We start from the raw sequence: 41,374 nt of genomic DNA, 5'->3' as shown, positions 1-41,374 counted from the left end.
GGTGACCGCCCTCGCCGAGCACGGCGTGCTCACCGGCGCGGCCGCCTCGCGCGCGGCGGCGATCGCGCTGGCCGAGGTGCTCGCCACCCGGCACCTGGTCGGCGGGCGGCTGCGCCGGGTGTCGCGGGACGGCGTGGTGGGGGAGCCGGTCGGCGTGCTGGAGGACTACGGCTGCGTGGCCGAGGGGTTCCTGGCCGTGCACCAGATCACCGCGGACGGTCGCTGGCTGACCCTCGCGAAGGAGCTGCTGGACGTGGCGCTCGCGCACTTCGGCACCGGCGACGGCGGCTTCTACGACACCGCCGACGATGCGGAACGCCTGGTCACCCGCCCGGCCGATCCGACCGACAACGCCACCCCGTCGGGGCTGTCGGCGATCAGTGCGGCGCTGGTCGGTTATGCGGCGCTGGCCGGCGAGCATTCCTACCGGGCGGCCTCCGACGCGGCGCTGGAGAAGGTGGCGCCGCTGTTCGCCCAGCATCCGCGCTTCGCCGGTTACTCGGCGACCGTCGCGGAGGCGGCGCTGACCGGGCCGTACGAGATCGCCATCGCCATCGCCACCGACGACCCGGACGATCCGCTGGTGGCCGCCGCCCACCGGCACGCCCCACCGGGCACGGTGATCGTCGCCGGCCGCCCGGACCAGCCGGGCGTGCCGCTGCTCGCCGACCGCCCGCTCCGCGACGGACAGCCCACCGCGTACGTCTGTCGCGGGTTTGTCTGCGATCGGCCCCTCACCGACCCGGACGAGCTCATCACCCGTCTGGGTGCGCCCGGCTAGCCCGGGAGCGGCACGTGGTCGGTGGGAGCCGTCTGCAGGAGCCAGGCCAGCGGTGTCTGGCCGACCTCCTGATAGGCGCCGTCCGGCCCGAGACGGAACCGAGTGACGGTCTCAGCGTTGTCCCGCGCCACCGTCCAGTAGTGCGGGATGCCGGCCGACGCGTACTCCGTTGGTTTGACTGCCTTGTCGATGGCCTCGGAACCGCGCGAGATGATCTCGATGGCCAGCAGGAGGTCGGTTGTGTGAGCATAAACGGTCCCCGACGGGAGTGGCTTGGCCCAGACCGTCAGGTCGGGAATCCGGCCGCCGTCGACCTCGACTCCCGGAATTCTGATGCCGAGAACCTGCAGAAGCTGGTTGTGCGGCACGCCGGCCGCGAAGAACCAGCCCATCAGGCGACTGGCGATGATGGCGTGGTCGCTGTCGGGCGGGGGCACGACTGAGAGAACTCCTTCCGGGCTCGTCTCATATCGGCGACCAGACGTATCAGACGAAATCATGGCGGCAAGATCATCGAGCGTGATGATGGCGGGCATGTACCTTCCGACTGCTTCAGCGCTCATGAGGCGATGTTAGGGCGGCGGCGAGCTTGATCGCTTAGGCCTGTGGATAACCCTCGGCGCGGGCTGAGCTGGGGCGTCGCTAGGCTTGGCAGGCGATGGATACCCGAACCGGTCTGCCCGTAGTCGGCATGGTGGGCGGCGGCCAGCTGGCCCGGATGACCCACCAGGCTGCGATCTCCCTCGGCCAGTCACTGCGCGTGCTCAGCGTGACAGCCGACGACAGTGCCGCCCTGGTGGCCGCCGATGTGCGGATCGGCACGCACACCGATCTCGCCGCGTTGCGCGAGTTCGCCAAGGGCTGCGAAGCGGTCACCTTCGACCACGAGCATGTGCCGACCGAGCACATCGAGGCGCTCGAGGCCGACGGCGTCAAGATCTTCCCCGGCTCCAAGGCGCTGGTCTTCGCGCAGGACAAGGGGCTGATGCGGGAACGGCTCGCCGCGCTGGGCGCGCCGGTGCCGCGCTGGCGGCGCGTCACCACGGCCGCCGACATCGAAAGCTTCGCGGGCGGGTCCTGGCCGGTCGTGGCCAAGGCCACCCGAGGGGGGTACGACGGTAAGGGCGTCTGGATGCTCTCCTCGCCGGAGCAGGCCGCCGAACTGGTCGCTACCGGCACGCCGCTGATCGTCGAGGAGCGGGTGCCGTTGCGCCGGGAGCTCGCCGCCCTGGTGGCGCGGTCGCCGTTCGGGCAGGTCGCGGCCTACCCGGTGGTCGAGACCGTGCAGCAGGACGGCATCTGCGTCGAGGTGTTGGCGCCGGCGCCGGGGTTGTCCGAGGCGCGGGCGCTCGAGGCTCAGCAGCTCGCGATCGACCTGGCGAACTCGCTCGGTGTGGTCGGCCTGCTCGCCGTCGAGTTGTTCGAGATCGACGGCGGCATCGTGGTCAACGAGCTCGCGATGCGGCCGCACAACTCCGGCCACTGGACGATCGAGGGCGCCCGCACCTCCCAGTTCGAGCAGCATCTGCGGGCCGTCCTCGACTACCCGATGGGTTCGACGACGCTGACCGCCCCGGCCGTGGTGATGGCGAACGTCCTGGGTGGACAGCCCGGCGGCATCTCGATCGACGAGCGGCTGCACCACCTGTTCGCCGCCGACCCGGGCGCCCGCGTCCACCTGTACGGCAAGCAGGTCCGGCCGGGCCGCAAGATCGGGCACGTGACCGTGCTCGGCGACGACATGACCTCGGTGCGGGCTCGGGCCGTCCGCGCCGCCAAGTGGCTGCAGGAAGGCGAGTAGATGACCCCGCAGGTCGGCATCATCATGGGCAGCGATTCGGACTGGCCGACCATGGAGGCGGCGGCGGTCGCGCTGGCCGAGTTCGAGGTGCCGTTCGAGGTCGGGGTCGTCTCGGCGCACCGTACGGTGCGCAAGATGGTCGACTACGCCGAGTCGGCGGCCGGCCGGGGCATCCGGGTCATCATCGCGGGCGCGGGCGGTGCGGCCCACCTGCCGGGCATGGTGGCGGCCCTGACGCCGCTGCCGGTCGTCGGGGTGCCGGTCCCGCTCAAGCACCTCGACGGGATGGACTCGCTGCTGTCGATCGTGCAGATGCCCGCCGGGGTGCCGGTCGCGACGGTTTCCATCGGCGGCGCCCGCAACGCCGGCCTGCTGGCCGTGCGCATCCTCGGCGCCGCCGATCCGGTGCTGCGCGAGAAGATGGCCGGCTTCCAGGCGAGCCTGGAGAAGCTGGTCGCCCAGAAGGACGCGGCGCTGCGGGAGAGTCTGCTCGGCTAGGGTCGGCGTATGCGCCGCTGGGGTCTGTCGATCGGTCTGCTCGTCGTCGCCGGCCTAGCGGTCGCGTTCTCCTCGGTGATCACCGGCGCGGTGTTCGTCGTGCTGGCCGCGCTGACCTCGCCGCGAGCGTTCCCGCGATCGGTCAGCGACGCCTCGGCCCGTGAGTTGAGCGCCCAGGACGGCAGGCTGATCGTCTACTGGCGACCGGGCTGCCCCTACTGCCTGCGGCTGCGGGCCCGGGTCGGACCCTTCGCCCGCCGGGCGCACTGGGTCGACATCTGGGCCGACCCGGACGGCGCGGCCAGCGTGCGCGCCGTCACCGGCGGCGACGAGACGGTGCCCACGGTCGTCCACCACGGCGAGGGTTTCGTCAATCCGGCCCCGGCGCGGGTCCTGGAGATGCTGACGGAACGCCCGCGGTGATCCGGCCGTCCCACGTGTATGGGTCTTTCCTGGCGCTGGATGCCGCTGCTGCTCGTGGCGGCGCTGGCGGGCGGTTGTTCGGACGGTGACGACTCACCGGTTTTTCTGACCGCGCCCGCCGACTTCTGCCCGCAGGCGGGTGTCTCGGCCGGTCCTGAGCGGGAGCCGCTCGCCGCCGACTTCGTGCCGGTCTCGGCGGTCGCCTGCAACTACGACATCCTGATCGGGTCGAGAGCCTCGCCCGGCACCGGCGGCCGGTGGGTTGCCGCGCGGCGCGCGACCGGTTCGCTGGACGGGTTGGTCGCGGCGCTCCGGACGCCGCCGCCCACCGGCGGCTCGGACGACGATGTCTGCATGGCCATGTATCAGGTGCCGGTGTTCGTGGCGCTGACCGACGCGAACGGCCGGACCGTGCTGCCGGCCGTCCCGGGCACACCCTGCGGTTTTCGACTCGGTGCCGTGGACACCGCCATCGAGGCGCTGACCTGGACCGAAATCCGGTGAGGCGTCAGCGGAGGCGGACCAGGGCGTCTCGCAGGCCCTCTCGGGTGCGGCGGCGGTTTTCGTTGGTGGCGCCGAAGATCAGCAGGATCAGGCCGACCGGGAGCAGGACCAGCCAGGGGCCGACCAGGGTCACGGCGAAGTGGACGGCGGCGAAGACCGTTGCCACCGCGCCCACCACCACCGGGGCCTGCTGGCGGTAGGTCGAGCCGACGATCAGCGTGGCCACCGCGCCCAGCAGAAGACACACCTCGCGCAGGTCGCCGCCGTCGCCGGCCAGAACGATGCCGATGGTGGGGACGAACGCCGCCAGCAGCGCCGGGCCGTAGGCGGCCCAGCTGCTCAACTCCGCGCGGGTGCGGGACTCGACCACGCCGACCGCCAGCGCCAGCGCGGCGAACGGCAGCGTGTAGGCCTCCGGGAGGCCCACGTCGGCCAGGGCGATGAACATCCACCAGCCGACGATCTCGAAGCCGATGGCCAGCCAGAACAGCAGGCGCCGCTGGTTGGTCGACCGGCCGGTGCGGGACGCCGCCAGGCCCAGGACGGCACCCCACGCGGCCAGCAGCGCGGCCAGGTGGGCGGGCGCGTCGTAGGCGAGGGCGCCGGCCAGGACCGCCGAGGTGTAGCCGGCCCATTCGACGGTGGTCGCCTCGGGGCGGTAGTGCGGCAGGCCCATCCGGGGGACCGCGGCCTCGATGATGAGCAGGGCCGCGCCCACCCCGAGGACGCCGAACGCTGCCCAGGAGCGCTCCATGCCGGCGGCGATCGCGACGGTCAGGACGAAGAGCTGAGCCATGACCGCGGCGAACAACCAGCCCAGGACCCGGGCGATCTGCGAGCGGCCGGCCAGGGCGGCCACCAGGCCGACGCCGACCGCGCTGCCCAGGGTGAACAGGGTCATCTTCTGCTGGGCGAGGCTTCCGGCCAGGCCCGCGTTGCCGGCCAGCAGGCCGATCACGAAGACGATGTTGCGAACCGTACGGAGCATCGAGGCCCGCGCCGCCGCCGGTGGCGGGGTGAGGGCCAGGCCCAGCATCGAGATGGTGAAGACGAGCAGGGCCGCGGTGGTCGCCGCCGGGAACGGGAAGCGCAGCGCGATCGGGGTGATCAGCAGGGTGATGGCGATGCCGGGCAGGATCACCGGCACCGACTCGGACGCCTTGCCGCCGAAGCCGATCGCGGCCAGCGCCGCGGCGCCGGTCAGCAGGACGATGGCCAGCACGCTGGTGCCGTCCACGTAGCCGGAGGACGGCTGGGAGAGGGCGAGGATCGGGCCGTCCCAGATGTGCTGGATCTGCTGGAGCGGGTCGACCAGGGCGGCCCGCAGCGCCGGCGCGATCGAGAAGAGCGCCAGCACCGTCGGGACCAGCGCCAGGACCACGGCGCTGGTGGCCGGGTCGACCAGCCAGCGGCCGCGCAGGCCGCTCGGACGCATGCTCGTCCAGCGCTGGGACTCGTAGCGGGAACCGGACCAGTAGCGGTTGCGGGCGACGGTGAGGCCGGGGGCGGGGGTGGCGCCGCGCAGCAGCTCGGCCATCACGCCGAGCAGGGCGGCGGCCGCCGCGTATAGAGCGGTGGAGTAGGGGGTGGGGATCGACGCGAACGCGGTGCAGGTCGCGCCGAGCACCAGGCCGACCGTGGCCCACGGCAGGTATTGCGGGATCTTGCGGGCGATCACGCCCAGCACGGCCAGGCTGAGCGCCGACGCGGCCAGTGCCGCGGTGAGCACCACCTGGGCGTCGTTGCCCTGGTCGGCGGCGAGACCGGCGAACACGCCGGGCAGGGCCAGCAGCACCGCACCGGTGGCGGCGCCGCCGATCTGGGCGCGGTGCCGGGGCATGCCGGTGTCGTCGCGGGCCAGGTCGGCCTCGGTGACCGCGGACGACCAGAAGCGGCCGGGCGGTGCGGCGTCGTCCTCGGTCGCCGACACCGACACCGGGGTGCGGGCCATCACCGCGGTCAGGGCGCCCACCATCACGATGAGCAGCATTGCCAGGGCGGTGGACCATGGGCGGGCCAGGCCCGCGCCGGCCGCGTGCAGAAGCACGGCGGCGGCCGCGGCCGCGCGGCAGATGGCGGCGCGCGGGTCGGTGGCGGCCACGGCGGCCATCGCGTACGCCACCGCTACCGCACCGCCGACCAGCAGCGGGGACCACCAGGGCAGGCCGAGCGCGAACGGGGCACCGATCGCGGCCAGGGCGCCCGCGCCCGCGGACATCGCGTACGACCAGGGGCGCGGGGCGGCGAAACCGGCCGCGATGGCCAGTACGACCAGCGCGAACGGTGCCTGCCAGGCGCCCGGCTCCGAGGTGGTCGGGTATTGGCTCAGGTCGGCCGCCCACACCGGGCCGTGCAGGGTCAGCACCCGCAGGCCACCGGCCAGGGCCTGGTAGCCCGCGATCAGGCCGACCACGGCACCGGCGGCGGCCAGGCCGCGGGCGGGACCGCGGCGCCAGTCGTCGGGCAGCACCGCCACGCCGAGCGCGACGATCAGCACGACCACGCCGGCCACCGCGAGCGGGGCGTTCGGGAAGGCCAGGGCGAACACCCGGGCCAGGGCACCGCAGATCGCCACGGTGGCGGCGGCCGCCGCGACGTCGGGGCCGTCCAGGACGCGGTCGCTGCGCCGGCCGTTGTCGATCGACTTGGCGAAGAACAGCAGGCCGGCCGCGACCAGCAGCAGTGCGCCCACCCAGATGTCGGGCGGGGTGGCGCCCGGGGCCAGCAGGGCGGCGACGGCCAGCGCGACCGCGCCGAGGCCGGTGCCCGCGGTCAGCGGGACACTCACCTCGCGGCGGGCCACCTGGAACACGGCCGCGTAGCTGAGGGTGGCGGCCACCGCCAGGAAGCCGACGGCCAGCGCCGGCACGGTCACCGACTCGGTGGGGGGCGGCCCGTTGCCGGAGTCGGAGACGGCCAGCGCGGCCGTCACCGCGGCGCCGGGCAGGGCGAGGGCGGCGGCGCCGGAGGCCCAGTCGCCGATCATCCACGCGTACAGCCGGAACGGGATCTGGCGGGCCGCGACGGCGATCATCACGCCCGCGCCGGCCAGGGCGGTCAGCGCCGCCGCGGTCAGCCAGGACGCGCTGAGAGCGGCGCCCGCGCCGAACAGGCCGACCGTGCCGGCCGCGGCGACGTGCGTGATGGCGACGCGGCGGGTGTCGGCGGCCAGGCCGGCCGCGCCGATCGCGATCGCGGCCAGCACCAGCGGCCACGGCGCCTCGGACCAGCGCAGACCCAGCGAGGCGGGCACCGACAGTGCGGTCAGGGCCACGCCGATCACCGCGCCCTCGTGGCGCACGCTGCGCGGCAGGGCCAGCGCGGCGGCGAACGTGACCAGCAGCGCACTGAACGCCAGCAGCCAGCCGGCATCGCCGGCCGCCTCGGCGATCCGATGCGCGTAGTTCGCGGTGTCGGCGTGCCAGACCGGGCGGGCCGCCTGAAGCGGGGCCAGGGCGGCCCGCAGGCCGGCCAGGGTGAGGAAGACGCTGATGATCGCCAGCGCTACCGCCGACGCGATCTCCGGTCCGACCCGGATCGCCGGCGGGAGCAGCCCGACCAGGGCGCCGATGACGGCGATCGTGGCCGCGGCCACCACCAGGGTCCAGCGCGGCGAGACCACGTCGGCGATCCGGGCGGTCGAGCCGATCAGGGCCAGGGTCAGCACACCGCCGGCGATGTTGAGGGCCAGCAGGTTTTTCAGCAGGCGCGCGGCGGCCAGGGCGGCCAGCGCGGCGAGCACCAGGACCAGGCCGGAGCGCAGTGCGTCGGGCACCACCTCGGCCTGCAGCAGCGCCACCGCGGAGTAGAGCAGGGCGCCCGCGCTGGCCACGCAGAGCAGCGCGAACGTGATCTCGCGCAGCCAGTCGGCGGACGGCGGGGCGGCGGGCGGGGCCACCGGCACCGAGCCGGCGGCCGGTGCGCCGGCCGGGCGCGGGCCGGGGAAGATGCGGGTGGGCAGCCACCGCCAGCGACGCCGGCCGGTCATCCCCTGCAGGATCAGGTCCGGTTCCTCGGGCAGCGACTCGGGGCGCGGCGGGGCGTCGGCGGCGAAATCGGCCGCACCGGCCGCGTAGGCGTCCTGGTCGCCGGGCGCCATGCCCTCCCGGTCGGCGGCGACCGGGCGGTTGACCGGCCACTGCGGCACCAGCCGGCCGCTGCTGATCACCGTGGTGAGCAGCATGAGGTCGAGCACGGCGACCACGGTCAGGGCCATGCCCCAGCCGGCCGGGCTCTGGATCGCCGGGTACGCCAGGAGTAGCGGCACCGGCTGCAACGCGATCACCGTGGCGTACCGGGGCGCGCTCAGCTTGGTCACGGTCGCGTAGAGGAAGCTCGCCACCGAGGTGACCGCGAAACTGATGCCCAGATAGAGCGGGGCCGGGACGCCGGTGCCGCCGGCGAGGGCACTGCCGTGCAGCGCCCACAGCGTCATCGGCAGCAGCACGAGGCCGACACCGGCCACCGTCTCGGCTGTCGAGCTCAGGTCGCGTCGGGCGATGCCGGGGGCCACCACCAGCGCGATCGCGGTGAAGACGGCGAGGATCACGGCGCGGGCGAACGGGTTGCTGACCGCCACCCCGGCGAACACCACGGCGGCCACACCGATCAGCAGCGCGCCCAGCGCGAGCGTGATGTTCTGCACGGACTGGGTGGACGCCTCCGGCGGATGCGCGTGCGGGTGCTGCTCGCCGCCGGTGAACCCGGCCCGGCGCGGCGGTGGGCCGATCCGCTCGGTCGGCGGCGGATCGTCGAGCAGCGTGGTCACGCCGTCGGTGGCGACGCCGGGCGGGCCGGAGTGGGCGGAACCGGAGGGCGCCCAGTCGGGGCGCGGGCCGGTGGCGCGGGGCCGGCCGGGGGCCGGCGGTGGTGCACCGGCCGGCCGGGCGCCGGGCGCGGGCGGCGGAGCGTCCTCCACCCGGGTGCTGCCGGGCGGGGGCGGCGGAGTCTCGGCGGTGGCCTGGCCGGGCGGCGGCGGCGGAGTTTCGGCGGTGAAGCGGCCGGGAGGCGGCGGCGGAGCCTCGGCGGTGAAGCGGCCGGGCGGCGGCGGGGTCTCGGCGGTGACACGGCCGGACGGCGGCGGGGCCGAGAACTCCTCGGCGGGCCGGCGGCGGCGCTTGGTGCGGGCCGCCTTCTTCGCCTTGGCCTGCTGGTTGGCGTGGGACAGGATGTCCCGCTGGAACTGCGCCGCCTGGATCTTGGCGGCGATGTTCGTACGCTCCTTGGCCGCGGCCATATCGCGGATCTTCAGTTCCGCGATGGAGGCCTCGATCCGGGCCAGCTCCTCGTCGTAGCTGTCGGACTGTCCAGCCTGCGCCACGGCACCTCCTCGACCCCCGCGGGCATTTCCAGTCATCCGGGGATGACTAGAGCATGCCGGTACGACACCTCATTAGAACAGGCTCATGCGGGCGGAGATCTATGGAAACGGGCGCGAAACGCCGCCGACCTTGTTACGCGGGTGGGCGACCCATCCCCCGATAGGTCCACCCGGCCCGGGACCACTGGGCCGGATCCAGGCAATTCCGGCCGTCGATGATCCGGCGGGCCGCGACCAGGCCGCCGAGCAGGACGGGGTCGGCGTTGCGGAACTCGGCCCACTCGGTGGCGACCACCACCAGCGCGACGTCCGCGACGGCGGCGTCGAGAGTCGGCGCGTAGGTGAGGTGCGGTTGCGCGCGGCGGGCGTTCTCCATGGCCTGCGGGTCGTACACCCGAACCTGCGCACCGGCCGCCGCCAGCGCCGCCGCGGCCGCGAGACTGGGCGCGTCCCGTACGTCATCGGAATTGGGCTTGAACGCCGCGCCCAGCACCGCCACCGTCGTGCCGGAAAGGTTCGGCCCGGCCGGGCCGGACGGCCGTTCCAGCAGCTCGGCCGCCATCTGCAGCACCCGGCCCCGGCGCCGGGTGTTGATCAGATCGACCTCGTGCAGGAAGCGCACCGCCTCGCCGGCGCCCAGTTCCTGCGCCCGGGCCTGGAAGGCCCGGATGTCCTTGGGGAGGCAGCCGCCGCCGAAACCGAGCCCGGCCTGCAGGAACCGGTTGCCGATCCGCGGGTCGTAGCCGATCGCCCGGGCCAGCTGGGTGACGTCGGCGCCGGCGACCTCGCAGACCTCGGCCATCGCGTTGATGAAGCTGATCTTCGTGGCCAGGAACGCGTTCGCGGCCACCTTGACCAGCTCGGCCGTCGCGAAATCGGTCACTACCAGCGGAACGTCGCGGTCCTCGGTGGCGGCCAGGTCGAAGACGCCCTTGTGAGCGGCCCGGAACAGCTCGTTGGCCCACTCCGACCGGATGCCGGCCACGATCCGATTGGGCCGGAGCACGTCCTCGACGGCGTACCCCTCCTGGAGGAACTCCGGCGACCAGGCCACCTCGACGCCCAGCGCGGGGTCGATCAGCTTGGCGACCAGCTGTTCCACCCAGGTAGCCGTGCCGACCGGCACGGTCGATTTGCCGACGATCAAGGCCCGGCGGCGTAACAGCGGGGCGAGATTGGTGACGGCGCTTTCGACGTACGTCAGGTCGGCGCTCATGCCGTCCGCTCGCTGTGGCGTGCCCACGCAGATGAAGTGCACGTCGGCGAACTCGGCGGCCTCCTCGTAGGAGGTGCTGAAGCGCAACCGCCCGGCGGCCAGGTTGCGGCGCAGCAGGTCGTCGAGGCCGGGCTCGTGGAACGGCACCCGGCCGGACGCCAGCGTGGCTATCTTGACGTCGTCGACGTCGACGCCGAGAACCTCGTATCCGAGCTCGGCGAAGCAGATGGCGTACGTCGCGCCCAGATAGCCGGTACCCAGGAACGACAGGCGGGGAAGTGTCACATCCCGGTTAACGATCCGGCCTCTGGTGGGCGAGCGCTACGCGCCAGTAACATAGCGGCGGGGAATCGCCGATGGAAAGGGCCACCGTCATGTCTGAGTTCGACGTCTACCGGCTGCCGGAGGACCACGAGACCATCCGCGCCGCGGTGCGCGAGGTCTGCGACGCGCGAGTGGCGCCCAACGCCGCCGAGGCCGACGAGACCGGCGAGTTCCCCAAGGCGTCCTACGACGCCCTCCGCGCCTCCGACTTCCACGCCCCGCACATCCCCGTCGAGTACGGCGGTGCCGGCGCGGACGCCCTGGCCACCGCGATCGTGATCGAGGAGGTGGCACGGGCCTGTGCCTCGTCGTCGCTGATCCCCGCGGTCAACAAGCTCGGCTCGCTGCCGCTGATTCTCTCCGGCTCGGACGAGATCAAGCAGGCCTACCTGCCGAAGGTCGCCTCCGGCGAGGCGATGTTCTCCTACTGCCTGTCCGAGCCCGAGGCCGGCTCGGACGCCGCCTCGATGACCACGCGGGCCGTGCGCGACGGTGACTTCTGGGTGCTCAACGGCGTCAAGCGGTGGATCACCAACGCCGGCGTCTCCGAGTTCTACACGGTGTTCGCGGTGACCGACCCTTCCTTGCGGTCTCGGGGGATCTCCGCTTTCGTCGTGGAGAAGTCGGATGAGGGCGTCTCGTTCGGGGCGCCGGAGAAGAAGCTCGGCATCAAGGGCTCGCCGACCCGAGAGGTCTACTTCGACAACGTACGCATCCCGGCCAGCCGGATCATCGGCGCCGAGGGCACCGGCTTCGCGACCGCCATGCAGACGCTCGACCACACCCGGGTCACCATCGCGGCCCAGGCCATCGGCATCGCCCAGGGCGCGCTCGACTTCGCCAAGGGCTACGTCAAGGAGCGCAAGCAGTTCGGCAAGTCGATCGCCGACTTCCAGGGCATCCAGTTCATGCTGGCCGACATGGGCATGAAGCTCGAGGCGGCGCGGCAGCTGACCTACGCGGCGGCCGGCAAGAGCGAGCGCAACGACCCCGACCTGACCTACTTCGGCGCGGCGGCGAAATGCTTCGCCTCCGACGCCGCCATGGAGATCACCACCGACGCGGTCCAGCTCCTCGGCGGGTACGGCTACACCCGCGACTACCCGGTCGAGCGCATGATGCGCGACGCCAAGATCACCCAGATCTACGAGGGTACGAACCAGGTCCAGCGCATCGTGATGGCGCGGCAACTCCTGAAGGACTGATTCTCGACAGACTCGTCGCTGCTCACCGACCAGGATCGTGCTGAGCGGGCTCAGCACCGACTGAGCAGGCTGGATACGCTGAGTCGGTGAAGATCGACGAGGTTGCGCTCGAGGCCGGGGGATACGGGTTCCGGGTTCGGGCCTATCGGCCGACGGCTCCGGGCGGGACTGCGCTGGTCTGGATGCACGGCGGGGCGTTCATGTTCGGCGACCTCGACATGCCGGAGGCTGATCAGGTCGGGCGGGAGCTGGCCGAGCGTGGGGTCGCGGTGGTGTCGGTGGATTACACGCTGGCGCCGCTCGACGCGGTTCCGCTGCTGATGCCGCCCGGTGGGCCGGGGCCTGATGCGCCGCTGCCTCCGCCGCCCGTCTCGGACGCTCCGCGGGCTCGCTTTCCGGTGGCGTCGTTGCAGGTCGTGGCCGCGTTCGACTGGGCCGTCGCGACCGCGGGGCCGCTCGGTGCGGACCCGGGACGGGTGTCGATCGGGGGTGCCAGCGCGGGTGGCAACCTGGCCGCCGGCGCGGCGATGCGGCTGCGGGACCGGGACGGCGTACGGCCGGCTTCGGTTTTCCTGGTTTATCCGGTGTTGCATGCCGACGTGCCGGAAGCCGATGAGGAGCTGGGGGCGATGCTGGCGGGGCCGCCGGCGTTCCTGACGTTCCCGCCGGCGGCGATGAAGGCGATCAACGAGAACTATGCCGGCGGGTCACTGGACGATCCGTATGTCTACCCGGCGGGTCATGGTCTGCGTGGGCTTTCCCCGACGTACATCATCAATGCGGAAGCGGACCGCCTGCGCATGTCCGGCGAGGGTTTTGCCGCCGAGCTGGCCTTGGCCGGCGTCGACGTGACGGTGGTCCGGGAGCGGGGGACCGCGCACGGCTATCTCAACGAGACCGGTGACCCGGCCGCGATCCGCACGATCGAGCGCCTCACGGCCTGGCTGCGCTGACCCCGCGGGCGAGATGCCGGGTGGCCTGTTCCACCCGGTTCCGGCCGTTCGCCTTGGCCACGTAAAGCGCCTGGTCGGCGTCGTCGATCAGGCTCACCGGGCAGCGGTAACCGTCGCCGGCGGCCACTCCGGCACTGAAGGTCACCGCGACGTCGGCGTCGTTGACCCGCATCGGCGTCGACGCGACCGCGTGCCGCAGGCCGTCCACCCAGGCCGTCGCCTCCCCAGCGGACAGGCCGTGCAGCAGCAGCGCGAACTCCTCGCCGCCGTAGCGGGCGGCCACGTCACCCGGTCGTAGCGTGCTGATCAACCGGCTTGCCACGTTGACCAGCACGTCGTCGCCGGTGTTGTGGCCGTACTCATCGTTGATCTTCTTGAAGAAGTCGATGTCCAGCAGCACGAAGGTGAACCCGGTTCCGCCCTCCAGCGCCGAGGCCAGCTCGGTCATCAGATGCCGGCGGTTGTAGAGGCCGGTCAGGTAGTCCCGGGCGGCCTGCTCGGCCAGGCTGGCCTGCAGTGCCTCGATCGTGGCGAGCTGCATGCGCAGCTGCTCGGTCTGCCGGGTCTGCTCGGTGATGTCGTGGGCGACCAGGATGGAACCGGCCGGCTCACCGTTGCGGCTGAGCAGCGGGCTCACCCGGACGTTGAGGTCCATGCCGACACCGCGCACGTTGCGCAGGACGTAATCGCCCTCGGCGTTCTCGGGCAGCTGGCTCAGCAGCACCTCGATGTTGCGGGCCACGTCGTCGTCGGAGATCCCGAGCCGGGCGAGCAGGCCGGCCGCCGCCGGGTTGGCCTCGACGAGCCGGTGCGCGGGGTCGATGACCAGGACCGGGTCGGTCATGTTCTGGAAGACCTCGCGGTGCACCACCGGGGCGAGCGCCGGCGTGGAGTGCCGGGCCACCCAGTACATGGTCGGGGCGCTCAGCGCGAAGCCGCACGCGGTCAGGTCGACGAGGCGCCCACCGGCCAGGATGCCGGTCAGGTTGATCACCGACGCGGGGAGGAGCGCGATGATCGCGAGCAGGTAGCCGCGGTACCGGCCGGTCTGCCGGATGTACATCCGGAACACCGTGACCGCCGAGATCACGACCAGGACGTAGCAGTAGACGGTGTGCACCCAGAACAGCGGGCCGAACGTCGCGGCGTAGGCGCCGTCGATCGCGGTGGGCTGGACGTGCTCGATGAACAGGTGATGCCAGGGGTTGGTGATGATCGCGATCGTGGCCAGCGCCGGTTCGATGCTCAGCAGGAGCGCACTGCGCCGATCGAGCCGCCAGAACCGGTTCGTCAGCGCGCGAGAGGTCGCCCACCAGCCGCCCACCACCAGGTAGACGCCGGGGTACAGCAGCGAGATGGCCACCATCACCACGGTGGGGTCGCGACTGAACAGCGGAATCGTGGTGGCCAGCGACCACCAGGTCGCGCCGGCGGCGATCGCGGCGATGGCGGCGAAACCGGCGCCCTCGCGCCGGCGCCGCCACGCGATCACCGTGAGGGACGCCGCGATGAGGATGGCGACGGCGAACAGCGCCGCCATTGCCAGTGTTGCCATGCCCCGGCCTATCGGCCAACCGTCTCGCACCTTTAGTGAAACCGAGCCCGCTCATCCCATCTCGCGAACTGGGCGCGCGCCTGGCGTTCGCCGCGGGCCAGCAGGAGCTTCCGGCCGCCCGGCAGGCGACCGAGGCCCTGGCTGACCAGCAGGTTCGCCGCCACCCGGGTCAGGCCGTACCACGGGAGGCGATAGGGGAGGCCCAGGTCGCGCATGGCGTGCCGGCCCAGCAGCCAGGTGCTCACCGAGAGGGCGCGCTCGCGCTCCCACCGATCGTCCGTCATCTCGATCAGGGCCCTGGCCAGGGCGACCGAGTTGGCGTCGGGCGGCGGGTCGTTCGAGAGGAAGTGGTACAGCAGGCGACGGCCCGCCCGCTCGGTGCGCGGAAGCCAGGCGTCTTCGACGCCCATCAACCAGCCGACGTACGACCACAGGTGCATCACCGCCGCGGCGTCCGGGCCGGAGACGCGTACGCCGAGCAGGCGCAGATGCATCAGGAAGCTGGTGCTGAACACGCCCAGGGTGCTGGCCTGGTCGTACTGGTTGATGGGCATGCCGCGCCCGGACCAGTCCCAGGTCGGGTCGGCCTCCAGCTGGGCGTTGACCAGGGCGTGCATGACCCGCACGTGGATGGAGAGCCGGAACCCCTCGCCGTCGGGGGCGAGGCCGCCGGGCGCGGTCACCGCGCGCCACCAGATCGACGTCTCCTTGATCCGGCGCAGGGTCTCGCCGCCGGTCAGCCGGCCGGTGCGGACCAGCGGCTCAAGGGCGGCCGCCGTGCGGTAGCCGCCGAGCAGCGAACCGTAGGCCAGGACCAGGCCGGCGTCCATCCCGAAGGCGCGGCAGGCCTCGGCCCCGCGGGCCAGCAGCCGGTCGTCGACCCACGCCGGCCGCTGCGTGACCAGGTCGAAGAACGACCGGAACGGCTCGGGGGCGTCGGCGGTGGGTCCGGCGGCGAGGGCCCGGTGCAGGTCGCGGATGGCCAGGCCGGGCGTTTCGCGTACGGCGTTGACCAGCGCCGCGGCCGGCTCGTCCCGTCGGGTCAGGCCGGTCCGCAGGGCGGCCAGCTCGTCCTCGGTCGGCCGGGCTCCCGGTCCCGCGAAGATCCGCAGCGGGCGGGCGGCCTTCTCACTCCACCGCTTGTCGGCGGCGAAGCGGGTGGGCGTGGTCATACCTCGACGATAAGCTCCGCCCGGTGCCGGACCCACTCGGCCGGTTGTCCTGATGCAATTTGCATACTTGAATGGGCGGATGGCTTACGGGTGGGTGCCGGAAGGTGTCGATATAACCGTCCCGGATGCGTCGCGGGTCTACGACTACGCGCTCGGCGGGGTGCACAACTTCGCGGTCGACCGGGACTTCTGGCATCGGGCCGAGGCCGCGTTTCCCGAGGCCGGGCTGGTGGCGCGGACCAATCGGGCGTTCCTCGGGCGGGCCGTGCGGTGGCTCGCCGAGGCCGGAGTGCGGCAGTTCCTGGACATCGGGTCGGGCATTCCGACGCTCGGAAACGTGCACGAGGTGGCACAGGAGGCCAACCCGGCAGCCCGGGTGATGTATGTGGATATTGATCCGATCGCCGTGCAGCAGAGCCGCAGCCTTCTCGCCGACAACCCCTACGCCCGGGTGATCGAGGGCGATCTGCGCGACCCGGAGACGATTCTCTACCACCCGGATGTGCTGCAACTGCTGGATTTCGCCGAGCCGGTCGCGGTGCTGACCGTCGCCGTCCTGCATTTCGTCCCCGACTCGGCCGACCCGGCCGGCATCATGAAGCGGCTCGGCGACGCGATGGTGTCGGGCAGCTACCTGGTGGTCTCGCACCTCGGGCCGGAGGTCACCCCGGCGGGACGGGAGCTGCAGGAACGCGCGCGAAAGCTGTACGAACGCACACCCACTCCGGTGGTGATCCGCGATGCCGCGGAGGTCACCGAGTTGATCGGGTCCGACTTCGAGATCGTTCCGCCCGGGGTGGTGGGTGCGGCCGACTGGCATCCCGATCCCGACGAGGCGGACGATCCGCCGCAGCCGACGGCGCTGGTGGCCGTGGCTCGCAAGCGCTGAGGGGAAGGCTGCAGCCCATGGGGCAAACGCCGGATCTGGCGGCCCTCGCCGGCGATTGGCTGCGCGGGGTGACCCGCTCCGGCTTCGTGCCGGGGGTGCGCGCCCGCGCCCGAGCCGCCCTGCACGACCTGCTCGAGGAGCTGGTCGCGGCGGTGCGCGCCGAGCCGTTCGACCCGGCCGTCGGCCACCGCATCGGCGCCGAGCTGGTCGACCTGCGCATGTCGTCGCCGCCGGTGATCGGCATGACCGTGCGCCTGCTGGCCGAGCGGCTGCCGTCGTTTGTGGACGGTAACCCGACCCGCGTTCCGGCCCTGCTGGAGACGCTGGTGACCGGATTCGTCACCGCCCAGCGCGACGCGGCGGTCGGTGCCGCCGAGCAGATGAACCGCTCGGAGAAGATCCACTGGCGGCGGGTGCAGACCGACCTGCAACAGCGGCTGCAGGACGCGCTGCTGCACGACCCGGCCACCGGTCTGCCCAACGCGCAGCACCTCCGCCGGCACCTGGCCGGAATCACCACCGGCCGGGTCGGGCTGTGCCTGCTGAGCATCGACCGGTACGCGGAGCTGTCCGACACCCTCGGCCAGGACAACATCGCCAAGCTGCTCACCGCGGTCGCGCACCGGCTGGCCGGCGACCACGTGCTCGCCCATGTCGGCGATGACCAGTTCGCCCTGGTCGTCGACACGGCCGGCCCCGACGACGTGATCAAGCTGGCCGACCGTTGCCGCCGCGCCCTGCAGTCGCCGTTCCCGCTCGACGGCCACGCGTTGTACATCGACGTGACGGCCGGCCTCGTCGAGGCCCGCACCGCCGGCGCCGACCCCGACCACTGGCTGCGCGACGCCCGGCTCGCGCTCGGCTGGGCCCGCCGCGACCGCCGCGATCACGCCGTCTTCGAGAGCGGCCGGGCCGAGGCCGAACGCCGGCGCCACCGCCTCGCCGCCGCGCTTCCGTCCGCTTTGGCGAGCGGCGAGTTCGTCGCCCACTATCAGCCGCTCTACCGCCTCACCGACCGCGTGATCATCGGTGTCGAGACGCTGGCCCGCTGGCAGCGACCCGACGGTCTGCTCCTGCCGGCCGACTTCATCAACCTCGCCGAACACACCGGCATGATCCGCCCGCTCGGCCGCCACCTGCTCGAACAGGCCTGCCGTCAGGGCACGCGGTGGCGGCGGGCCGGCCACGACCTGCTGATCAGCGTCAACCTCTCGCCGCTGCAGCTCGGTGAGCCGGCACTCGCCGCCGACGTGGCCGACATCCTGCATCGATCCGGCCTGCCGGCCGGCAACCTCCAACTGGAGATCACCGAGAGCGCGGCGCTCACCGACGGCTACGCGGTCCTTCAGCAATTGAAAGACCTGGGCGTACGCCTGGCCCTCGACGATTTCGGCACCGGCTGGTCGAGCCTGGCCACCCTGTCCTGGCTGCCGGTCACGACGGCGAAACTGGCCGCCGAGTTCATCACCGACGCCGGCGCCCCGGCCGTCACCGAGGTGCTGCGGCACACCGTCGGCCTGTGCCATGCGCTCGGCATGACCGTGACCGCCGAGGGCATCGAAACCCCCGGCCAGGAACGCCTGCTGCGCGACCTGGGCTGCGACCACGGGCAGGGATTCCACTTCGGCCGGCCGATGCCGGCCTCCGTCCTCACCCAGCGTCTCCGGATTGCTCGCGATTGGTAACGTCGAGCCATCCACGATCGTCGATCATGAAGTGGGGCGTGGATGGTGGGCGGGCTTCTCGATCCGGACGGCGCGGCAGGCTACCTGCGCGATTGGAAGAGCCGTATCGACCGGATGGCGGCCGACACGCAGGCCATGAGCGACCGGCTCGGCGCGTTGCGGGTGACCGCCGCCGACGACAACGACCTCGTCGAGGTCACCATCGACTCGACCGGCGTCCTCCTCGACATCCGGTTCGGCGACCGCATCCAGCGCGTGGCGCCCGACGCCGTCGCCCGCGCCGTGCTGAACGCGCTGCGCGCGGCCCGGCAGTCGGCCGCCGCGTCGACCCAGAAAATCATCGCGGAGACCGTCGGCGACGACTCGGTCGCCGGCCGGGCCATCGCCGAGCGGATGACCCAGCAGCTGACCGGAGACGACCGTGACTGACGGATTCGCCGCCGACGCGGAGCAGATCCGGGCCCACGCCGCCAAGATCGACGCACTCCGCACCCGCTTCACCGCGGTGCGCGGCGCGAGCGCCGCCATCAGCCAGGACGACGCGGCCTACGGCCGACTGTGCGGCTGGATCTCCGCGATCCTCGAACGCCGGCACGGCCGACAGGACGAATTGCTGGCGTACGTCGAGGAAAACCTGCGCCTGGCCGCCGAAGCACTGGTCCGCACCGGCGACGACTACGACCACGCCGACCAAACCGCCGCCGACCGGATCCGCCACGCCGGAGGCCCACGGTGACCGACGTTTCGCTGGTCGCCGACGTGCGCTCCACCCGCACGGCGTGGAGCGGGGCGTCGCTGGCCGACAGCTTCCAAGGCGTCCACCAGTCGGTGCAGAGCGGCAGCTGGGTCGAGGGCGCACTGGCCGGCGGTGCGTTCGCGGTGGAGGCGGCGGCCACCGTGCTCGACCCGGTGAGTGCCCTGCTGTCCAACGGCCTCGGCTGGGCGATGGAGTATTTCGAGCCCCTGCGCGAGATGCTCGACAACCTGGCCGGCATCCCCGACCGGGTGATGGCCCACGCCGAGACATGGACCAGGATGGCCGCCGAAATCCAGTCGATGGCCGCCGACCTGAAATCGTCCCTGCTCTCGGACCTGCCGGACTGGCAGGGCCCGGCCGCCGATTCCTACCAGGGCCTGATGACCAACAATGTGGAGGCCCTGGACGGCCTGAGCGTCCTGGCCGCCACGATGTCCAGTGCCACCGAGGCCGCGGGCAACCTGGTGCACTTCACCCGAGACCTGGTCCGAGACCTGATCGCCGACCTGGTGGCCCGAGTGATCGTCTGGGCCGCGGAGTCCCTCCTGGTAGTCACGATCCCGGTGGTGGCCGCCCAGATAATGGCCGCGGTCGTGAAGTGGGCCGGCCGCATCCTGGGCTACACGACGTCCTTGGTAACCAGCCTGCGAAACCTCACCCAGCTGCTCGAGGGATAACCGTGCCGCCGAAGAGCCGCGGACACGACGAGAGCCTTCCGGAAAGGCCGAGGAGTGCCCGGCCGGCGGCGCGGAGTGTGCAGGCAGCACACGACGAGATCGGCGAGGCGGCCCGGGCGGGCCGACCTAGCCAGCAAACAAATCACCTGATCACCCGGCAGACGAGGGAAACCGGCGGCAGGCCGACCGGTCCTCCGACGCGTCCCCAGCGCGGTGACGATGCGGAGGTCCGGCGATCCATCGAGCTCGAGAACGAGGCGGCCGTGACGCTCGCCGATCACGGTTACCAGGTGCAGCAAAACCCGACGCGAAGCGAGGTCGCCGCGGCCCGGCAAGCCACCGGCGACATCGGCAATCCACGGTCGAAGCCGGACTATCTCATCGAGGGCCGAGTCTTCGATTGCTACTCACCCACCAAGCCGGACAAGAACGTCCGTGGCATTCATTCGCAGGTCATCGAGAAGGTGGTGATCCTGCGGCAGACTCAGCGCGCTGTGGTGAACCTGGCAGACTGGGCCGGCGATCTGGCCGCTCTCCGGAAGCAGTTCAGCGATTGGCCGATCGCGGGTCTCAAAGAGCTGAAAGTGATCACCCGCAACGGCGACGTCATCCAGATCGACCTGCCCAGCGGAACAGATTGAGAGCATGGACCGTGGCCATCGACTACAACCTGTACCTTGCCGGGAATCCACCGGTAGAGGTGGTGGCGCAATGGGCCTTTCCCGCGCTCGACGATCGTCCTACTGGAACGGTGCCGTTCCTCACGGCCGACCTCGACGAGAAATACGGCTACGACGTCGTGGTGACCTCCGGCGAGAACGCCTACATCGACGTGGTGACCGACGACGGCGGCTGGGAATGGGAACCGGAGACGTTCGTTCTGGTCGCGTTCCGCCTCGACAAAGAGGCTGACCGTCCGACGGCGATCGACAATGTCCTCTCCGCAGTGCAACGCGTCCTCGCGGCCGGCGAACAGGACGCCGCCCTCGTTCTGAACGGCGACATCCTTTTGCTTTCCCGGCTCGACGGCGTGGTGGCCAAGCATCGGCGCGGCGCTTGGTGGTCCTTTCATCCCGCGGCTGATCAGCTGATTCCTGGGTAGGTCAGGTGGGGCGGCACAGCTGGGGGTTGGCCAGTTCGGCGCAGGGGCGGTCGCCGTGGGAGCGGATTATGTCGGCGCCCGTCTGGTTGGTCAGGTAGCGCAGGAAGCTGGCGGCCAAGGAGTTCGCGGCGGGCTCGCCGTACGTGTAGCCGAATTCTGTTTCCCAGAACGGGTATGTGCCGTGGTCGGCGTCGGCGACCGTCGCCGGGTGGCCGTTGATGCGGACGGAGACCAGGCCCTTGCGGCCCGCCGCCACGCCCAGTTCGCTGTAACCCATCGCTCCCGGCGTCGTCGCCACGGTGCGCAGCACGGTCTCCGTCGTGTCGCGGGCGCAGCGGACCACGCCGGCCGGGGAGCCCGGGTCGACCGTGCGGCAGTCGTCGGAGTTGCTGCCGGGTTCGCGTTCGCCGGCCAGCACCCGGCGTTGGAAGGCGGCCCTCGTGCCGGAGCCGGGGTTTCGGCTGATCAGGCGGATCGGCACGTCGCTCCCGCCGACCTCCTGCCAGTTGGTGATCCGGCCCTGGTAGATCTGCCTGATCTGGTCCAGGCTGAGGTCCTGGACGCCGGCGTCGCCGTTGACCACCAGGGTGAACAGGAAGAATGCGATCGGCCTGGGCAGCAGCCGGGGCAGGCCGGTCGGTTTCTCGCCGTCGGAGAAGGCGAGGACGTCGGGGCCGGCCTGGTCGAGGGTCTGCAGGCCCTCGCCGCTGCCCCGGAACTCGTAGGCGAACGAGGCGCCGGGGCACAGGTCCTGGTACGACTTTCCGGCCTCGCGCGCGACCGGCTCGAACGCGGTGGAACCGATCAGCCGCAGGTGGCCGGAGGCGCAGTCGAGGGGAACGCCGTCGCCGCTCGACGCGAAGATGAACAGTTGGGCGACGACGATCGCGACCAGGAAGCCGACCAGTGCCATCACGCGCTTGGGTGTTCCGGTGCGGCTCTTGGTCTCCTGAATGCGGCCGCCGCTTACCCCGCCCTTGATCGTGCACTCCACGTGGGGCGGTGGATATTGCCGCGTGCCCTTTCCGCCGTCGGCGCGTTCCAGGGCGCAGAGCACCTTGTAGTGCTCGCCCCGGTTCATCGGGACCTTCGGCAGTTCCAGCACGGTGTCCTTGACGGTGAAACCGCCGCCGTTCTGGAAACTGGAACTGATGTTGTTGTCGCTGACCTCGGTGATCACGGCGCCAACCACGTTGCGGTCGGTGAAGGTGATCGTGATGCCCGTGTCGTCGGCGTGCGAGCGCGAGTAGTCGCTCTCGTCAATGTTCGTCGCACCGTTGTTCTCGATGCGCAGCAGCACGATGGTCGGGTCTTCCAGCTTGCGGTTGCCCACCATCAGCTGCGCGAACGGCCCGTCGTGATCGGTCTTGACGACGTTGCTGGCGGTGGTGTCCATCTGGACCCGATAGCCGAGACGCTTGCGCCCCTTGACGACGAACTCATACAGCGCCGCGATCCCGGGGACGACCACACCCAGGGTCGCGAGCGCCACACTCCACCAGAACTCTATGACCGCATTATTGGGTCGTCCGGCGTCGCGGGTGGACGATCGCGCCGAGGGTTCAGGGAATGTTTACTCAGACTCGGCGGAGGACGCTGACCACCCGGCCGAGGATCACCGCGTTGTTGCCGGGAATCACGTCGTAGGCCGGGTTGCGGGGGACCAGGTCGATGCGGTGGCCCTCGGTGCGCAGCACCTTGACGGTGGCCTCGCCGTCGATCATCGCGGCCACGATGTCGCCGTTTTCCGCGGTGGGCTGCTGGCGGACCACGACCAGGTCGCCGTCGCAGATCGCGGCGTCGATCATCGAGTCGCCCTTGACCCGCAGGGCGAAGAGGGTGCCGTGGCCGACCAGGCTCTGTGGCAGGGTCAACTCTTCCTCGACCTGCTCGTCGGCGGTGATCGGCGTGCCGGCCGCAATCGAGCCGACCAGCGGGACGCGGACGTCTTCCTCGCGTGTGGTCTCCGGCTCGGAGGAGCGGATGTCGACGGCGCGTGAGCCGCGGGCGTCGCGGCGGATGTAACCGAGATCCTCGAGGCGATCGAGCTGATGGGCCACCGAGGACGGTGAGGCCAGGCCGACCGCGGAGGCGATCTCGCGCATGGTGGGCGGATATCCCTTCCGGCCGACCCAGTCACGGATCATTGTCAGAATCTGCTGCTGGCGGGCGGAGAGCTCCTGCGCGGGGGAAGCCATGCGGTGACGATACTACACTTTTCGATCATCTGTACTAATGATCGTTCGAACGGGTGCCGCCGATGCCGCGGAGGCCCCCGCAGGGGCCTCCGGGCGTCAGATGTAGCTGTGGTCGCCCGAGTCCTTCAGGGCGTCGACCAGCTGTTTCACCTCTTGGGCGCGGTCGCGCGGGCACACCAGCACCGCGTCCGGAGTGTCCACGATGACCAGGTCGCGCACGCCCATGGCCGCGATCAGGCGGCCGGAGCTGGGCACCACCACCAGGTTTTCCGTCTCGCGCAGCAGCACGCCCGACTTGTCGGCCCCGTCGCGGCCGACCACGACATTGCCGGCGTGGTCGGAGGCGAGCACCGCGCCGAGGGTGTGGAAGTCGCCCACGTCGTTCCAGCCGAAGTCGCCCGAGACCGTGCCGACCCGGCCCACCGTGGCGGCACCCTCCATCACGGCGTAGTCGACCGAGATGCGCGGCAGCGTCGGCCACACCTCACCGAGCACGTCCTCCCGGGACGGCGAGTCCCAGGCCTGGGCGATGCGTGAGATGCCGGCCGCGAGCTGCGGCTGCTGCCGGGACAGCTCGGCCAGGAACACGTCGACCCGCCACACGAACATGCCGGCGTTCCACAGGTAGTTGCCGGACTTCACGTAGCTTTCCGCCACGTCGTACGACGGCTTCTCCTTGAATTCCTGCACGGCCAGCACCGGACCGTCACCGACCACGCTGCCGCACTCCAGGTAGCCGTAACCGGTCTCCGGGCGGGTCGGGGTGATGCCGAGCGTCATCAGCAGGCCCTGCTGGGCGCCGCCCATAGCCTGCCGGATGACCGCCGTGAACTGGTCCTTGTCGGCGATCAGGTGGTCCGAGGCGAACGCACCCATGATTGCCTCGGGCTCGCGCCGGGCGATCACCGCGGCGGCCAGGGCGATCGCGGCGCACGAGTCTCGCGGCGACGGCTCGATCAGCACGTTCTCGTCGGGGACCTCGGCGAGCTGGCGGGACACGGCGGCGGCGTGCGCCACCCCGGTCACCACCAGGATGCGGTCGGCGGGGGAGAGCTGATCGAGGCGGTCGACGGTGGCCTGCAGCAGCGACGCATCCGTACCGGTCAGCGGGTGCAGGAACTTGGGGTGGCCGGCCCGGGACAACGGCCAGAGACGTGTGCCGGTGCCCCCGGCCAGCACGACGCCGTAAAGCGCACCCTGTTGGTCAATCATGCTGGCGAAGTGTAGTGGGTCACGCGGCCGCGACACGTTTCCAGGTGGTGACATGTACCTCGGCACTGGAAGCCCAGGTGAACTCTTTGGCGCGGTCGAATCCGGCCTTCGCCAGCGTGAGCCGGCGCTGCTCGTCGTGCAGCAGATCGGCCAGGTCGGTGGCGATGCGGTCGGGGTCCTCGGTGGTGTAGGCCACCGCGTCGCCGCCCACCTCGGGCAGCGACAGCCGCGGCGTCGTCAGCACCGGTGTGGCGCAGGCCATCGCCTCCAGGATCGGCAGGCCGAACCCCTCGCCGAACGACGGGTAGCAGGCCACCAGCGCGCCACCCAGGAAGCCGGGCAGGTCGGCGTAGCGCAGATAGCCCGGGCGGAGCAGCCGCAGGTGCGACGGGACCTCGGCCACCGCGCGGTCGATCTCGTCGTCGTGGCCCTGGCCGCCGGCCAGCACCAGCGCCGGCGGGTGCGGCCAGTCGGCCACCGCGCGGGCCCAGCCGCGGATCAGGTTGGGAACGTTCTTCCGGGGCTCTTTGGCGCCGAGGAACGCGACATAACCGGCGTCGGTCAGGCCGAGGCGGGCGCGGACCCGCGCTTTCTCCTCCTCGGTCGGCGCGTGGAACGCGGTGTGGTCGACCCCGTGGTAGGCCACGTCGATGCGGGTCGGATCGGCATCGAGCAGCCGGATCAGCTCGTCGCGGGTCGCCTTGCTCGGCACGATCACCCGGGCGGCCCGGCGCAGCGACGTCTTGATCGCGCTGCGGAAGAAGGTGCGCTTGGTGTTGTCGTAGTGCTCCGGCTCGGTGAAGAACGTGGCGTCGTGCACGGTCACCGTCACCGGGCAGCCGGCCCGCAGCGGGCACGTGTAGAACGGCGAGTGCAGCACCTTGGCGCCGACCTGCTGAGCCAGCAGCGGCAGCCCCGTCTGCTCCCAGGCGAGCCGGGCGGGCCGGTGCGCGACCGCGGCCGGTCCGGCGATCACCTCAGCGTCACCGAGCATGCGGCTGTAACGCTCCGCATCCGACCGCTGGGCCACAACGGCCAGATCGACCCTGTCCGGATCCAACTGGCCGAGGGCTCCGAGGAGGCCGTCGACGTATCGGCCGACGCCTCCTCGATCAGCAGGAACGCTGGTGGCGTCGACGAGCACTCGCGGGGGGCGACCGGCGGTCACGAGGCAACTCCCAAAGAGGTTGTAATTCAGACCACTGGCAAGCCTACGCCCGGAATGCATCGGGCACGTGACCGCGACACCGCCTGATTCGAAGCGTTTCCGGGAACTCATTGCAAGTTCAGGATCAGTCACTCAGCGTGACGGGCCTATCGTTGGTGCGGTGCAGACCACGATCCCGCAGGCCTTGGCCGAGGCGGTTCGCCGCGACCCGACCACCCCACTGCTGACCTGGTACGACGACGCGACCGGCGATCGGACCGAGCTGTCCGGGGCGACCCTCGACAACTGGGTGTCGAAGACCGCCAACATGTTGATCGACGGCCTCGGCCTGGGCGTCGGGGACAGCATCGCGGTGGTGCTCCCGCCGCACTGGCAGACCGCCGCGATCGTGCTCGGCGCCGCCGCGGCCGGCGTGGCAGCCGACCTCGGCGACGAGCCGCAGCCGGTGGATGCCCTGTTCACGAGCCCTGCGCTGGCGGATCGAGCGATGGCCTGGGCGACCGGCGACCGGCTGATCACCGGACTGCTGCCGCTCGCCATGCCGCTGCGCGAACTCCCCCCAGGTTTTGTCGACTATGTGACAGAGGTTCGCAACTACGGCGACCACTTCCGCGGCGCGCCGATCGCGGACGACGACCGCGCCCTCGCCGGCCCGGTCGAGATGAGCCACCTCGCGGTGCTGCGCACGGCCACGGTCCGAGCGGCGGAGCTGGGCTTCGGCGCCGGCGACCGCGTCCTGATCGACACCCGCGCCTACCCCGACCCGGCCGACTGGCTCTTCACCCCACTGGCGGTGGGCGCCTCGGTGATCCTGTGCGCCAACCTCGACCCGGCCAAGACCACCGCCCGCGCCGAGTCGGAGAAGGCGACCGTGCTGCTGACCTAGAAGCCGACCGCGACCAGCAGGTACTGCGGGTCCTGGTGGGAGACGTAGGTGGACTGGGCGTTCACGTCGTCGTAGGGGAAGCCGTAGGCGCGGCCGTCGATGGCGTTGTCGTGCCAGAACTTCGCGTAGAAGTTGGCCGGGGCGGCCTGGTAATAGGCGCTCCGGTCGCTGGCCTGGGCTGCGGACACGTGCCGATTGAGCTGGGCACACTCGTCCGGCTTTCCGGACAGCGGGCCGGCGCAGCCGAGGATCTCCGAGCTGGTCGCGGCGCTCGTGGAGGCGGCGAAGTAGTCGGCGTAGCGGCCGCCCGGCTTGAATTCGAGGTCGCCGCCGGGGGAGAGGATCTTGTCCAGGCCCTGGGCCAGATGGTCGAACTCGGCGGGGACCGCGGCCTTGAAACGGGCGAACGTCGCGGCCCGGGACTCGGCGAAGACCTTGCGGCTCTCGCCCACCTCCTGGTCGAAGCCGTCGGCTGCGTGCAGGCGCATGGCGATCTTCAGGACGAAGGCGTCCACCCGCGTGGTGTTGCCGTTGAACTGGTCCGGGCCGACGGTGAATTCGACGAAGTCGTTGTACTTGCTGGTCGGCGAGCCCAGGTGGAAATACATCCGGCCGGCCGAGTTGGCCGGCATGTCCAGATAGGGCTGGTCGGCGATCGAGTGGGTCTGCCCGTTGAAGGTCCAGTAGACCTTGCTGTCGGGATAGGCGCCGTTCGTGCGATTCAGCACCTTGACCGTGAGCACATTTTTCGCCCGGGGGATCCCGGAGGTGTCACCCCAGAACGAAACGGACTTTTTGTCGGGCGCCGACGTCGGCGCCTTCGCCGGCCGCTTCGAAACCGGCGGCGAGGAGGGCGGGACCGCCTGCGGCGACGAGGGCGGTGCCGGTGCGATCGAGACGGGTACGGGGGACGCCGCCGTGACCGGAGCCGCGGCCGGGGGCGGGCTCGGCGCGCACCCCGCCACGACCAGCACCACGGAAAGAAGTCGCCATCGGATCGCCACGATCACGTAGCGTCCTGGGCGCAAACCGGCAGGTCAACGTGATGATCGACGCCGCCTGATTTGTGTTATGCCGGGTCGGCCGCACGCTCCCGGGCCAGCTCCTCGAACGCCACCAGTGACTCCGGGTTGGCCAGCGCGCCCTTCGCCGCCGCCGACTCGACCGGGGTGCCGGTCAGGATCCGCTTCACCGGCACCTCGAGCTTCTTCGCCGACAGGGTGCGCGGCACCGCGCGTACCTGATGGATCTCGTCGGGAATGTGCCGCGGCGAGAGAGCCGACCGCAGCTCATCGCGGATCTTCCGGATCAGGGCGTCGTCCAGTTCGAGGCCCTCGGCCAGGACGACGAACAGCAGCAACTCGCCGTTCGGGTTGTCGTCCTGCTCCAGGTGGACCACCACCGAGTCGGCGATCTCGGGCAGGCTCTCCACCACCGAATAGAACTCGGCCGTGCCCAGCCGCACCCCGCCGCGGTTCAGGGTGGCATCCGAACGGCCGGTGATCACGCACGTGCCGTCGCGACCGATCGTGATCCAGTCGCCGTGCCGCCACACGCCCGGATAGACGTCGAAGTACGCCTCCCGGTAGCGCTTGCCGTCCGGGTCGTTCCAGAAACTCACCGGCATGCTCGGCATCGGGGCCGTGATCACCAGTTCGCCGAGCTCACCGATCACCGGCTGGCCGGCCGGGTCGTACGCCTCCACCTTGGCGCCGAGCACCCGGCACGCGATCACGCCCTCGATGACCGGGTGCAGCGGTGAGGCGCCGACGAATCCGGTGCACACATCCGTACCCCCGGAAAGCGATTGCAGTTGCAGCCGCGTGCCCACCGCCTGGTAGACCCAGTCGAAGCCCTCGGCCGGCAGCGGAGCGCCGGTCGAACCGACGGCCTTCAGGCCGGGCTTGTCCGGCGTCAGGCCGGCCTTGCGGCAGGCCATGAGGAACGGCGCCGACGTGCCGAAATAGGTGATGCCGGCCTCGTCGACCAGATCCCACAGCGCCGACATGTCCGGAAAAGCGGGATTGCCGTCGAACAGAACGATCGAGGCGCCCACCGCCGGGCCGCTGACCAGGAAGTTCCACATCATCCAGCCGGTCGTGGTGAACCAGAAGAACCGGTCGGACGGGCCCAGGTCGTGGTGCAGCGCCAGGATCTTGAGGTGTTCGAGGAGGATGCCGCCGTGGCCGTGCACGATCGGTTTCGGCAGGCCGGTCGTCCCCGAGCTGTACAGCACATACAACGGGTGATCGAACGGAACCGCCTCGAAACCCATCGGGTCATCGCCGGCCAATGACTGCCAGTCACCCGCGCTTGCGTCCAGATAACCGATCGTCACCACGTGCTCGATCGACGGGATCGCCTCGACGATCGCCGCGACTTCCGTCGATCGGGAGATCGGCTTGTCGCCGTAGCGGTAGCCGTCCACCGCCACCAGCACCTTCGGCTCGATCTGGCTCCACCGGTCGACGACGCTGCGGGTGCCGAACTCCGGTGCACAGGACGAGAAGATCGCGCCGAGGCTGGTCGTGGCGAGCATCAGAACGTACGTCTCCGGGATGTTCGGCGCGTAGGCCGCAACCCGGTCGCCGTGCCCGACACCCCGGGCCTTCAGCCCGGCACGCACGCTCCGCACCTGCTCACGCAACTGCCGCGCGGTCAGGGTGATCGATTCCCGGCTTTGCGAGTACGCGATTACCACCGGATCGTCGTCCCCGATCCCCGGCATCCGCAACACGTGCTCGGCGTAGTTGACGGTCGCCCCCGGGAACCAGGTCGCCCCCGGCATGGTCGCGTCGGGCAGCACCGCCGACGCCGGGGAGTGGCTGATCACCTCGAAGTAGTCCCAGATCGACTGCCAGAACCCCGGCAGGTCGGTGACGGACCACTGCCACAGCGCCGCGTAGTCGGCGAACACCAGCCCGCGCTCCCGCTCCAGCCAGCGCAGATAAGCGCCGATGCGGGTGGTCTCGCGAACGTCGGCCGGCGGTTCCCACAGCACTGTGCCCGTCATGCACACACCTTAACTTCAGTTCAGGCCGTCATTTCGATCAAGGATTGAGCCTCTCCCGCCTCTCCGCCGTACGTCCATGTAGCCGGCCGACACACCCGGCGCGATGCGTCGTGCCCGGCCCACATTCCGGCGCTGACTGATCGGCCGCCAACTATGTCCACCCGGCCGAGCAAAACCGGCGCCCGCGCTGGTGCAGTCGGTCATGACGGCGGTTGCCCAGCGTGGGTAGCGTGCCAAGTCAGGAACCACCCGGGGAGTGAACCGTGCGTCACATCAGGTCGATCTTGTATGCCCTCGTCCTGGCGCCGGCCGCGTGGGTCCTCACCGGCGCCGGACTCACCGGCGACCTGACCACCCGAGGCCGCGACGGTTTCGCCGTCGAGACCTTCACCGGACTCCTCATGCTGCTGCTCGCCGGTGCCGCGTACGGAATCCTGGTCCTCGGCCCGATCTCCCCGGCCGGCCCGGCGGCCGCCGGCGTCGTCTACCTGGGCATGACGCTGTGGGCGCTGGCGTCCCCGTCGGCCTACGCCGACGCCTGGCCACCTTCGGTGGCCAAGGAGGGTTTCGATCTTTCCCGGCCCGGCTACGGCCTGGCCGCATTGCTTGCGGTTCCCTTGATCTGTACGGCGTTGAGCGCGCGCCGCTGGGCGAAATACGAGCCGCCGGTGTTGCCGCTGATCGGCCGGATAGGCCGCTTCCGAGGCGCCGCCACGGTCCCCGGCATGGCCATTTCCGCAGCCCAGACCACGGTGATCGCCTCCACCGGCACCGACTCCGACCCCACCAGGCCGATGCGCCTGCCAGCCGCACCCACCACCTCCTCCGACAACACGACAATCGTCGTTGCTGGTGGAGACGACGACCCAACCGCGAACGTCGCCGCCCCAAGGACGGCCGTTGAAGCCGGCAACGACGAGCCGACGGTTGCGGTGAGTGACCCGACGACGGCGACGGGCACTGTCGGTGACGAGTCGACAGCGGCGGTGGATGACCCGGAGGCCGAGGGCGAGCCGACGACGGTGATGGGGGCTGTCGAGGACGAGCCGACGGTTACGGTGGGTGATTCGGCAGCCGACGGCGAGCCGACCGCGGTGGTGGCCGACTCTGCGACGCCGGCGCAAGCCGGTGAGGACGAGGTGGCGGCCACCGAGGCTGAGCCGTTGGTGGAGAGCCGGCAATCCGAGACGCCTGCGGAAGGCCGGCCGGACACCGCGATCGTAGAAGTCGACGAGCCGACCGCGGTGATGAGCGGGCCGGCCACTGATGACCGGCTGACGGTGGAGGCGTCCGCAGACGACGAGCAGACAGCAGCGGACGGCCTTGCGTCCGAGAGTGATTCGGTAGTGGATGCTGCCGATGGCTCTGTGCCTGCGCCGGCTCCGGATGGCGACGAACCAACGACGGTGGTGAGCGACTCAGCGGGCGGCGTTTCGCCGACCGCAGCGGACGGCCCAGCCGCCGAGGGCGAGCCGACGGCGGAAGGCGACGCCGCACCGGAGACGGTGGCGGCCGCCGACAAACCGGCGACGGTGACCATCGGCGATTCGACCGAGGGCGACGAGTTGACGGCCGACGTTGCCGGGCTGGTGGCAGCGGACGGCCCGGACGCTGTCGATGAGCGCAGGGCCGCCGAGGCCACAGCCGGCGATGAGTCGACGCTGGCCATCGCCGAGCCGGGCGAAGGCGACACGCTGACGGCCGATGAAACTGAGTCGGCCGAGGGCGACGAGTCAACGCTGGCTATTTCTGAGTCCTCTGACGGCGACGAGTTGACGGCTGATGTGGCTGAGCTTGCCGACGGCGACGAATTGACGGCTGATGGACTTGAGTCGGCTGACCGCGACGAGTTGACGGCTGATGTGGCTGAGCTTGCCGACGGCGACGAGTTGACGGCTGATCTGGCTGAGCCTGCCGAAGGCGATGAGCTGACTGCCGATGTGATCGAGCAGGCGGAGGATGCTGACTCGGCGGTGGTCCCGGCCGCCGCTGAGCCGGTTGACGGGGACGAGCCGACGACGGCCGTTGTCGGGGTTGCGATCGAGGATGAGCCGACAGGCGCGGACGAGGAGTCGGCAGCAGCGGTGTTGTCGGCGCAGGCTGCCGGTGAACCGACGGCTGCGGTGCCGATCGGTGATGACCAGCCGGCGCCTGACGTGCAAGACGAGGATGACCAGCCGGTGGCTGACGTGCGGGCAGCGGACGAGCAGTTGCCCAACGGCGATGGCCCATCGGCGGACGCCGCCGATGCGTCGGTCGAGGGGGAAACCGCTGGATCCGACGCCGGCGACGACGAGCCAGTTGCCGTCGTCGCGGGCGCCGAGGACGAAGCGACCGTGGCGATGGCCGCTGGCGGGGATGCCCCGGCTGCCGCGGGCGCCGAGGGCTCCCTGGCCGGCGAGGGCACGGCGGCGGACGAAGCGACCACTGACCTGGCTGCCGAAGACGGCGATGCCGAGGCAGTGAAGGGCCTGACCGCTCGCGGTGGTGCGGACGCGATGCCGCAGGCCGAGGCGGGCGACAGTGCCGGATTCGACGCTGACGACAGCGCCGGCTCCGGGTCGCGGGATGGCGAGGATTCGACTGCCGCAAACGCGGCCGGCGCTCTTGTCGTCGAAGGCGCGGTGGCGGACGAAGCGACGGCAAGCCTGGCTGCTGAAGATGGCGACGCCGCGGCGGTGGAAGGGCTGACTGCGCGTGGTGGTGCGGACGCGCTGCCGCAGGCCCAGGCCGACGACGATGCGGAATCCGCGACGGGCGAAGGCGCCGGATCCGAGCCGGGTGATGACGCCGTGCCCGAGCCGGGCGATGACGCCGGATCTGAGCCGGGCGGCGACGCCGTGTCTGAGGCGGGGGACGATGCCGCGTTCGGCGCTCGGGGCGGGGATGAGCCCGGTGACGCGGGCGGCGAGGAATTGGTCGGGCCGGTGGGGGACGGCGAGACCACGGAAGCGCTAGGGGGAACCGGGGAGCGGGCCGCCGGGGTGCTGGTTCCGGGTGGGGAACCCGGGGACCGCACTCAGGTCATCAGGCTTCCGGTCGCGGATGACTCCGAGCGGACTCAGGTTGTTCGGCTTCCGGTGGTGGATGACGGGGAGAGAACGCAGGTCATCCAGTTTCCGGTGGGGGACGGCGGCTCGCGGACGCAGGTGGTGCAGTTTCCGGGCGGGGACGACTCCGAGCGGACTCAGGTTGTTCGGCTTCCGGTGGGGGATGACTCGGAGCGGACTCAGGTGGTTCGGTTGCCGGTGGGCGACGACGCCGAGCGGACTCAGGTTGTTCGGCTTCCCGTGCGGGATGACGGGGAGAAGACTCAAGTCTTGCGGCTTCCTCTGGGGGAAGCGGGCGAGCGGAAGCTGCTGCCGTTCCCGGTCAGCGATCCGGGGGAGCGGACTCGGATCATCGAGCCGAAAGAGAAGGACTCGGCTGAGCAGACTCAGGTTCTGCGGTTTCCGTCGCGGCCCATCGGGGAGTGGCCTACCCGGGACGTGCGTGGGCTGGGTGAGCGGACCCGCGACCTCAGCAACCGCGCCACGGGGGACGTGGGCGGGGACGAGACCCAGGTGATTCGGCTGGCCGGGAAGACCGTGGATGCCGAGCGTACGCAGGTCATCCGGCCGCAGCTGGTCACGCCGCCGGGGGAGCGCACCGAGGTGGTGACGTTCGGTGCCAACGAGGAGCCTGCGGTGTCCATCGCCGACGCTGAAGCGCCCAACTTCGCCGAGGATCCGACCGGGCGGATCGAGCCGCCCGCGGCCCGGAGCGACGAGGCGGGTGGGCGGCCGAAGAGCGTGTTCGGTATGGAACGGCCGCCGGACGAGGTGGGCGAGGACACCACGCACATCCCGGCGCAGCGGCCGCCCTCCGACGACGAGAGCTGACTTGGTCAGCTCAGGCGGGATAGCGCCGGGGGGATCTGGCGGGCCGTCGCCAAGGCCAGCGGAGACGGCAGCGCGTCGGGGGTGAACCAGCCCAGGGCCGAGGACTCCTCGCTGATCTGCTCGGTCGCGCCGGCCGGACTGTGGACCAGGAAGCGCACGTCGTAGTGCACCGACGGGGTCGCCGGCGTGCCCTCCGCGCCGCCGCAGCGGACCTCGTGGACGTCCACGTCGATCGGGTCGGGGTCCAGGCGCAGGCCGGGGATGCCGGACTCCTCGGTGGCCTCGCGCAGGGCCGCCGCGGCGAGGGTGTCGTCGCCGGGCTCGCAGTGGCCGCCCAGCTGCATCCACTTGCCCAGTCGGCCGTGCAGGCAGAGGAGAACCCGGCCGTCGGGGTCGACGACCAGCGCGCTGGCCGTGATGTGGCCGGGCCGGTGCGCCCTGGTCATCGCGACCGGGCCGGCCGTGAGCAGCTCGAGGGCGCGCTTGCGGGCCAGGTCGCCCTCCTCGGTGGTGGCCCGCCAGGCGCCGAGCACCCGGACCGCGTCGTCGTAGAGGGCGCTCACGTGGCGGCTCCAAGGAGTTCGAGAGGGATGTCGCGGCACGTCGCGCTCATTCCGCGGCTCCGGACAATTCCAGGCGGATGCCGTCGTCGTGCGGTAGCGGGATGCTCGTCACCGACTCGGCAGCCAGGGCGGCGCGGAGGCGGTGGGCGTCGGCGCCGAGGCGGATCAGGCCGGCGGCGGTGGTGTCGCGGGTCTGCAGGTGCAGCGCGACGGCGTTGGTGGCCGAGGGCTCGGCGGGGGTGACCGTCGTGGTGCGGGACAGGTGGGTCGCCACCGTCTCCAGGGCGCGTTGCACCGCCTCCGGGTCGACCGGTGGGGCGGGATGGTCGTGCTGGAGGGTGTCGGGCAGTTGGGCGGCGTCGCGCAGGCCGGCCGCCCGGGCCTCGGCGGTGCCCAGGCTGAACATGTCGCTCTCGGCGTCGCGCAGCAGCGGGGCCGCGCCGGGGCCGTCGGTCGCGGTGGCTTTCAGGTAGCCGCGCACCACGGCCACCGGGACGTTGTCGACCTTGCCCTTGACCAGCTCGCCGGCCGCGGACAGCTCGTCGATCACGGCCATCTGGGTGATCTGCAGTTCGTTGCCGTAGGGGTCGGTCTCGCCGCGGTGGTCGCGGAACGGTGGGATGCCGGCGGCGCCGAGCGCGACGTCGGTCAGGCCGTTGCGCCAGGCCCGGCCCATCGTGTCGGAGATGATGACCGCCACGTCGAGGCCGCGCGCCCGGAAACCGGCGCGCAGGCTGCGGGCTGACGCGTCGGGGTCGGCCGGCAGCAGGACCAGGTGGGTCTTGTCGACGTTGGAGGCGTCGATGCCGGCCGCGGCCATCACGAAACCGTGGTGGGTCTGCACGATCGTGGTGGGGCCGCGGCGGGCCACGACCCGGGCGGTCTCGGCGGCCAGGGTGGCGGCCCGGGCGGCGTCACGCTCGGGGCCGTCGGCCGGGACCTCGACCAGGTTGCCCTCGGCCTTGGAGACGATTTTGCTGGTCACGACCAGGACGTCGCCGTCGGCGAGCCAGGGGGCGGCCGCCGCGATCAGCTCGACCAGGTCGTCGCCGGCGGTGACGTCACCGATGCCGTGCACCGGCCGGATCTGAAGCCCGGTCACGAGACACCGGCCAGGGACAGGGCGTCGCGCACCATCTGGGCGGTCGTCTCCTCGGAGGTCATCCACAGCGGGACGGCCCGGGTGGGGACGCCGGGCACCTCGGTGCCGGCGTCGGTGCTGTCGACCAGCCAGCCGTCGAGCAGGCCGTTGTCGGCGCGGCTGCCGTAGAGCGCGCCCACGCCGGCCGCGCTCACCGCCACACCGAGGGTGGCCAGGCACTTGTCGGCCATGCCGCGGATCGGGGACTCGCCGATGATCGGGGAGACCCCGACGACCGGGGCGGAGGTGCCGATCAGGGCCTCGCGGATCGGGTCGACCGCGAGGATCGGGGCGATGCTGACCACCGGGTTGCTCGGGGCCAGCAGCACCACGTCGGCGGCCGCGATCGCGTCGAGGACGCCGGGGGCCGGTTTCGCCGCGTCGGCACCGACGAACACGAAGCGGTGGGTGGGCAGGTCGCCGCGGTAGCGGACCCACCACTCCTGGAAGTGGATGGCCTTGCGCTCGCCGTCGACATCGACCACCACGTGCGTCTCGAGCCGGTCGTCGGTGGCCGGGAGCAGCGTGACGCCGGGCTGCCAGCGCTCGCACAACGCCGCCGTGACGGCGGACAGGGGAAAACCGGCGCTGAGCATCTGGGTGCGTACGAGATGGGTGGCCGTGTCCTTGTCGCCCAAGCCGAACCACGACGGCTCGACGCCGTAGGCGGCGAGCTCCTCCTTGACCACCCAGCTCTCGCCGACCCGGCCCCAGCCCCGCTCGGGGTCGTGGGCGCCGCCCAGCGTGTACATCACGCTGTCGAGGTCGGGGCAGATCTGCAGGCCGTGCATGCGCACGTCGTCGCCGACGTTGACCACGGCGGTGACGTCGGCGCCGATGGCCCGCGCATGGGCACGCACGCCGACGAGGAATTTCGCACCGCCGATACCGCCGGTGAGGACCACGATCCGCATGGCGACATCTTCCCGCACGGGTATGACAGAAGTGCCCTCCGGGTAAGCGGCGCCACATGCACGACCGGTCTACGCTGGGCCGGTCTCAAAATCATCATCCGTCAGGGAGAATCCGTGACCAGCCAACCGCAGCCCACGCCGGGCGAGGGCAGATCGGCCGGCCAGTACCTTCGCCCCCTCCGCGATCTCGCGGCATATGCCCTGGTCGGGGCGGTTGCCGTGTTCCTGCTCGTGGCGATCGTCGACCTGTTCGGCGACGGCTTCAGCTACCGCACCCAGGGCAGCTTCGGCGGCTTCATCAACCTTGCCACCATCGCCTTCCCGATCGGGGCCGTCCTGCTCTCGCTGCTGGTCGAGCCGCGACACCCGAAGGCGCAGCTGATCGTCATCGTGGCCGTCGTGGAGTACGCGGTGATGGCCGTGTTCGGGTTGTTCTTCGGCGTGCTGATCGGCCTGATCAACGAGGCCGGCCACAACGGCGCCCGCAGCGCGTTCGAGGGTCTGCTCGTGCGGGTGGCGTGGCTCGCCGTCTTCGCCGTCGCGGCCTACGCGGTGTTCCTGATCTGGCGCAACATGTTCTACACGCCGCGCCCGAAGGCGCAGCCGGGCGTCTACGGCCAGCCGCAGTACAACCAGGCCGGCGCCTTCCCGGGCCAGCCCGGCTACGGCCCGCCGCCCGGCCAGCCCGCTCCCGGCCACCCCGGCCCGGCCCAGCCGTTCGGTGCGCCGCCGCAGAGCGGTCCGCCCGCGCAGGGCGGTTACCCGCCGGCGCCCGGCCAGCCGGGCTACGCGGCCCCGGGAATGTACGGCCAGCCGGCCCCGACGTGGAACCAGCCGGCGACGCCGATGCCCACCGCCCCGCCGCCGGCCGCGTTCACCCCGCCGGCCGCTCCCGCGAGCGAGCCCACTCAGGTCGTGCCGCAGGCCGCACCGCAGGCCGAGGGCGAGGACCGCACCCAGAAGATCACCGATGACCGGCCGGGCTACGGGCCGGCCGATCAGGATCCGCCCCGGCAGTAAACGCCGCGTGCCCGGGCGCCGTGTCCTATTCCACTGCGCGCGCCCGGGCACGACCGGGGCAACCGGTCAGTTTCCGGCCTAGGCTGCACTGCGTGGTAAAGGTCAACGAGGAACCGGTTCCGACCGAGGCGAGTATTCGCCGCGCCCTGCGCCGCGCCGCCGACGGCAAGGCCATCGATGCCGAGGAGGCCGCCGCGCTGCTGGCGGCCACCGGTGATCCGCTCGACGACCTGCTGGCGATCGCCGGCGGCATCCGGGACTCCGGTCTGCGCCTGGCCGGCCGGGAGGGCGTCGTCACGTACTCTCGTAAGGTTTTCATCCCGCTGACGCGGCTCTGCCGCGACCGCTGCCATTACTGCACTTTCGCGACCGTGCCGCACCGCCTGCCGGCGGCGTTCCTGGAGCGCGACGAGGTCCTCGAGATCGCCCGCCAGGGCGCGGCGCAGGGTTGCAAGGAAGCGCTGTTCACGCTGGGCGACCGGCCGGAGGAGCGGTGGCCCGCGGCCCGGGAGTGGCTGGACGAGCGCGGTTACGACTCCACCCTCGACTACGTGCGGGCCTGCGCGATCGCGGTGCTCGAGGAGACCGGCCTGCTGCCGCACCTCAACCCGGGCGTGCTGAGCTGGGCCGAGCTGCAGCGGCTCAAGCCGGTGGCGCCGAGCATGGGCATGATGCTGGAGACCACGGCCACCCGGCTGTGGTCCGAGCCCGGCGGTCCGCATTACGGCTCGCCGGACAAAGAGCCGGCGGTACGCCTACGCGTGCTCGACGATGCCGGCCGGGTGGGCGTCCCGTTCACCACCGGCATCCTGATCGGCATCGGCGAGACCCGGGCCGAGCGGGTCGACGCGCTGTTCGCGATGCGCCGCACCGCCCGGGAGTACGGGCACATCCAAGAGGTCATCATCCAGAACTTCCGCGCGAAGCCGGACACGGCGATGCGCGGGATGCCGGACGCGGAGCTGCGTGAGCTGGCCGCGACCGTGGCGGTGGGCCGGATCATCCTGGGCCCGCGGGCCCGCATCCAGGCCCCGCCGAACCTGATCGACGCCGAGTTCTCCCTGCTGCTGAAGGCCGGCATCGACGACTGGGGTGGCGTCTCGCCGGTGACCCCGGACCACGTGAACCCGGAGCGGCCATGGCCGCAGATCGACCTTCTGCGGGAAAAATCGGCTGAAGCCGGATTCGTCCTGCGGGAGCGACTCACGATCTATCCGGAGTTCGTGAAGCGCGCCAACGAGGGCTGGCTGGATCCCCGCCTCGCGGCCCACGTGGCAGCGCTGGCTTTGCCCGACGGCTTGGCCGACGAAGAGGCGATCCCCACCGGGATGCCGTGGCAGGAGCCGGACGACGCGTTCGGCACCGGCCGCACCGATCTGTTCGCCACGATCGACACCACCGGTCGCACCGGCGATCGCCGCTCCGACTTCGACGATGTCTACGGCGACTGGACCGAGGTCGCCGCGCACATCACCACGGACAGCGCCAAGAGCCTGCCGACCGACGTGCTCGCGGGCCTCAAGCTGGCCGGCGAGAACCCGGCCGCGCTGCTGCTGCCGGAGCACGAGGACAAGGCGATGGCCCTGTTCAACGCGGACGGTTCGGCGCTCGACGAACTCGCCCGAATCGCCGACGACCTGCGTAAGGAGGTCAACGGCGACGACATCACCTATGTGGTGAACCGGAACATCAACTTCACCAACGTCTGTTACGTCGGCTGCCGGTTCTGCGCGTTCGCCCAGCGGGAGAAGGACGCGGACGCCTACCGGCTGAGCGTCGAGCAGGTCGCCGACCGGGCCGAGCAGGCCTGGCAGGACGGTGCCTCCGAGGTCTGCATGCAGGGCGGCATCGACCCCAAGATGCCGATCACCGCGTACGCCGATCTGGTGCGCGCCGTGAAGCAGCGGGTGCCCGGCATGCACGTGCACGCGTACTCCCCGATGGAGATCGTCACGGCCGCGTCCAAGGCCGGCGTGCCGATCCGGGAGTGGCTGACCGAGCTGCACGAGGCCGGCCTCGACACCATCCCGGGCACCGCCGCCGAGATCCTCGACGACGACGTGCGCTGGGTGCTCACCAAGGGCAAGCTGCCCGCCAGCACCTGGATCGACGTGGTCACCACGGCCCACCAGGTGGGCATCCGGTCGAGTTCGACCATGATGTACGGCCACGTCGACCACCCTCGGCAGTGGCTCGGCCATTTCCGGGTGCTGGCCGGCATCCAGGACGTGACCGGTGGCTTCACCGAGTTCGTGGCCCTGCCGTTCATCCACACCAACGCCCCGATCTACCTCGCCGGCCTGGCCCGCCCCGGCCCGACCTGGCGGGAGAACCGGGTCGTGCACGCGATGGCCCGGGTCCTGCTGCACGGCCGGATCAACAACATCCAGTGCTCCTGGGTGAAGCTGGGCGACGACGGCACCCGGGTGATGCTCAACAGCGGTTGCAATGATCTTGGCGGCACCCTGATGGAGGAGACGATCTCCCGGATGGCGGGCTCGGAGCACGGCTCGGCCCGCACGGTTGCGGAGCTGAAGGAGCTCGCGGCGGCGGCCGGACGGCCGGCGGTGGAGAGAACGACTGTGTACGGCCGCAGGTAGCCCCCCTGTCGGGTTGATCACCTCAACCGAATGGACCTTGGTTACAAGGTCACAAATCGGGTTAAATTGGACGTGACGCGCCAGGGTGGCGTAACCCTGTGTGGCTCCTGAGAGATAGGGCAGGAACGGGACCACGACGCGCCGAAGGCGCGCCGGGGAAACGGGCCTATTTATCAGGTTCGGCTTGACGACGCACGTCTTACACGCGTGTAATTTCGGGTGGGGTTGTGGGGTCGGGCGCTACGTAACTTTCGCGTTCGCTCCGCAAAAAACACGCCGCGTGCGTGGGGGGTCAGCGCCGGCAGTGATGCCGGCGCGGGAATTGGGAGGCACGCCGATGGAAGCGCAGGTTGAAGGGGTAGACCTGCTCGGGGACGCGCCCGAGTGGCAGGAGCGGGCGCTGTGTTCGCAGACTGATCCGGAAGCTTTCTTTCCGGAAAAGGGCGGCTCCACCAGGGAGGCGAAGCGGATCTGTGGCCGGTGCGAGGTCAAGGGGGAGTGCCTGGAATACGCACTGGGTCACGACGAACGCTTCGGCATCTGGGGTGGACTGTCCGAGCGTGAACGCCGCAAGCTGAAGCGGCGAGTGGCTTAAGAAAGCTCGTCGGGATCAACGCCGAGCAGGTTGGCTACCTGCTCGATGATCACATCGTGGACGAGGTCGGCGAGGTCTTCGCGGTCCATCGCCCGGAACTCCAGCGGCCGCCGGTAGAGCACGATCCGAGGGGGAAGCTCCTGCCGGCCGGGGCGGCCGGGCAGCAGACGGGCCAGCGGCACCTCGCCGTCCTCGAGCACGTCAGAGTCGTAGACGTTCAGATCGGGAGGCACGTCCTCCACCGCGAACTCGACGCCGGCCAGCTCTTTCGCGTAGCGCCGCTCGAGGCTCTCGACCGTGTCCAGCACGAGATCGTCGAAGATCTCCGCTTTCGTGCGGGCCAGGGGCACGGTCGCCGGCACCAGCCGGCCGCGCAGACCACGGCCGTGGCGATCGCGGCGGGTCGGATGACCCGGGCCGTCTCTGCGGGCCGTGTTGCGTCGGCGCTCAGGGCTGGTGGTCACCTCGCAACTCTAGTCCTCCGCAGGGGGTACTCGGTGACAGCCGGGTTTCGCCGCGTGTCCGGCCGGAATTCGTCCCAACGGGGCGGCGTGTCACCCGCCTATAGCCGAATCGTGATGCACGGCGGGTCGGCGTGTCGCGCGGTTTCGAGGCGCGTGCACGCCTCCGGGGCGATAACGTGCCGCCGTGAGGTCACCACGGCGCTGCTCCCGGAACGGCTGTCCCCGACAGGCGGTCGCCACTCTGACCTACGTCTACAACGACTCGACCGCCGTCGTCGGCCCCTTGGCGGCGTTCGCCGAGCCCCACACGTACGACCTGTGCGAGCCGCACGCCCGCAGCCTCACCGCCCCTCGAGGCTGGGATCTGGTTCGGCACGACGGTGATTTCGCGCCCCCACCCCCCACCACCGACGACCTGGTCGCGCTGGCCGACGCCGTGCGTGAGGCGGCCCGGCCGCCGGCCCCGCCGCCGCGCAGCGACGAGCAGGACCTTCCCGGCCACCAGACGGGCCGGCGTGGACACCTACGGGTGATTCCGCCGACCCACTAGAGATCTTTTCGGGTCGGGTCCCGCCACTCCAGAAAGAACGTGACCCCAGCCCAGGCTCCCCGAAACGGAGAGCTGGACACTTATCGCGCGGAAGGCCATCGACCTCCCGCATGATGGTCGCCGCGCTCGGATACCGGGTTGTCGTCCCGCTTCCTGGGCATGGTCCCGCCTGATGAGCAGCGCTTCCACACCCTGGACCACCCAGCGGTCAGAAGAACATGACATACCGCCTATGTCCGACGCCGACAGCCCGGCCAGGGGCGACCTTGTGGACTTGGCGTGCGGACGGCGGTTTCAAGTGGTGGTT

36 protein-coding genes are annotated in these 41,374 nt (G+C 71.1%); 21 read left to right on the top strand and 15 right to left on the bottom strand.

The window, feature by feature from the left end:
- Positions 1–781, top strand: a 781-nt coding sequence (locus Ato02nite_RS05435) for a YyaL domain-containing protein (protein WP_498371280.1), incomplete at its 5' end; no start/stop codon positions are given.
- Here the strand turns inward: Ato02nite_RS05435 and Ato02nite_RS05430 are convergent.
- A complete protein-coding gene (locus tag Ato02nite_RS05430) occupies positions 778–1,317 on the bottom strand; it encodes a Uma2 family endonuclease (RefSeq protein WP_246606142.1) in 540 nt (179 codons plus the stop codon). The two genes, Ato02nite_RS05435 and Ato02nite_RS05430, sit on opposite strands and share 4 nt — an antisense overlap.
- Positions 1,318–1,439: 122 nt before the next feature.
- Between Ato02nite_RS05430 and Ato02nite_RS05425 the strand changes: the two genes are divergently transcribed.
- From Ato02nite_RS05425 to Ato02nite_RS05410, 4 genes are read left to right on the top strand one after another with little or no spacing between them, the layout of a single operon-like run.
- Positions 1,440–2,582 (top strand): 5-(carboxyamino)imidazole ribonucleotide synthase, encoded by a 1,143-nt coding sequence (locus Ato02nite_RS05425; RefSeq protein WP_213005260.1) that lies wholly within the window; start codon positions 1,440–1,442, stop codon positions 2,580–2,582.
- Positions 2,583–3,080, top strand: coding sequence for a 5-(carboxyamino)imidazole ribonucleotide mutase (purE, locus tag Ato02nite_RS05420; RefSeq protein WP_213005259.1), 498 nt, complete (start codon positions 2,583–2,585; stop codon positions 3,078–3,080).
- 9 nt (positions 3,081–3,089) lie between these two features.
- A complete protein-coding gene (locus Ato02nite_RS05415; RefSeq protein ID WP_213005258.1) occupies positions 3,090–3,503 on the top strand; it encodes a glutaredoxin domain-containing protein in 414 nt (137 codons plus the stop codon).
- 39 nt (positions 3,504–3,542) lie between these two features.
- On the top strand, positions 3,543–4,007 hold the full coding sequence (locus Ato02nite_RS05410) for a hypothetical protein (RefSeq protein ID WP_213005257.1): 465 nt from the start codon (positions 3,543–3,545) through the stop codon (positions 4,005–4,007).
- Positions 4,008–4,011: 4 nt separating this feature from the next.
- Here Ato02nite_RS05410 and Ato02nite_RS05405 read toward each other — a convergent pair whose 3' ends face one another.
- The gene (locus Ato02nite_RS05405; protein ID WP_213005256.1) at positions 4,012–9,327 is read right to left on the bottom strand and encodes an SCO7613 C-terminal domain-containing membrane protein; all 5,316 of its coding nucleotides are present in this window, start codon (positions 9,325–9,327) and stop codon (positions 4,012–4,014) included.
- A 133-nt stretch (positions 9,328–9,460) separates the two neighbouring features.
- Entirely contained in the window at positions 9,461–10,828 is a 1,368-nt protein-coding gene (locus Ato02nite_RS05400) for a UDP-glucose dehydrogenase family protein (RefSeq protein ID WP_246606141.1), read from the bottom strand.
- 89 nt (positions 10,829–10,917) lie between these two features.
- On the opposite strand from Ato02nite_RS05400, the gene Ato02nite_RS05395 reads away from it, so the two are divergent.
- Complete coding sequence (locus Ato02nite_RS05395; protein WP_213005255.1) at positions 10,918–12,072, top strand: acyl-CoA dehydrogenase family protein; 1,155 nt, start codon at positions 10,918–10,920, stop codon at positions 12,070–12,072.
- Between the two features lie 86 nt (positions 12,073–12,158).
- On the top strand, positions 12,159–13,025 hold the full coding sequence (locus tag Ato02nite_RS05390) for an alpha/beta hydrolase fold domain-containing protein (protein WP_246606138.1): 867 nt from the start codon (positions 12,159–12,161) through the stop codon (positions 13,023–13,025).
- Here the strand turns inward: Ato02nite_RS05390 and Ato02nite_RS05385 are convergent.
- Complete coding sequence (locus Ato02nite_RS05385) at positions 13,006–14,580, bottom strand: GGDEF domain-containing protein (RefSeq protein WP_213005254.1); 1,575 nt, start codon at positions 14,578–14,580, stop codon at positions 13,006–13,008. The genes Ato02nite_RS05390 and Ato02nite_RS05385 overlap by 20 nt on opposite strands.
- 32 nt (positions 14,581–14,612) lie before the next feature.
- A complete protein-coding gene (locus Ato02nite_RS05380; RefSeq protein WP_213005253.1) occupies positions 14,613–15,752 on the bottom strand; it encodes an oxygenase MpaB family protein in 1,140 nt (379 codons plus the stop codon).
- Between the two features lie 79 nt (positions 15,753–15,831).
- Between Ato02nite_RS05380 and Ato02nite_RS05375 the strand changes: the two genes are divergently transcribed.
- From Ato02nite_RS05375 to Ato02nite_RS05345, 7 genes are all read left to right on the top strand, one after another.
- The gene (locus Ato02nite_RS05375) at positions 15,832–16,641 is read left to right on the top strand and encodes an SAM-dependent methyltransferase (protein WP_213005252.1); all 810 of its coding nucleotides are present in this window, start codon (positions 15,832–15,834) and stop codon (positions 16,639–16,641) included.
- A 17-nt stretch (positions 16,642–16,658) separates the two neighbouring features.
- Positions 16,659–18,326, top strand: coding sequence for a putative bifunctional diguanylate cyclase/phosphodiesterase (locus Ato02nite_RS05370; RefSeq protein ID WP_213005251.1), 1,668 nt, complete (start codon positions 16,659–16,661; stop codon positions 18,324–18,326).
- Between the two features lie 42 nt (positions 18,327–18,368).
- The gene (locus Ato02nite_RS05365) at positions 18,369–18,755 is read left to right on the top strand and encodes a YbaB/EbfC family nucleoid-associated protein (protein ID WP_213005250.1); all 387 of its coding nucleotides are present in this window, start codon (positions 18,369–18,371) and stop codon (positions 18,753–18,755) included.
- A complete protein-coding gene (locus Ato02nite_RS05360) occupies positions 18,748–19,062 on the top strand; it encodes a hypothetical protein (protein WP_213005249.1) in 315 nt (104 codons plus the stop codon). The genes Ato02nite_RS05365 and Ato02nite_RS05360 overlap by 8 nt, the downstream gene beginning before the upstream one ends.
- A complete protein-coding gene (locus Ato02nite_RS05355; RefSeq protein ID WP_213005248.1) occupies positions 19,059–19,760 on the top strand; it encodes a WXG100 family type VII secretion target in 702 nt (233 codons plus the stop codon). Before Ato02nite_RS05360 ends, Ato02nite_RS05355 begins: the two co-directional genes overlap by 4 nt.
- A gap of 239 nt (positions 19,761–19,999) precedes the next feature.
- Entirely contained in the window at positions 20,000–20,401 is a 402-nt protein-coding gene (locus Ato02nite_RS05350; RefSeq protein ID WP_213005264.1) for a CdiA C-terminal domain-containing protein, read from the top strand.
- An 11-nt stretch (positions 20,402–20,412) separates the two neighbouring features.
- Positions 20,413–20,862, top strand: a complete 450-nt coding sequence (locus tag Ato02nite_RS05345) for a SitI3 family protein (protein WP_213005247.1) — start codon at positions 20,413–20,415, stop codon at positions 20,860–20,862.
- Between the two features lies 1 nt (position 20,863).
- Here Ato02nite_RS05345 and Ato02nite_RS05340 read toward each other — a convergent pair whose 3' ends face one another.
- From Ato02nite_RS05340 to Ato02nite_RS05325, 4 genes are all read right to left on the bottom strand, one after another.
- Complete coding sequence (locus Ato02nite_RS05340; RefSeq protein WP_246606137.1) at positions 20,864–22,354, bottom strand: PstS family phosphate ABC transporter substrate-binding protein; 1,491 nt, start codon at positions 22,352–22,354, stop codon at positions 20,864–20,866.
- An 85-nt stretch (positions 22,355–22,439) separates the two neighbouring features.
- A complete protein-coding gene (gene lexA / locus Ato02nite_RS05335) occupies positions 22,440–23,060 on the bottom strand; it encodes a transcriptional repressor LexA (RefSeq protein WP_213005246.1) in 621 nt (206 codons plus the stop codon).
- Between the two features lie 96 nt (positions 23,061–23,156).
- Positions 23,157–24,272, bottom strand: coding sequence for a mannose-1-phosphate guanylyltransferase (locus Ato02nite_RS05330; RefSeq protein ID WP_213005245.1), 1,116 nt, complete (start codon positions 24,270–24,272; stop codon positions 23,157–23,159).
- Between the two features lie 19 nt (positions 24,273–24,291).
- Positions 24,292–25,440: a glycosyltransferase family 4 protein gene (locus Ato02nite_RS05325; RefSeq protein WP_213005244.1), complete on the bottom strand. Its 1,149-nt coding sequence runs from the start codon at positions 25,438–25,440 to the stop codon at positions 24,292–24,294.
- A gap of 160 nt (positions 25,441–25,600) precedes the next feature.
- On the opposite strand from Ato02nite_RS05325, the gene Ato02nite_RS05320 reads away from it, so the two are divergent.
- Complete coding sequence (locus Ato02nite_RS05320; RefSeq protein ID WP_213005243.1) at positions 25,601–26,326, top strand: TIGR03089 family protein; 726 nt, start codon at positions 25,601–25,603, stop codon at positions 26,324–26,326.
- Here Ato02nite_RS05320 and Ato02nite_RS05315 read toward each other — a convergent pair.
- Entirely contained in the window at positions 26,323–27,069 is a 747-nt protein-coding gene (locus tag Ato02nite_RS05315) for a glycoside hydrolase family 64 protein (protein WP_246606135.1), read from the bottom strand. The two genes, Ato02nite_RS05320 and Ato02nite_RS05315, sit on opposite strands and share 4 nt — an antisense overlap.
- On the opposite strand from Ato02nite_RS05315, the gene Ato02nite_RS51355 reads away from it, so the two are divergent.
- Positions 27,062–27,340 (top strand): hypothetical protein, encoded by a 279-nt coding sequence (locus Ato02nite_RS51355; protein ID WP_246606133.1) that lies wholly within the window; start codon positions 27,062–27,064, stop codon positions 27,338–27,340. The two genes, Ato02nite_RS05315 and Ato02nite_RS51355, sit on opposite strands and share 8 nt — an antisense overlap.
- 55 nt (positions 27,341–27,395) lie before the next feature.
- Here the strand turns inward: Ato02nite_RS51355 and Ato02nite_RS05310 are convergent, their stop codons facing one another.
- Complete coding sequence (locus Ato02nite_RS05310; protein ID WP_213005241.1) at positions 27,396–29,339, bottom strand: acetoacetate--CoA ligase; 1,944 nt, start codon at positions 29,337–29,339, stop codon at positions 27,396–27,398.
- 263 nt (positions 29,340–29,602) lie between these two features.
- On the opposite strand from Ato02nite_RS05310, the gene Ato02nite_RS05305 reads away from it, so the two are divergent.
- On the top strand, positions 29,603–33,220 hold the full coding sequence (locus Ato02nite_RS05305; RefSeq protein WP_213005240.1) for a midas domain-containing protein: 3,618 nt from the start codon (positions 29,603–29,605) through the stop codon (positions 33,218–33,220).
- 5 nt (positions 33,221–33,225) lie between these two features.
- On the opposite strand, the gene Ato02nite_RS05300 is transcribed toward Ato02nite_RS05305, so the two are convergent.
- From Ato02nite_RS05300 to cofD, 3 genes are read right to left on the bottom strand one after another with little or no spacing between them, the layout of a single operon-like run.
- Positions 33,226–33,783 carry an NUDIX hydrolase gene (locus Ato02nite_RS05300; RefSeq protein ID WP_213005239.1) on the bottom strand — a complete coding sequence of 186 codons (558 nt, stop codon included), beginning with the start codon at positions 33,781–33,783 and terminating at the stop codon, positions 33,226–33,228.
- 46 nt (positions 33,784–33,829) lie between these two features.
- Positions 33,830–34,885 (bottom strand): coenzyme F420-0:L-glutamate ligase, encoded by a 1,056-nt coding sequence (locus tag Ato02nite_RS51350; protein WP_246606131.1) that lies wholly within the window; start codon positions 34,883–34,885, stop codon positions 33,830–33,832.
- Positions 34,882–35,838 carry a 2-phospho-L-lactate transferase gene (gene cofD / locus Ato02nite_RS51345; RefSeq protein ID WP_246606130.1) on the bottom strand — a complete coding sequence of 319 codons (957 nt, stop codon included), beginning with the start codon at positions 35,836–35,838 and terminating at the stop codon, positions 34,882–34,884. Before cofD ends, Ato02nite_RS51350 begins: the two co-directional genes overlap by 4 nt.
- A gap of 114 nt (positions 35,839–35,952) precedes the next feature.
- On the opposite strand from cofD, the gene Ato02nite_RS05290 reads away from it, so the two are divergent.
- The 3 genes from Ato02nite_RS05290 to Ato02nite_RS05280 all read left to right on the top strand — a co-directional run bounded on the left by Ato02nite_RS05290 (position 35,953) and on the right by Ato02nite_RS05280 (position 40,053).
- Positions 35,953–36,858 (top strand): hypothetical protein, encoded by a 906-nt coding sequence (locus Ato02nite_RS05290; protein WP_213005238.1) that lies wholly within the window; start codon positions 35,953–35,955, stop codon positions 36,856–36,858.
- Positions 36,859–36,950: 92 nt separating this feature from the next.
- Positions 36,951–39,458, top strand: a complete 2,508-nt coding sequence (locus Ato02nite_RS05285) for a bifunctional FO biosynthesis protein CofGH (protein ID WP_213005237.1) — start codon at positions 36,951–36,953, stop codon at positions 39,456–39,458.
- Positions 39,459–39,795: 337 nt separating this feature from the next.
- Positions 39,796–40,053, top strand: coding sequence for a WhiB family transcriptional regulator (locus Ato02nite_RS05280; protein WP_203802391.1), 258 nt, complete (start codon positions 39,796–39,798; stop codon positions 40,051–40,053).
- Here the strand turns inward: Ato02nite_RS05280 and Ato02nite_RS05275 are convergent.
- Positions 40,050–40,430, bottom strand: coding sequence for a metallopeptidase family protein (locus Ato02nite_RS05275; RefSeq protein ID WP_189205811.1), 381 nt, complete (start codon positions 40,428–40,430; stop codon positions 40,050–40,052). The two genes, Ato02nite_RS05280 and Ato02nite_RS05275, sit on opposite strands and share 4 nt — an antisense overlap.
- Positions 40,431–40,701: 271 nt before the next feature.
- Between Ato02nite_RS05275 and Ato02nite_RS05270 the strand changes: the two genes are divergently transcribed.
- Positions 40,702–41,067 (top strand): DUF3499 domain-containing protein, encoded by a 366-nt coding sequence (locus tag Ato02nite_RS05270; protein ID WP_213005235.1) that lies wholly within the window; start codon positions 40,702–40,704, stop codon positions 41,065–41,067.
- The last annotated feature ends 307 nt before the right edge of the window (positions 41,068–41,374 follow it).

This window comes from Paractinoplanes toevensis, assembly GCF_018332695.1.
Lineage (GTDB): Bacteria > Actinomycetota > Actinomycetes > Mycobacteriales > Micromonosporaceae > Actinoplanes > Actinoplanes toevensis.
The sequence above is the reverse complement of the archived record's forward strand: the minus strand, read 5'-3'. Positions and strand labels throughout refer to the sequence as shown.

Coding starts and splice junctions, on each gene's coding strand:
- Ato02nite_RS05430 (WP_246606142.1), bottom strand. CDS start 1,317: ATGCCCGCCATCATCACGCTCGATGATCTTGCCGCCATGATTTCGTCT.
- Ato02nite_RS05425 (WP_213005260.1), top strand. CDS start 1,440: ATGGATACCCGAACCGGTCTGCCCGTAGTCGGCATGGTGGGCGGCGGC.
- purE (WP_213005259.1), top strand. CDS start 2,583: ATGACCCCGCAGGTCGGCATCATCATGGGCAGCGATTCGGACTGGCCG.
- Ato02nite_RS05415 (WP_213005258.1), top strand. CDS start 3,090: ATGCGCCGCTGGGGTCTGTCGATCGGTCTGCTCGTCGTCGCCGGCCTA.
- Ato02nite_RS05410 (WP_213005257.1), top strand. CDS start 3,543: ATGCCGCTGCTGCTCGTGGCGGCGCTGGCGGGCGGTTGTTCGGACGGT.
- Ato02nite_RS05395 (WP_213005255.1), top strand. CDS start 10,918: ATGTCTGAGTTCGACGTCTACCGGCTGCCGGAGGACCACGAGACCATC.
- Ato02nite_RS05385 (WP_213005254.1), bottom strand. CDS start 14,580: ATGGCAACACTGGCAATGGCGGCGCTGTTCGCCGTCGCCATCCTCATC.
- Ato02nite_RS05380 (WP_213005253.1), bottom strand. CDS start 15,752: ATGACCACGCCCACCCGCTTCGCCGCCGACAAGCGGTGGAGTGAGAAG.
- Ato02nite_RS05375 (WP_213005252.1), top strand. CDS start 15,832: ATGGCTTACGGGTGGGTGCCGGAAGGTGTCGATATAACCGTCCCGGAT.
- Ato02nite_RS05370 (WP_213005251.1), top strand. CDS start 16,659: ATGGGGCAAACGCCGGATCTGGCGGCCCTCGCCGGCGATTGGCTGCGC.
- Ato02nite_RS05365 (WP_213005250.1), top strand. CDS start 18,369: ATGGTGGGCGGGCTTCTCGATCCGGACGGCGCGGCAGGCTACCTGCGC.
- lexA (WP_213005246.1), bottom strand. CDS start 23,060: ATGGCTTCCCCCGCGCAGGAGCTCTCCGCCCGCCAGCAGCAGATTCTG.
- Ato02nite_RS05330 (WP_213005245.1), bottom strand. CDS start 24,272: ATGATTGACCAACAGGGTGCGCTTTACGGCGTCGTGCTGGCCGGGGGC.
- Ato02nite_RS05310 (WP_213005241.1), bottom strand. CDS start 29,339: ATGACGGGCACAGTGCTGTGGGAACCGCCGGCCGACGTTCGCGAGACC.
- cofD (WP_246606130.1), bottom strand. CDS start 35,838: ATGCGGATCGTGGTCCTCACCGGCGGTATCGGCGGTGCGAAATTCCTC.
- Ato02nite_RS05280 (WP_203802391.1), top strand. CDS start 39,796: ATGGAAGCGCAGGTTGAAGGGGTAGACCTGCTCGGGGACGCGCCCGAG.